52 protein-coding genes, 1 tRNA gene and 1 pseudogene (1 of these 54 only partly in view) are annotated in these 57,331 nt (G+C 57.8%); 38 read left to right on the top strand and 16 right to left on the bottom strand.

Annotation, left to right across the window (positions count from 1 at the left end; translation table 11 throughout):
* The 17 genes and pseudogenes from ftsH to HMPREF1206_RS00645 form a co-directional block, all read left to right on the top strand.
* On the top strand, window positions 1-1,250 hold the 3' end of the coding sequence (gene ftsH, locus HMPREF1206_RS00725) for an ATP-dependent zinc metalloprotease FtsH (RefSeq protein WP_042388233.1). It extends 1,429 nt beyond the left edge of the window; 1,250 of the gene's 2,679 nt are visible here — the last part of the coding sequence; the start codon falls outside the window, past its left edge; the stop codon is at window positions 1,248-1,250.
* Between the two features lie 9 nt (window positions 1,251-1,259).
* Window positions 1,260-1,835: a GTP cyclohydrolase I FolE gene (folE, locus tag HMPREF1206_RS00720; RefSeq protein ID WP_016421488.1), complete on the top strand. Its 576-nt coding sequence runs from the start codon at window positions 1,260-1,262 to the stop codon at window positions 1,833-1,835.
* A gap of 86 nt (window positions 1,836-1,921) precedes the next feature.
* Window positions 1,922-2,863 (top strand): dihydropteroate synthase, encoded by a 942-nt coding sequence (gene folP / locus HMPREF1206_RS00715; RefSeq protein ID WP_016421487.1) that lies wholly within the window; start codon window positions 1,922-1,924, stop codon window positions 2,861-2,863.
* Window positions 2,864-2,868: 5 nt separating this feature from the next.
* Window positions 2,869-3,273: a dihydroneopterin aldolase gene (folB, locus tag HMPREF1206_RS00710; protein ID WP_016421486.1), complete on the top strand. Its 405-nt coding sequence runs from the start codon at window positions 2,869-2,871 to the stop codon at window positions 3,271-3,273.
* Window positions 3,270-3,782 carry a 2-amino-4-hydroxy-6-hydroxymethyldihydropteridine diphosphokinase gene (folK, locus tag HMPREF1206_RS00705; RefSeq protein ID WP_016421485.1) on the top strand — a complete coding sequence of 171 codons (513 nt, stop codon included), beginning with the start codon at window positions 3,270-3,272 and terminating at the stop codon, window positions 3,780-3,782. Before folB ends, folK begins: the two co-directional genes overlap by 4 nt.
* Before the next feature lie 2 nt (window positions 3,783-3,784).
* The gene (locus tag HMPREF1206_RS00700) at window positions 3,785-4,291 is read left to right on the top strand and encodes a DUF3180 domain-containing protein (RefSeq protein WP_016421484.1); all 507 of its coding nucleotides are present in this window, start codon (window positions 3,785-3,787) and stop codon (window positions 4,289-4,291) included.
* A complete protein-coding gene (locus tag HMPREF1206_RS00695) occupies window positions 4,288-5,559 on the top strand; it encodes a DUF6779 domain-containing protein (RefSeq protein WP_016421483.1) in 1,272 nt (423 codons plus the stop codon). The genes HMPREF1206_RS00700 and HMPREF1206_RS00695 overlap by 4 nt, the downstream gene beginning before the upstream one ends.
* Window positions 5,560-5,623: 64 nt before the next feature.
* A complete protein-coding gene (locus HMPREF1206_RS00690) occupies window positions 5,624-6,544 on the top strand; it encodes a Rossmann-like and DUF2520 domain-containing protein (protein ID WP_016421482.1) in 921 nt (306 codons plus the stop codon).
* A gap of 97 nt (window positions 6,545-6,641) precedes the next feature.
* Window positions 6,642-7,583, top strand: a pseudogene (gene panC / locus HMPREF1206_RS00685) (pantoate--beta-alanine ligase); the annotation flags it as partial.
* Window positions 7,584-7,897: 314 nt separating this feature from the next.
* Window positions 7,898-8,320: an aspartate 1-decarboxylase gene (panD, locus tag HMPREF1206_RS00680; protein ID WP_016421480.1), complete on the top strand. Its 423-nt coding sequence runs from the start codon at window positions 7,898-7,900 to the stop codon at window positions 8,318-8,320.
* Window positions 8,321-8,567: 247 nt separating this feature from the next.
* Complete coding sequence (locus HMPREF1206_RS00675; RefSeq protein WP_016421479.1) at window positions 8,568-10,745, top strand: PhoX family phosphatase; 2,178 nt, start codon at window positions 8,568-8,570, stop codon at window positions 10,743-10,745.
* 50 nt (window positions 10,746-10,795) lie between these two features.
* Window positions 10,796-12,328 (top strand): lysine--tRNA ligase, encoded by a 1,533-nt coding sequence (gene lysS, locus HMPREF1206_RS00670; RefSeq protein WP_016421478.1) that lies wholly within the window; start codon window positions 10,796-10,798, stop codon window positions 12,326-12,328.
* Between the two features lie 71 nt (window positions 12,329-12,399).
* On the top strand, window positions 12,400-13,893 hold the full coding sequence (locus HMPREF1206_RS00665; RefSeq protein ID WP_016421477.1) for a metallophosphoesterase: 1,494 nt from the start codon (window positions 12,400-12,402) through the stop codon (window positions 13,891-13,893).
* Window positions 13,894-14,015: 122 nt separating this feature from the next.
* Window positions 14,016-15,422, top strand: coding sequence for an acyl-CoA dehydrogenase family protein (locus HMPREF1206_RS00660; RefSeq protein WP_016421476.1), 1,407 nt, complete (start codon window positions 14,016-14,018; stop codon window positions 15,420-15,422).
* A 42-nt stretch (window positions 15,423-15,464) separates the two neighbouring features.
* Window positions 15,465-16,676 (top strand): acyl-CoA dehydrogenase family protein, encoded by a 1,212-nt coding sequence (locus tag HMPREF1206_RS00655; RefSeq protein WP_016421475.1) that lies wholly within the window; start codon window positions 15,465-15,467, stop codon window positions 16,674-16,676.
* A gap of 219 nt (window positions 16,677-16,895) precedes the next feature.
* Window positions 16,896-18,353 carry a metallophosphoesterase family protein gene (locus tag HMPREF1206_RS00650; protein ID WP_016421474.1) on the top strand — a complete coding sequence of 486 codons (1,458 nt, stop codon included), beginning with the start codon at window positions 16,896-16,898 and terminating at the stop codon, window positions 18,351-18,353.
* 149 nt (window positions 18,354-18,502) lie between these two features.
* Window positions 18,503-19,330, top strand: coding sequence for a hypothetical protein (locus HMPREF1206_RS00645; protein ID WP_016421473.1), 828 nt, complete (start codon window positions 18,503-18,505; stop codon window positions 19,328-19,330).
* Window positions 19,331-19,442: 112 nt separating this feature from the next.
* On the opposite strand, the gene HMPREF1206_RS00640 is transcribed toward HMPREF1206_RS00645, so the two are convergent.
* Window positions 19,443-21,161: an AMP-binding protein gene (locus tag HMPREF1206_RS00640; RefSeq protein WP_016421472.1), complete on the bottom strand. Its 1,719-nt coding sequence runs from the start codon at window positions 21,159-21,161 to the stop codon at window positions 19,443-19,445.
* A gap of 188 nt (window positions 21,162-21,349) precedes the next feature.
* On the opposite strand from HMPREF1206_RS00640, the gene HMPREF1206_RS00635 reads away from it, so the two are divergent.
* Complete coding sequence (locus HMPREF1206_RS00635) at window positions 21,350-21,622, top strand: hypothetical protein (RefSeq protein WP_038626613.1); 273 nt, start codon at window positions 21,350-21,352, stop codon at window positions 21,620-21,622.
* Window positions 21,623-21,896: 274 nt separating this feature from the next.
* A complete protein-coding gene (locus HMPREF1206_RS00630) occupies window positions 21,897-23,087 on the top strand; it encodes an IS1249 family transposase (RefSeq protein WP_162838042.1) in 1,191 nt (396 codons plus the stop codon).
* 62 nt (window positions 23,088-23,149) lie between these two features.
* On the opposite strand, the gene HMPREF1206_RS00625 is transcribed toward HMPREF1206_RS00630, so the two are convergent.
* Together HMPREF1206_RS00625 and HMPREF1206_RS00620 are read right to left on the bottom strand one after the other, a co-directional pair.
* A complete protein-coding gene (locus HMPREF1206_RS00625) occupies window positions 23,150-23,857 on the bottom strand; it encodes a hypothetical protein (protein WP_016421470.1) in 708 nt (235 codons plus the stop codon).
* Between the two features lie 2 nt (window positions 23,858-23,859).
* On the bottom strand, window positions 23,860-24,609 hold the full coding sequence (locus tag HMPREF1206_RS00620) for a hypothetical protein (RefSeq protein ID WP_016421469.1): 750 nt from the start codon (window positions 24,607-24,609) through the stop codon (window positions 23,860-23,862).
* 384 nt (window positions 24,610-24,993) lie between these two features.
* Between HMPREF1206_RS00620 and HMPREF1206_RS00615 the strand changes: the two genes are divergently transcribed.
* From HMPREF1206_RS00615 to HMPREF1206_RS00585, 7 genes are all read left to right on the top strand, one after another.
* On the top strand, window positions 24,994-25,560 hold the full coding sequence (locus HMPREF1206_RS00615; protein WP_224433512.1) for a hypothetical protein: 567 nt from the start codon (window positions 24,994-24,996) through the stop codon (window positions 25,558-25,560).
* Window positions 25,557-26,858 (top strand): hypothetical protein, encoded by a 1,302-nt coding sequence (locus tag HMPREF1206_RS00610; protein ID WP_016421467.1) that lies wholly within the window; start codon window positions 25,557-25,559, stop codon window positions 26,856-26,858. The genes HMPREF1206_RS00615 and HMPREF1206_RS00610 overlap by 4 nt, the downstream gene beginning before the upstream one ends.
* Complete coding sequence (locus HMPREF1206_RS00605; RefSeq protein WP_016421466.1) at window positions 26,845-27,744, top strand: hypothetical protein; 900 nt, start codon at window positions 26,845-26,847, stop codon at window positions 27,742-27,744. Before HMPREF1206_RS00610 ends, HMPREF1206_RS00605 begins: the two co-directional genes overlap by 14 nt.
* A gap of 115 nt (window positions 27,745-27,859) precedes the next feature.
* Entirely contained in the window at window positions 27,860-29,479 is a 1,620-nt protein-coding gene (locus tag HMPREF1206_RS00600) for an Hsp70 family protein (RefSeq protein ID WP_016421465.1), read from the top strand.
* A complete protein-coding gene (locus HMPREF1206_RS00595; RefSeq protein WP_016421464.1) occupies window positions 29,479-30,072 on the top strand; it encodes a hypothetical protein in 594 nt (197 codons plus the stop codon). Before HMPREF1206_RS00600 ends, HMPREF1206_RS00595 begins: the two co-directional genes overlap by 1 nt.
* On the top strand, window positions 30,069-31,664 hold the full coding sequence (locus HMPREF1206_RS00590) for a serine/threonine-protein kinase (RefSeq protein ID WP_016421463.1): 1,596 nt from the start codon (window positions 30,069-30,071) through the stop codon (window positions 31,662-31,664). Before HMPREF1206_RS00595 ends, HMPREF1206_RS00590 begins: the two co-directional genes overlap by 4 nt.
* A gap of 150 nt (window positions 31,665-31,814) precedes the next feature.
* The gene (locus tag HMPREF1206_RS00585) at window positions 31,815-32,510 is read left to right on the top strand and encodes a hypothetical protein (protein ID WP_224784275.1); all 696 of its coding nucleotides are present in this window, start codon (window positions 31,815-31,817) and stop codon (window positions 32,508-32,510) included.
* Here the strand turns inward: HMPREF1206_RS00585 and HMPREF1206_RS10850 are convergent.
* Window positions 32,507-32,701 (bottom strand): DUF4236 domain-containing protein, encoded by a 195-nt coding sequence (locus HMPREF1206_RS10850; RefSeq protein ID WP_016421461.1) that lies wholly within the window; start codon window positions 32,699-32,701, stop codon window positions 32,507-32,509. The two genes, HMPREF1206_RS00585 and HMPREF1206_RS10850, sit on opposite strands and share 4 nt — an antisense overlap.
* Window positions 32,702-32,932: 231 nt before the next feature.
* On the opposite strand from HMPREF1206_RS10850, the gene HMPREF1206_RS00580 reads away from it, so the two are divergent.
* Both HMPREF1206_RS00580 and HMPREF1206_RS00575 read left to right on the top strand, forming a co-directional pair.
* Window positions 32,933-33,385 carry a hypothetical protein gene (locus tag HMPREF1206_RS00580; RefSeq protein ID WP_016421460.1) on the top strand — a complete coding sequence of 151 codons (453 nt, stop codon included), beginning with the start codon at window positions 32,933-32,935 and terminating at the stop codon, window positions 33,383-33,385.
* Window positions 33,386-33,595: 210 nt separating this feature from the next.
* Window positions 33,596-36,313, top strand: coding sequence for an ATP-dependent Clp protease ATP-binding subunit (locus HMPREF1206_RS00575; RefSeq protein WP_016421459.1), 2,718 nt, complete (start codon window positions 33,596-33,598; stop codon window positions 36,311-36,313).
* A 123-nt stretch (window positions 36,314-36,436) separates the two neighbouring features.
* Here HMPREF1206_RS00575 and HMPREF1206_RS00570 read toward each other — a convergent pair whose 3' ends face one another.
* Both HMPREF1206_RS00570 and HMPREF1206_RS00565 read right to left on the bottom strand, forming a co-directional pair.
* Window positions 36,437-37,021, bottom strand: coding sequence for a hypothetical protein (locus tag HMPREF1206_RS00570; protein WP_231367153.1), 585 nt, complete (start codon window positions 37,019-37,021; stop codon window positions 36,437-36,439).
* Window positions 37,022-37,278: 257 nt separating this feature from the next.
* Complete coding sequence (locus HMPREF1206_RS00565; protein WP_042388222.1) at window positions 37,279-37,842, bottom strand: hypothetical protein; 564 nt, start codon at window positions 37,840-37,842, stop codon at window positions 37,279-37,281.
* A gap of 130 nt (window positions 37,843-37,972) precedes the next feature.
* On the opposite strand from HMPREF1206_RS00565, the gene HMPREF1206_RS00560 reads away from it, so the two are divergent.
* Together HMPREF1206_RS00560 and HMPREF1206_RS11185 are read left to right on the top strand one after the other, a co-directional pair.
* Window positions 37,973-38,806, top strand: a complete 834-nt coding sequence (locus tag HMPREF1206_RS00560; protein ID WP_016421456.1) for a DUF1266 domain-containing protein — start codon at window positions 37,973-37,975, stop codon at window positions 38,804-38,806.
* Window positions 38,807-39,139: 333 nt separating this feature from the next.
* Window positions 39,140-39,316 carry a hypothetical protein gene (locus HMPREF1206_RS11185; protein WP_005510144.1) on the top strand — a complete coding sequence of 59 codons (177 nt, stop codon included), beginning with the start codon at window positions 39,140-39,142 and terminating at the stop codon, window positions 39,314-39,316.
* A gap of 39 nt (window positions 39,317-39,355) precedes the next feature.
* Here HMPREF1206_RS11185 and HMPREF1206_RS00555 read toward each other — a convergent pair whose 3' ends face one another.
* Together HMPREF1206_RS00555 and HMPREF1206_RS00550 are read right to left on the bottom strand one after the other, a co-directional pair.
* Entirely contained in the window at window positions 39,356-40,543 is a 1,188-nt protein-coding gene (locus tag HMPREF1206_RS00555) for a lipase family protein (protein ID WP_016421455.1), read from the bottom strand.
* 137 nt (window positions 40,544-40,680) lie between these two features.
* Entirely contained in the window at window positions 40,681-41,613 is a 933-nt protein-coding gene (locus HMPREF1206_RS00550) for an A/G-specific adenine glycosylase (protein WP_016421454.1), read from the bottom strand.
* Between the two features lie 29 nt (window positions 41,614-41,642).
* On the opposite strand from HMPREF1206_RS00550, the gene HMPREF1206_RS00545 reads away from it, so the two are divergent.
* On the top strand, window positions 41,643-42,275 hold the full coding sequence (locus tag HMPREF1206_RS00545; protein WP_042388218.1) for a carbonic anhydrase: 633 nt from the start codon (window positions 41,643-41,645) through the stop codon (window positions 42,273-42,275).
* Between the two features lie 4 nt (window positions 42,276-42,279).
* Window positions 42,280-42,990 carry a hypothetical protein gene (locus HMPREF1206_RS00540; protein WP_016421452.1) on the top strand — a complete coding sequence of 237 codons (711 nt, stop codon included), beginning with the start codon at window positions 42,280-42,282 and terminating at the stop codon, window positions 42,988-42,990.
* Here the strand turns inward: HMPREF1206_RS00540 and radA are convergent.
* Both radA and HMPREF1206_RS00530 read right to left on the bottom strand, forming a co-directional pair.
* Window positions 42,987-44,546, bottom strand: a complete 1,560-nt coding sequence (radA, locus tag HMPREF1206_RS00535; protein ID WP_016421451.1) for a DNA repair protein RadA — start codon at window positions 44,544-44,546, stop codon at window positions 42,987-42,989. The genes HMPREF1206_RS00540 and radA overlap by 4 nt on opposite strands.
* Window positions 44,547-44,838: 292 nt before the next feature.
* Window positions 44,839-45,525: a hypothetical protein gene (locus HMPREF1206_RS00530; protein WP_016421450.1), complete on the bottom strand. Its 687-nt coding sequence runs from the start codon at window positions 45,523-45,525 to the stop codon at window positions 44,839-44,841.
* Between the two features lie 154 nt (window positions 45,526-45,679).
* On the opposite strand from HMPREF1206_RS00530, the gene HMPREF1206_RS00525 reads away from it, so the two are divergent.
* From HMPREF1206_RS00525 to rlmB, 3 genes are all read left to right on the top strand, one after another.
* Window positions 45,680-46,255, top strand: coding sequence for a CarD family transcriptional regulator (locus HMPREF1206_RS00525; RefSeq protein WP_016421449.1), 576 nt, complete (start codon window positions 45,680-45,682; stop codon window positions 46,253-46,255).
* A gap of 139 nt (window positions 46,256-46,394) precedes the next feature.
* A complete protein-coding gene (gene cysS / locus HMPREF1206_RS00520; RefSeq protein ID WP_042388940.1) occupies window positions 46,395-47,798 on the top strand; it encodes a cysteine--tRNA ligase in 1,404 nt (467 codons plus the stop codon).
* Window positions 47,799-47,855: 57 nt separating this feature from the next.
* A complete protein-coding gene (gene rlmB / locus HMPREF1206_RS00515; RefSeq protein ID WP_016421447.1) occupies window positions 47,856-48,800 on the top strand; it encodes a 23S rRNA (guanosine(2251)-2'-O)-methyltransferase RlmB in 945 nt (314 codons plus the stop codon).
* Between the two features lie 554 nt (window positions 48,801-49,354).
* On the opposite strand, the gene HMPREF1206_RS00510 is transcribed toward rlmB, so the two are convergent.
* From HMPREF1206_RS00510 to HMPREF1206_RS00500, 3 genes are read right to left on the bottom strand one after another with little or no spacing between them, the layout of a single operon-like run.
* Window positions 49,355-50,227: a metal ABC transporter permease gene (locus HMPREF1206_RS00510; protein WP_016421446.1), complete on the bottom strand. Its 873-nt coding sequence runs from the start codon at window positions 50,225-50,227 to the stop codon at window positions 49,355-49,357.
* Entirely contained in the window at window positions 50,227-50,907 is a 681-nt protein-coding gene (locus HMPREF1206_RS00505) for a metal ABC transporter ATP-binding protein (RefSeq protein WP_016421445.1), read from the bottom strand. Before HMPREF1206_RS00505 ends, HMPREF1206_RS00510 begins: the two co-directional genes overlap by 1 nt.
* Before the next feature lie 2 nt (window positions 50,908-50,909).
* Window positions 50,910-51,920, bottom strand: a complete 1,011-nt coding sequence (locus HMPREF1206_RS00500; protein WP_016421444.1) for a metal ABC transporter solute-binding protein, Zn/Mn family — start codon at window positions 51,918-51,920, stop codon at window positions 50,910-50,912.
* 317 nt (window positions 51,921-52,237) lie between these two features.
* Between HMPREF1206_RS00500 and HMPREF1206_RS00495 the strand changes: the two genes are divergently transcribed.
* Together HMPREF1206_RS00495 and HMPREF1206_RS00490 are read left to right on the top strand one after the other, a co-directional pair.
* Complete coding sequence (locus HMPREF1206_RS00495; protein ID WP_016421443.1) at window positions 52,238-53,344, top strand: LacI family DNA-binding transcriptional regulator; 1,107 nt, start codon at window positions 52,238-52,240, stop codon at window positions 53,342-53,344.
* Between the two features lie 103 nt (window positions 53,345-53,447).
* Window positions 53,448-54,071: a flavin reductase family protein gene (locus HMPREF1206_RS00490; RefSeq protein ID WP_016421442.1), complete on the top strand. Its 624-nt coding sequence runs from the start codon at window positions 53,448-53,450 to the stop codon at window positions 54,069-54,071.
* On the opposite strand, the gene HMPREF1206_RS00485 is transcribed toward HMPREF1206_RS00490, so the two are convergent.
* The 3 genes from HMPREF1206_RS00485 to HMPREF1206_RS00475 form a co-directional block, all read right to left on the bottom strand.
* Window positions 54,053-54,529, bottom strand: coding sequence for an META domain-containing protein (locus tag HMPREF1206_RS00485; protein ID WP_016421441.1), 477 nt, complete (start codon window positions 54,527-54,529; stop codon window positions 54,053-54,055). The genes HMPREF1206_RS00490 and HMPREF1206_RS00485 overlap by 19 nt on opposite strands.
* A 14-nt stretch (window positions 54,530-54,543) precedes the next feature.
* Entirely contained in the window at window positions 54,544-54,921 is a 378-nt protein-coding gene (locus HMPREF1206_RS11180; RefSeq protein WP_016421440.1) for a hypothetical protein, read from the bottom strand.
* Window positions 54,922-55,198: 277 nt separating this feature from the next.
* Complete coding sequence (locus tag HMPREF1206_RS00475; RefSeq protein ID WP_016421439.1) at window positions 55,199-56,827, bottom strand: threonine/serine exporter ThrE family protein; 1,629 nt, start codon at window positions 56,825-56,827, stop codon at window positions 55,199-55,201.
* 359 nt (window positions 56,828-57,186) lie between these two features.
* On the opposite strand from HMPREF1206_RS00475, the gene HMPREF1206_RS00470 reads away from it, so the two are divergent.
* A tRNA-Thr gene (locus HMPREF1206_RS00470) sits at window positions 57,187-57,262 on the top strand.
* Window positions 57,263-57,331: the final 69 nt, after the last annotated feature.

The following is a 57,331-nucleotide window of genomic DNA, read 5'->3' as shown; positions in this document are numbered from 1 at the left end:
AGCTCTTTGCCCGTCTGGTCTTCGCCATGGGTGGTCGCGCTGCCGAGGAGCTGGTTTTCGGACTGCCGACTACCGGTGCTTCTGCCGATATTGAGCAGGCCACCAAGATTGCTCGCGCCATGGTGACCGAGTACGGCATGTCGCCGGAGCTCGGCCCGGTGAAGTACGGGGAGGAGCAGGGCGACCCGTTCGTTGGCCGCGGTGGCAGCGGCTCTCTGGACTACTCTCCGGAGGTGGCAGCAACCATTGATCAGCAGGTTCGTTTGCTGATCAATAAGGCTCATGACGAGGCCTACGCCATCTTGAAGGAAAACCGCGACACTCTCGATGTTCTGGCTGAGAAACTGCTGGAGAAGGAGACTCTGCGTCGTCCGGATCTGGAAGTTATCTTCACCGATGTCGTTCCCCGTGAGCGCCTGAACTTCTTCGATAGCGACACTAAGCACCCGGCCGATGGCCGCGAGCCGGTGAAGACACCGGTGGAGTTGGCAATCGAGCGCGGCGAGGAACCGCCGAAGCGTGTCAACATCTTCGCGCCGGTGCGCCGCCGCGAACCAGAGAACCAGGACGCGGGCAACAACGGCAATGGTCAGGGGCCGGCAGGCTCCGCTGGTGCCGGTAATGCTAGTGTCCCGGGTCTGCCGGGCGCCCAGCAGGACCGACCGAATGTTCCGGTTTACGGTGGCACCCCACCGCCGGCTGGTTGGACCGCTCCAGGTTGGCCGCCGAAGGATACCGGCAGCACGCACGGTTCGGCTCCCGCACCGGCACCGGCGCCTGCGCCGACTCCTCGCCCGGAGGGGCAGAACCAGCCGGGTTCGCAGGAAGGCCAGGGCAACGCGCGTGGCCAGCACCCGGGCACTGCTAACTACCCGGCAGGTGCGCCGGACTTCGGCTCGAAGGCAACCGGTACGGGTAGTAACGGTGGCAACGGCCCCGCGAATATCCCTGCCCCTCCGAAGATGCCGTGGGACAGGCAGGGCGGACGTCACCGCCAGGACAACTCTGGCAGCGATGCCACCCCGACTACGGTGATGCCGTCGGCAGGACAACAGCAGGAGCTGCGCGGATTCCGCCTGCCGGATAACGAGCAGCCGGAACACACAGAACGTCCGGAAAACCCGAAGAACGCCGACAATTCCGATGACAAGGGGGCACAGATGCACGATTCGGATAAGGACGGCGTCGTCAAGCGAAACGAAGACAACAGCGCCTGGCAGGACAAGCCGGACACCAACGAGGAGCGATAAGTACACATCATGGAGCGCGAATTCGATCAGGGGCGGGCCGAGGCTGCGGTTCGTGAACTGTTGATTGCCGTCGGTGAGGATCCCGACAGGGAAGGCCTGAAGGAGACACCGGCGCGAGTGGCGCGAGCCTACCGTGAGGTTTTCGCGGGCCTGTTTGAAGATCCGTCTGAGGTGCTGGCAAAGACCTTCAACGAGGATCATCAAGAACTCGTTTTGGTGAAGGACATCCCGATTTACTCCACCTGTGAGCACCATTTGGTGCCGTTCTTCGGCGTTGCCCACATTGGTTACATCCCGGGCAAGGACGGTCGTGTGACGGGCTTGTCCAAGCTCGCTCGTCTGGTCGATGGCTATGCGAAGCGCCCGCAGGTGCAGGAACGTCTGACCAGTCAGGTTGCGGATGCCTTGGTGGAGCGGCTGGATCCGGCCTCGGCGATCGTCGTCATTGAAGCGGAGCATCTCTGCATGGCCATGCGCGGTATCCGCAAGCCGGGTGCGCGCACGGTGACCTCAGCCGTCCGCGGTGGCTTCAAGACGGATGCCCGTTCGCGCGCAGAGGCAATGGCGCTCATCCGCAAGAGCTAACGCAACAGTTAAATGGTCGATTGGAAAGGCTGGACAACAAGGTGACTGAATCCCCCTTGCAAGCGCAGGCAGGACAGCAGGCGGAGATGGGTATCGAGAATCAGCTCTGCAAGGTGATGGGCATTGTCAACGTCACCGAGGACAGCTTTTCCGATGGCGGCCTGTACAAGACCTTCGACGCGGCGATTGCCCATGCGCACGAGCTGCTCGCTGAAGGCGCACATATTCTCGACATCGGTGGCGAGTCCACTCGCCCCGGCGCACACCGCGTTTCCGAGGATGAGGAAATTGCCCGGGTCGTGCCGGTGGTCCGTGAGCTCGCGGCAGACGGGCACCTGATCAGCGTCGATACTATGCGCGCAAGTGTCGCAGAGGCAGCAATCGCCGAGGGCGCGGTGTTCATCAACGATGTCTCTGGCGGTCTCGCAGACCCCAACATGTACGCAGTCTGCGCCGATGCCGATGTGCCCATCTGCCTGATGCACTGGAAGACCGATCGCTTCGGCTCCGCTTCTGGACGCGCCGAAACTCACCCGGACGGCATTGTCGCCGATGTCCGTGAGCACCTGCTTCAGCTTGTCGACGGTGCCATGGGCGCCGGCATCGTCGAGGAAAATATTGTCCTGGATCCAGGCCTGGGCTTTGCCAAAAACGCCGATGACAATTGGGCGCTCCTCCACGGCCTGCCGGAGCTTATTGACCTCGGTTTCCCCGTATTGGTCGGTGCCTCCCGCAAGCGTTTCGCCGCCGCCGTTGGCAGTGAGGCTCGCGCGCCAAAGCAGGCTGATGCTGCGACTACCGCAATTTCCGCGCTGTCCGCAGCGGCGGGCGCATGGGCGGTTCGAGTTCACAATGTGGCCGACAACCTCGACGCAGTGCGGGTGGCGCAGGCATGGAACCTTGGCCGCTCACTGACCGGTTACACCGCGGCCGGCGACTATCCGGAAGGTGGCTCTAACCGCGCTGCACAGCACGATGAGTCTCCTGCTGAATCGCCAGCCGAGGCGGCTCTGGAAGGAGACGAGTAGAAACAGTGGCTGATCGCATTGAACTCAAAGGTCTGAAAGCCCGCGGCTACCACGGCTGTCTCGACTTCGAGCGCCGCGATGGCCAGGACTTCATCTGTGATGTCACCCTGTGGTTGGATTTCTCCGGTGCCGCTGCCAGCGACGAGCTGGACGACACCGTCAACTACGCCGACATCGCAGCCACAGCGCACGGAATTTTGACCGGCACTCCGCGCAACCTCATCGAAACCGTCGCGACCGAGATTGCCGAAGCAGTGCTTGCCGACGACGATGGCCGCGCCGAACGCGGATTGTCCCCACTGTTACATGCGGTGGAAGTAACCATTCACAAACCGCATGCGCCCATTCCGCTCGACTTTGATGACGCTGCGGTAACAGCCCGCCGTTCGCGGAAGAAGCGGTTGGCATGATTCGCGCCGTTCTTTCTATCGGCGCGAACATGGACCGCGCGCGAGAAAACCTAACTGGTGTGCAGGCCTTCTTCGCCGATGAATTGGTCGCAGCCTCAAAAATTTATGCCACCCCACCTTGGGGTGGGGTAGAGCAGGGTGACTTCCTCAATGCCGTGCTCATTGTCGATACGTCCCGGACACCAATGGAGCTGCTGGAAGCTGGTTGGAAACTGGAAAATGACGCTGGTCGAGTGCGCGAAATTCACTGGGGACCACGGGCGCTCGACGTGGACATTGTGCAGGTCACTGACAAGGACACCGGCGAGGAGATCATCTCTGACGATTCGACTCTGACCCTGCCGCATCCGTGGGCAACCGAGCGTGCCTTTGTACTGGTGCCGTGGCTCGATGCCGACCCGGATGCCGAATTGGGGGGAGTTCGGGTCGCGGCACTCGTCGATAAGCTGGCACCTGAAGACGTAAACGCAGTGCGTCTAGCAGACAGCGCGGATGGAGAAGAGGCCTAGAGATGAAACCGACCTCACCGATTACGTTGGCTGCATCTGCGCTGGTTCTCGCACTGGCGTCATGGATGATCGTGGCACAGTTTTTCGGTGCGCTCGGGCCACGAAGTTGGTGGGACCTGGGGTTTCCCTGGTTGCTCACAGCTGTCTGTGTGGCGGCAGCGCGGTGGATTAAGTCGGTGCTGAAAGAGGGGAAGGTCGGGCAGGATCGCAGCCAGGTGCAGCCGTTAACGTTGTCGCGATGGCTGGTGGTCGGTACGGCATCCGCGTGGTTGGGTGCGATTCTCGGAGGACTGTACGCCGGTGGCGTGCTGTGGGCCTTGCCGAAGTGGACGGAGCTTGCGGCCGCACAGGCCGACGGGCCGATCATGATTGTCGGCACAGTATCCGGCATTGTGCTCGCTGCGGCGGGGCTGTGGCTGGAAAAAGTTTGCCAATTGCCAACTGATGGCGAAAATTCTTCGCCTCCTAGCGGGGAAATGGGAACTAACTCGGTAGGGTGGGAGTTATGACTGACCTCTCCAACGCCGGTAATGACCCGAAGCGCTCGGGTGATGCCGCATATTTTCAGGGCGACGCGGCAGCTACTTCGTCGGATATGGCCGAGTCTCCGTCTCCGTCGCCTTCTTCGGCTTTCGAAAGCTACTCCGCTGGGGCTAACTCCGGGGCTGATGCGGCATATGCAGATGAGCAGAGCAATGATGTGACGAAATTCAGTTCTACCGATGGTATGACGGAGAAAACCGCCGTCATTCTCATGGTTGTGCTGCTGGTGCTCGCGGTGATTGCCAGTATCGTCATGCTCTTTGCCTCCTCTGCCGGGTGGATGAAGGTTGCCGTGCTGCTGGCGTTGTGGTCGGCAGTTATCGGGGCTGTGCTGGTGACTCGATACCGCAAGACCATTGCGCTGGAGCGCAAGCGGTTGGAGACAATCGAGGAACTGCACAAGGTGGAGCTTGACCGCGAGCTGGCTACTCACCGTGAGCAGGAGCTGATTCTCGAGCAGAACTACTTGGATTCGCTTGAGGGTAACAACGATGACAACATTGCGGCGCTGCGCGCTGAGGTCTTTGCACTGCGTGCCCAGCTTGCTGAGTTCATGGGGGAGGATTTCGACGACGAGCAGGTTGCTCTTCGCGCCCAGGCCGAGCGTCTGCGTGAGCTCGACTCGCCACAGCAGGCCTCGCCGATGAAGGATCCGACCGGTCACGACCGGCCGACACCACGCGCGACTTCCCACCGCGCTGAGATGACCGCTAACGGCACTGTTGGCGTTCATACCCAGCACGGCGGCACGGGCTCCGCTTCCTCCGCTTCGCCGGTTGAAGACGCCGAGGCCACCGACATGCGCCGTACATTCTCGCCGTCTGGCCAGCCGGTTGACGTCCACGAAGTCGCCGATTCCAAGGATGACGAAGCCGTTTCCAAGGAGAAGTTCTCCACTAACTCTTTCCGCGCCATCAACTGGCAGGAAACCCCGGCCGAGGACGCCGCAGAGGATGATTCTCAGGGCGGTGCTCACGAGGCACACGGTGCACGGCACCCATTCGCTGCGCCGGAATCGGACGATGCCTCGGACTCTCCGACTCGCCAGCTGCAGGCCATTCGCGATGAGGACCTCGCAGAAGAGCCAGCTCAGAAACCGGCTCAGGCTCCTGAGCAGGAGCCTGCAAGCCACGGTCGGCGCCGTGCTGAGGACAACAAGGGCAGCCTGACGGTTGCCGAGCTGATGGCGCAGATGCGCAAGAAGAGGGAGCAGCGCGAGGACGAAGAGGCCTAGTCGCTTACCGAGTATGCGCGGCCTACTCACTGCACATAGCTGGTTTGGTCTAACCTAGTCAGTCATGACGCAAAGCCAGCATGATTCCCATCCCCATCGGACAACCGCTCCGCGGTTGGCGGTGGGGATTATTTCTGCCGGAAAAGTCGGGGTCGCGCTCGGCCAGGCGTTAGAGCACTGTGGGCATCGTGTCACTCACGTGGTCGCGCGCTCACCAGAATCTGTCACACGAGCGCATCTACGTCTCCCGAACGCACAGGTTAGTAGCATTGCCGACACAGCTTCCACCTGCGAGCTCATCGTCATCGCCGTGCCGGATCGCGCCATCGCAGAGGTCGCGGAGGAAGTCGCCCGCCATGTCGGCCCCGGACGCATCGTCATGCATACTTCTGGTTCCCTCGGGCGTGCCGTGCTCGATCCGGTCGCACTCACCGGCGCGCTGACCATCGCCGCCCATCCCGCAATGACATTCGCAGGGCTTGACGACGACTCCGAGCTCCTGACCGGCTGTCCATGGGGCATCACTGTTGGGGATGAGCTCGCGAAAACAGTCAGTGAACTGCTCATTGGTGAACTCGGCGGTCGTCCGGTGTTCATCAACGAACGTCACCGCGGTCTCTATCACGCGGCTATGGCCCATGGCTCAAACGGTCTGGGCGCAGTTGTGGTCGATGCAGTAGAAATGCTGGCAACCACTATCGGCGGAGATACAGCAGCCGAAGACACCGACCTAGCTGAGCTGCGTCGAGGCCAGGCCGCCGAGCTGCTCCGCCCACTGCTGGAAGCTTCATTGGACAATGCCTTGAGGTGGGGTTCCCGGGGGCTGACTGGCCCGGTGACGCGGGACGACCTTGGGACCGTCGTCAAGCACGAACGTGAAATTGAAGCGGTGGCACCGGAAATGGGAACCGCCTACCTGGCCCTTGCCGAGCGCATCGCCGAGCTGCGCGGCGCCAACGAGGTTTTGCGGTACCTACGCCGATGAGCTGAGCGGACTGGCTGTTCTGGTCATCCGGGATGTGGCGTAAGGTATTGCCGTCGGGCGAAAAGTTTGGTCCGGTAGATCTGAACGCGGAGGAAACATGACGGGTTATACCGCCGGAGAGACAACTGTTCACAAGACTATTGCGGGAATCGCGCAGGTCACCCGTGCGTTGCGGAAGACCGGGCGGCCGGTGGTGCTCGTACCTACGATGGGTGCGCTACACCAGGGGCACCTTGAACTAGTACAGGCCGCGAAGACGCTGCCGCGCGCTGTTGTGGTGGTGTCGATTTTCGTCAATCCGCTGCAGTTCGGTGAGGGGGAGGACTTTGACGCCTACCCGCGGACTCTGGAGGAAGACGTTGAGAAGCTCCGCGCTGTCGGTGCTGAGCTGGTCTTTGCGCCGAACGCGAAGGAGATGTACCCCAACGGTTTCCGCACGACGGTGCAGCCGGGGCCGCTGGCTTCGGAGCTCGAAGGTGCTACTCGCCCGGGGCACTTTGCCGGTGCGTTGACGGTGGTCAACAAGCTTTTCAACATCACCAACTGCACTGATGCCGTTTTTGGTGAGAAGGACTACCAGCAGCTGTGCCTGATGCAGCAGATGGTCACTGACCTGAATATGCCGGTGCAGTTGCACGGTGTACCGGTGATTCGCGAGGCCGACGGGTTGGCTATGAGCTCCCGCAACCGCTATCTGTCCGAGGAGCAGCGCAATCTCGCAGTAACCCTGTCCGCTGCGCTGACTGCCGGTGCTTTTGTCGCGGACCGTGGTGCGGATGCTGTGCTGGAAACCGCGCGTGGTGTGCTCGCCAGCCAGCCTGAAGTCGAGTTGGATTACTTGGAGCTGCGTGACGCTGCGCTCGCCCCGCTTTCCGACGAGGCGTTGCGCGGCGACGGCCAGGAGACTGAAGCTCGCCTGCTGGTTGCTGCGAAGGTCGGCACTACTCGTCTCATTGATAATGTTGGCTTGATTCTGGGTGCGCCGCGCCCGGATTCGGTAAACGGTTTCGGGCAGCTCGGGCAGAAGGACGCCGAAATTGCGTCGGCGGCTCTGTCGGCGGCGGGGCTGGACGGCGAATTGACTGAGGAAGAGGCCGCTGAGTTGGCTGAGCTGCAGGAAAAGGTTCGTGCTGCTCGAGATGCTCGTCTGAAAGATGAGTCCAGCAGAGAAACTCTGAAGAACGCTGGCTTTGGCGTTGAGCAGGACAGCGAGTAGGACGGCTTTTAGAAGTAGTTTCTCGTGGCTGGGAAGTTGTCGTATTATAGTGTGCCGACTAATAACCTGCCACGCTAAGGGGTGCCGCGGTAGGCAAGCATCCAGGGGACAAATCCAGGAAGGGACCTACCTTTTTCATGTTTCGCACTATGTTGAAGTCCAAGATTCACCGCGCCACGGTGACTCAGGCTGATCTTCACTACGTTGGATCGTGCACGATTGACGCTGATTTGATGGAAGCGGCCGACCTGCTTGAAGGTGAAGCCGTCGACATCGTCGATATCAATAATGGCAACCGGCTTACTACTTACTGCATTACCGGAGAGCGCGGCTCGGGCATCATTTCCATCAATGGTGCCGCCGCTCGTCTGATATCGCCGGGTGATCTGGTTATTATCATCGGCTACGGAATGATGGATGACGCTGAGGCGCGTACGTACAAGCCGAATGTCATCTTCGTCGATGAGGACAACAAGATTCTGGAAAGTGGCAACGACCCGGCGGATGTGCCGGAGGGTTCTGATTTGAAGAATCCGCGTAGCCCGGAGAACCAGGGCTAGTCCACGTAGCCCGCAGAGCTGGGGCTCGACTGCGTAGTTGGAGAGAAGAGTCGAGCCGGAGAATCACAACACCAGGGTGTTCACTTTGCGTTAAAGCGCAAGTCATTAGACCGTCAGCTAAAGCTCATTGGCGAGTTGATTTTTAGAAACCGAAAGGTAACGCAACGTCCTTAGCTTCTTAGAGGATCTAAAAGTTTTAGTTTTCCATTTCCTCACCTAGTCGAAGCTATACAAAGGCGGTCTCCCCGTGGTTCGTATTGGCAAGAATCTGCTGACAAATCCTTTTGCTACCTCTCGCAGCTCTCTGACCTGCACTTACAAGTGTGGTAATGCTTGTGCTGACGATGCTCCGAACGAGTTCTCGGACAACCAGTACTTCGGTGATGTTGCGAAGGAGGCGTTCTCCCAGCGCGCATTCTCCCGTCGCGCGGCACTGAAGGTCACTGGTGCTAGTGCTCTTGCGGTCGGCGGTGGCGCCGTGCTGGCCGCTTGCTCCTCTGATGATTCGGGCAGCGCCGCAGGTGGCTCCGACGCCTCCGGTACCGCTGCTGCCGGTGACGGTAGCAAGGGCGAATCGCCGGAGGGTATGCGTTTCGACGCCGTCAAGCCGAACACGGAAGACGCAGTCGTTATCCCGGACGGCTACGAGCAGAATGTTCTGATTCGCTGGGGCGACCCAATCCACGAGGGTGGCCCGGAGTTCGACTTTGACAAGCAGACTCCGGAAAACCAGCTGAAGCAGTTCGGCTTCAACAATGACTTCGCTGGCCTGATTAAGGCTGAAGACGGCACACTGCTGTACGTCTGCTCGCACGAGTACACCACCGAGCCGATGATGTTCCGTGCTTACAAGAAAGAAGATGCTACTAAGGAGCAGGTCGACATCGGACTGGCTGCCCACGGCCAGACCATCCTTGCTGTGGAAGAGGATGACAAGGGATTCCTGAAGCCAATTCTCAGCGACAAGCGTAACCGTCGCATTACTGGCTTCACCGAGTTCACAGTCGACGGCCCGGCTGCTGGTCATGATCTGCTGAAGACCAAGGCTGACCCGACCGGTATGAAGGTCGAGGGAACTTTGAACAACTGCTCCGGTGGTGTTACTCCGTGGGGTACCTACCTGTCCGGTGAGGAGAACGTTGACCAGTACTTCGGCAACGTTGGCAAGCTCGACGACGAAGAAGCTGTTAAGAAGCTCAAGCGCTACTCGGTCAAGAATGAAGAGCTGTCCGACCGCGCGTGGGAGAAGTACTACGACCGCTTCGATGTCTCCAAGGAGCCGAACGAGCCGAACCGCTTCTTCTGGCTGGTAGAGATTGACCCATCTGACCCGAACTCCACCCCGGTCAAGCACACCGCACTGGGCCGTTTCAAGCATGAAGCCGGTCAGATCTACGTCACCGACGACGGCACGGTCGTGTGCTACTCCGGCGACGACGAGCGTTTCGAATACATCTACAAGTTCGTCTCCTCCCGCAAAATTAAGGAGGGGGACCTCAAGCACAACATGGGCATTCTGTCCGAGGGCACGCTCTACGTCGGTAAGTTCAACGGTAATTCCGAGTCCGAGATTGACGGCTCCGGTGAGCTGCCGAAGGACGGCCGTTTCGACGGTGACATTGAGTGGCTTCCGCTGATGACCGCCAAGGCAGACGGCAAGCACGAGTCCCACGTTGATGGCATGACCGCCGAAGAGGTTTGCATCTACACCCGCATCGCCGGTGACAAGGTCGGTGCGACCCGTATGGACCGCCCGGAGGATATCGAGCCGTCTCCGAAGACCGGTAAGATCTACGCGGCGCTGACCAACAACAAGTACCGCGGTAAGGCTGGCGCGAAGGACGACAAGGGCAAGGAACGCAAGGATGGTGCAGGGCGCCCGCTTGCCGACGCCGTCGAGGTCGCACCAATCACCGAGAACAAGAATGGCCTTGTTCTGGAGATGGAAGATGACCACGCCGGTACCAAGGGCAAGTGGAACCTTCTGCTGGTCTGTGGTGACCCGAACGAGGCTTACACCTACTTCGGTGGCTTCGACAAGGAATCGGTCTCGCCAATTTCCTGCCCGGACAACGTCGCCTTTGACGAGTACGGCAACCTGTGGGTTTCCACCGACGGCAACGCGCTGGACTCCAACGACGGCCTTTTCGCCGTTGCCGTCGAAGGCGAGCGTCGTGGTGAGACCAAGTGCTTCCTGACTGTTCCGGTTGCTGCAGAGACCTGTGGTCCGCAGATCTTCTCCAACCGCGTGATGGTCAACGTCCAGCACCCGGGCGAAATCGAGACGGATCAGGGTCATCCAGTCGGCGACAACCCGGACCCGACCACCAACCCGACCTCGCACTGGCCGGACGGCGGCAAGGAGCAGCCACGCCCGGCCGTCGTTCAGGTTGTACGCACTGATGGCAAGAAGATTGGCGTCTAAAGGGCACTCAACTAGCAGGTCGGCGGTGTAGTCGGCTAACCTTTATAGCCGTGACTGACGCGAAGAAGACCCCTGAAAACACCGCCACCGTTCCTGAGCAGCTGCGCATTCGCCGCGAGAAGCGTGACCGCCTGCTCGAGGCTGGAATTCAGCCGTACCCGGTTGAGGTTCCCCGTACTCACTCTCTCAAGGATGTCCGTGAAGAGTGGGGCCACCTCGAGGCTGGCGAGGAGACTCAGGATGTCGTGACCGTCATTGGTCGTGTCATGTTTATTCGTAACACCGGCAAGCTCTGCTTTGCCGCTCTGCAGGAGGGTGACGGCACGACCCTGCAGGCCATGCTTTCCAAGGCTGAGGTCGGCGAGGACGCCCTGGCTGCTTGGAAGTCGGACGTAGATATGGGCGACTTCGTCCTCATTACTGGCCGCGTAATTTCTTCGCGCCGCGGCGAGTTGTCTGTGATGGCTACCGAGTGGCAGATGGCCTCGAAGGCTCTGCGTCCGCTGCCGGTGTCGTTCGCTGATCTGTCCGAGGACAGCCGCGTGCGTCACCGCTACACGGACCTGATTATGCGTGAGCAGGCTCGTACTAACGCACTGACTCGCATCAAGGTCATCCGCGAGCTGCGCCACGCACTTGAGCGTCGCGGTTTCCTCGAGGTCGAAACCCCGATGCTGCAGACTCTGCACGGCGGTGCAGCTGCACGTCCGTTCGTGACTCATTCCAACGCTTTGGACATCGATCTCTACCTGCGTATCGCGCCGGAGCTTTTCCTCAAGCGCTGCGTCGTCGGCGGTATGGAGCGAGTCTTTGAGATCAACCGTAACTTCCGCAACGAGGGTATCGACTCCTCGCACAGCCCGGAGTTCGCGATGCTGGAGTACTACGAGGCATTCGGCACCTACGATGACTCCGCCCGCACCGTCCGCGAGGTCATTCAGGAAATCTGCGTCGCGGTCTTCGGTTCGACGACTGTTACGCTTGCCGACGGTACGGAGTTCGACTTTGGCGGCGAGTGGAAGCAGATTGAGATGTACCCGTCGCTGAACGAGGCACTTGCTCGCAAGTTCCCTGGTCAGCCGGAAGTCACTATTGACTCGACCGTCGAGGAGCTCAAGGCAATCGCCGATGTGATTGGCCTTGAGGTTCCGGAGAAGGGCGGCTGGGGCCACGGCAAGCTGGTTGAGGAAATCTGGGAGCTGCTCTGTGAAGACCAGCTCGACGGTCCTATCTTTGTCCGCGACTTCCCGGTCGAGACCTCTCCGCTGACTCGTCAGCACCGCTCCAAGCCTGGCGTGACCGAGAAGTGGGATCTTTACGTCCGTGGCTTCGAGCTGGCTACCGGCTACTCCGAGCTGGTTGACCCGGTTGTCCAGCGTGAGCGCTTTGAGGATCAGGCGCGACTGGCCGCTGGCGGCGACGACGAGGCCATGGTTCTGGATGAGGACTTCCTGCACGCAATGGAGCAGGGCATGCCGCCGACGACCGGTGTGGGCATGGGCATTGACCGCCTGCTGATGGCCCTGACCGGCCTTGGCATTCGCGAAACCGTGCTGTTCCCGATCGTGAAGCCGGAAGCGTAAGCGACTGAATTCATGTGTAGTTATCCCGGTGTTATCACCGGGATTATTTTTATCCCGTAATTTCTTCACCCGTGAATTCGGTAAATGGGAATAAGAAAATTGATCGGCGATCCGTATTGCGCTTGGGAGCAGTAGCGGGTGCGGGGGCTGTAGCGGTTGCCGTCAATAGCGTCGGGACGCGAGCAGTTGCATCGGCGGCCCCGAACCAGTCGCCGTTTCCATTCACCGGGTTGACCAGCGGCCTTGTTGTGACGGACCTGGAAGTCGTGACCGTGACCGATACGTCGGTGACATTTTCGTGGGCGACGTATGCAGGCCCACATCCAGCGTGGGGGAAGCTGGCTCCACTGGCGCCGGCCGACACTGAAGTTGCGCTAGTGCCAGTCGATGCCGATGAGGGCGGCGAGCTACCCGTGGTACATAAGGACGAGACGCAGGTTGGCTACCACTTTGTGACCGTCGATAAGCTGCGCCCTGGAACCACGTACCGTTTCGAATGTCGATCGAATGGACTGGTCGCCGAGCCGGGATTAATTACCCGAAACCTCCCCAATGCACCCGAGCAAACTGGACAGTTCACGACGTTGGTCGCTCCGGAAGGGGAGTACCTGACCACGATTGCCATCCTTAATGACGCGCATATTGGCGAAAATGGGCACGGTATTATCACCGGCGATTTCCCCGCTCCTATCTTTTCTGAACCGGGTGCCGCGCCGTATCCCGAGGTCATGCTGACGGCTGCGCTCGCCGAGCTGCGGGGGATGGGGATTGAAAAGGTTTTCGTCAACGGTGATGCCACGTCGGAAGCACGTCCGGCGGAGGTGCGTCGATTTGCCGAGATTATGAATACTTTTGGTGCTCAGGAGCGGCAGTGGTTTGTCACCCGCGGCAATCATGATCGTCCGCATAAGCCGGATGCCGATCCATCTGCTGGCTACGACGAATTCCCGGTTTTGGAGGGTACCGAGAATCATCGCGATCCCTTCGGTGTTCTCCTGGGGCGTCCGCGGCAGGAACTGTGGGTCACTCAGCAGGGGCCGGTCCGTGTCATAGGGCTGGATTCATCGAAGTTGGATGAGTCCGGCGGCGAAATTAGCCCGGAACAGTTCGATGCACTGGAGCGGGAATTGCAGCGTGACCCCAGTAAGCCGACAGTTGTGCTGGCTCATCATCCAATTACCTCCGAGGCTGGTTGGACACATGCTGCCGGGCCCACCTTCATTCTCAACAGCGCTGATGCACGACGCTTGCAGCAGATGCTTAACGACGCTCCGGGTGTATTCTTCGCGGGGGCAGGTCACACCCACCGTGCAAAGCGTACTCGCGGTGATGTTGGGGCCGGCGTTGATTATTTGGAGACCGGCGCGTGCAAAGCATACCCCGGTGGCTACACACTGCTGCATGTCTACTCCGGTGGCTACCAGGTTAACTTTCACCGTTTGAGCAGCGAAGATGCGCTTGCGTGGACTGCGCGTGCCCGTTGGGCGATGTACGGTTTCGAGCCCGAGGCTCTGCTTGGTGAGCTCTCTGATCGCAACTACGTTGTTAACCGCGTTATCGCCTGACAAGTTAGAAGCCTGAAAGTTTTCTGTTACTTGGCAATGTTTTTTCAATTCTTGTGACAACGGTCACGTGATTGTTTTATTGTTATGCCAGTAATAGTTCTGACTCGAAAGGCCATGATCACATGAGCGAGAAGAAGAACCGCGAAGATTCGACTGTCGGCCGCAATAACCCTGGTCGCGACGCTATCGGAGCGGCAATGCGGTTCATCACGTCGATTACTGGTTCGGACTTCGCCCAGAAGTACGACCTTCAGCCAAAGATCGACCGCGTGGTGTACCAGTCCACCAAGTCCGGTTTTAAGACCCTTGGTGCCGCGAACCGTCAGTTTAAGAAGATTTCCGGTTCCGGTAAGCCGGAGCGTCCGGCTGAGGAAGCCCAGGCTGCACAGGAGGCCGCAGCCGAGGAGAAGGCAAAGAAGCTCTTCGACCTCACCCCGACCGAGGATCAGCAGATGATCGTCGAGACGGTTAAGGAATTCGCTGAGTCTCGTCTGCGCGAGGTTGCTTATAAGTCCGACCACGAGGCAACTCCGCCGGAGAACCTCGTCTCTGAGGCTTCTGAGCTGGGCGTCACTATGATCAACGTCCCGGAGGCTTTCGAGGGCATCGCTACCGGCGAGGACGTCACCACCAACGCGCTGGTCGCGGAGGCTCTGTCCTACGGTGACATGGGTCTGGCTCTGGCAGTGCTGGCTCCGGCCGGTGTCGCTGCCACCCTGACCGCTCACGGCTCCGACTCGCAGCAGAAGACCTACCTGCCGGCATTCGCTGGCGAGAACGTCCCGGCTGCCGCTGTTGTGCTCGCAGAGCCGCGCCCGCTTTTCGACGCACGCAAGCCTGAAACCACCGCAAAGCGCGAGGGCGATTCGCTGGTCCTCAACGGTGTTAAGTCCTTCGTTCCGAACGCCGGCGCAGCTGAGCTGTTCATCATCGGTGTTGAGCTCGAGGGTAAGCCGGCTCTGGTTATCGTTGAGTCCGACACTGAGGGGCTCCACGTTGAGGCTGACCCGTCCATGGGTCTGCGCGGTGCCGCAATGGGGCGCGTCATCCTGAAGGACGTCAAGGTTCCGGCTGAGAACATTCTCGGCGGCGCTAGCACCTCGGCTGCAGATCGTGAAGAGGCATACCTCGACATTCTGCGTCGTTCCCGCCTCGGCTGGGCAGCTCTTGCAATGGGTACTTCTCAGGCAGTTCTCGACTACGTCATTCCTTACGTCAACGAGCGTCAGGCATTCGGCGAGCCGATTTCCCACCGCCAGGCAGTGGCCTTCATGGTCGCCGACATCAAGATTGAGCTCGATGGTCTCCGCATGATCACCCTCCGCGGTGCTTCCCGCGCTGACCAGGGTCGCGGCTTCGCTCGCGAGGCAGCTCTGGCTAAGACCTTCGCCACTGAAAAGGGTATGAAGATTGGTTCCGACGGTGTGCAGCTGCTCGGCGGACACGGCTTCACCAAGGAGCACCCGGTTGAGCGTTGGTACCGTGACCTCCGCGCAATTGGTGTCGCCGAAGGCATCGTCGTTCTGTAAACCGCTAGATACTTCAGCCGAAAAGAATTAAGAGGAAAGAAAATGATTAACCTCGAACTGCCGAAGTTCCTCAAGGCGGGCGCGTCCCAGTCGCATCAGGCCGCCGCTGAGATCTTCCGACCGATTTCCCGTAAGTACGATCTCGCTGAGCACGAGTACCCGAAGGAACTCGACACCCTTGCCTCCATGATGGACGGCATGGCAGATGGTGGCCGTGGCTTCTCCGGTGCTTCTGGTGGACGTGGCGACGATAAGAAGCCGAAGCGCACCGGTGTAAAGAACGGTGGCAACATGGCTTCGCTGCTCAACGTTATTGAGACCTGCTGGGGTGACGTGGGTCTGACCCTGTCTCTGCCGTACCAGGGTCTGGGTAACGCAGCCATCGCAGCTGTTGCTACTGATGAGCAGCTGGAGGCTTTCGGTAAGACCTGGGCTTCCATGGCAATTACCGAGCCGTCCTTTGGTTCTGACTCCTCCGCAGTTTCCACCACCGCCAAGCTCGATGGTGATGAGTACGTCATCAACGGTGAGAAGATCTTCGTCACTGCTGGTGAGCGTTCCGACTCCGTCGTTGTGTGGGCGACCCTGGACAAGTCCAAGGGCCGTGCTGCCATCAAATCCTTCCTGGTGAAGAAGGGCACTCCGGGCTTCACCGTGGAGCGTCTGGAAGAGAAGCTGGGTATTCGTTCCTCGGATACTGCAGTGCTCCGCCTGGACAACGTCCGCGTTCCGAAGGAGAACCTGCTGGGTTCCCCGGACATTGATGTTAAGAAGTCCTTCGCCGGCGCAATGGCGACCTTCGACAACACTCGTCCGCTGGTTGCGGGTATGGCCATCGGTGTCTCCCGTGCTTCGCTGGAAGAGCTGCGTCGCATCCTGGAAGAGGCTGGCATCGAGATTGACTACGATGCACCGGCACACACCCAGAGCGCTGCTGCAGCTGAGTACCTGAAGCTGGAGTCCGATTGGGAGGCTGCATACCTCCTGGCTCTGCGCGCTGCGTGGATGGCTGACAACAAGCAGCCGAACACTCTGGAAGCTTCCGAGTGTAAGGCCAAGGCCGGCCGTGCAGGCACCGAGATTTGCCTCCGTGCCGTTCAGCTGGCAGGTACCTTCGGTTACTCTGAGCGTAACCTGCTGGAGAAGTGGTCCCGCGACGTCAAGATCCTGGACATCTTCGAAGGTACCCAGCAGATTCAGCAGCTGGTCGTTGCTCGCCGCACCCTGGGCCTGTCCTCCAAGGAACTGAAGTAGTTACAGTTTCAGAGCAATCTACATACTGGTGAGCCGGTAAAAGCTCACAAAGATGCTCAAGCCACATTTTCCTAAAACACCGTCCTGCCATGACTTGGTAGGCGGTGTTTTATTTTGCGCTGTTTTGGCCGTGTGTCTCTTGTCGTTGCGTTCCTATTTTTCTGAGATTAGAGGGAGAGTTCATCTAATTTTCATCTTTAGGTTCTAGGCTTATTTGCCATGAGCATTTCCCGCCGGGCCTACCTCTCTGTTGCAACTCTTGCTGCAAGTTCAATGGCCGTCGCGAAAACCTCGGGAGCGTACGGCCTTGAGTACGTCACGTCGGGTCTGGGGCTTACCCAGTCGGATTCCAAGTCGTGGCAGGTACTGGCTAGCGACTTGGAGGTCATCACTGTCACAGACACGTCAGTGGCATTTACATGGGCAACATATGCTCCGGGAGTGCAGACAGCGTATGGCTTCATTAAGCCGACCGTTCCTTCGGATGAGCGGGTGCTGCTTGGTCCTGCGGATTCAACGCAGTTAGAGCTCGTGCACGAGGGGTACTCAGAGTCGGGCTACCACCATGTGGTCATTGACGGGTTGGAGCCGGGACGGGAGTACCGCTTTGAGTGCTGGTCACACAACTGTCGCGCGGTTCCGTCGCTGAATATCACCATGAGCAAGACGGCGCCGGAGAAGACAGGCGTCGTAAGTACTCTGCCAGCGTTGGCGGGTGCACATTTGGCGACGTTCGCGCTGACGAATGACACACACATTGGTAAGCCCAATCATGACGGCATTCGCATTGGCAACCTCGGTCTTTCCTCCGATCCGGGAGAGCAGCCTTTCGCCTCTATGCAATTGCAGGGTCTGGTGGACACGGTAAAGGCTGCCGGGTTAGACACTCTCGTCGTCAATGGCGATTGCACGGATAGCAACCGTCCTGAGGAGTATGACGAGCTCATCAGGGTTTTGGATACTTTCGGTGAGTTTGGGAAAAACTGGTTTGTCACCCGTGGTAATCACGATGTGCACCCGCCCGGACTGCCCAATATCAATGGTTTCCGGGGACGCGGAATCCGCAAGGGCAAGACCGCGGTTCCAGATTACTTCAGCCAGCGTCTTGTGCCGACGCAGCAGCACTGGTCGACTCGCGTCGGCGAAGTGCGTCTCATCGGTGTTGATACTGCCGAATTTGGTTATGCAGGTGGGCGTATTAATGAGCGCCAGATGCGTGCATTGCGTGCTGAACTAGCAGAGGATCCAGAGCGTCCGACAATTTTGTTTGCGCACCACCCGTTTACTCAGGATGCGGTGCGTTCGCATTTCGGTGGTGAGGCATTCATGGTCGAGGCTCAGCAGGCCAAGATTTTCCAGGAGATCCTGGCTGCCACGCCGGGTGCCAAAGGTGTGTTCGCTGGTCATACGCACCGCAGCCGTCGTGGTATCGCTGACTATGGGGATACGGACTTCTGTGAGCGGGGTGCTGCACTTGGCTATCCGGGTGGATACACGCAGATTCGAGTCCACACTGACGGTTACCAGATCAGCTACCACCGCACCACAACACCGCAGTCGCTGGCCTGGTCAACGAAGACTCGTTGGTCGATGTTCGGGTTGGAGCCAGAGTTTATGCTGGGAAAGATCTCCGATCGGAACTACGTCAATTTCTTCAAGAACAAAGTGCCGCTCTGAGCTAGTGCTAGCTTCTAGCAGGGTACGCTGGGCAACGCATAGTGTTAATGGAAAATACGTAGTGGCAAGTTCCGCTGTGGGCGAAGTCGCAAGCCGCCACGTTATTGGCCGAGTACAAGTGTGGCTCTGAAGTAATAAGGAATTTAGCGATGACCGACCAGTACAACCCGCGTTCGTCCTCCCCGCAGGATTGGGAGCAGGACGGTTATGCAACATCTGCCTGGGAGCAGCCGCAGGGTGGGGCTCAAGGCCAGTACCAGCCTCAGTACCAGTACCAGTCGCAGGGGCCGAACCAGGGAGGTTCACCCCAGCAATATCCGGCTTATCAGCAGGCTCCGGTACCTGAGCAGAAGAGCAACAACGGTCTGTACGTGGTTTTGGGCATCGTCGGTGTCGCACTTGCAGCGGTCGCCGGTATCGGTGGCGCGTACTACCTGAATAATTCCTCCGATCATTCCCCGCAGTCTCCCGATACGGTTGCGGCAGGGGACTCGTCGTCAAGCACTGCGTCCCCGGCGCCGGTGGAGACGTACACGGAAACCTATACCCAGACCGTCGAGCCGGAAACGACGAAGCAGCCGGAGAGCAGCGCTCCTACCACTACGCAGCGGGGAAATTTTGGTCTTCGCGCGTTCGGTATGAATCGCGATGATATCGATGCCAAAGGTTGGGTTGGCAGTACCGCCCGCTGCTCGGGTGGGTATTACGCGCGTGTGTTGGCGGAGACGTCGTCGGGCAAGGCTGTGATTTGCGAGAATTCCAATAACCGCCAGCAGCGCCATTACATCGGTGACTTCGGTGAGATTTCGGATAGTCCGGATGCATACACAGTAGATAGTTTCTCCGGGAACCGTGCTGTCGCAAAGAATGGTGGCTACACGTATACCGTCACTCCAAATGCGGTAACCGTGACCCAGGACGGCGAAGAAATTTTCCGTGAACCCGTCACGGACTACGGTGTTTTGAACGCAGGCTAATCAGCACTGGTTCTTTCTAGGACACGCAAAAAGGACGCGGTAACTTCCACACTGGAAGTTTGTACCGCGTCCTTTTCGTGTCTGCCGTTCGCTTTACGACGGTCCCCGCGCCCTAAGCAGCCTTCTCCTCGGCGGCATTCTCCCACGGCTTCGGCAGGTGGCGAGGAACCACCTTGCCGACTGCGTTGCGTGGCAGTTCATCGAGGAACACGGTCTCGCGCGGAACAGCGAAGCGGCTGAGGCGCTGCTTGACGTATGTGCGAATCTGCTCATTGGTCAGGGCGCGGCCCTCAGGGGAATCGTCGCGGACAACCCAGGCGACCAGGGCCTGGCCGAAGCGCTCATCCGGAACGCCTGCGACTGCGCACTCGCGGATACCCTCGAGCTGGCTGAGTGCATCTTCGGTCTGACGTGGGAAGACATTCTCACCGCCGGAGACAATCATGTCGTCCTCGCGGCCGGAGATGTAGAGCAGGCCATTTTCCATTCGACCCAAGTCACCGGTACAGACCATGCCGTCAATGACCTGCTTGTCCGCACCCGGGCGGGTGTAGCCCTCGTACAACATGTTGTTGCCCACGAAGATCCGACCGGTCTCGCCGTCGGCGACGCGGTTGCCGTCTTCATCGAGAATCTGGACACGAGTGCCCAGCGGTGCGCGACCTGCCGTGGTCGGATTTGCCTTGAGCTCATCCGGGGTAGCAATGGTTGCCCAGCTGACCTCGGTGGAGCCGTACTGGTTGTAGAGAACCGGTCCGAAGCGCTCGAGGGTCTTGGTGACAATTCCCTCCGGAATGGCCGAACCACAGGATGCGATGACCTTCAGCGATGTCGCACCGATGTCGTAGTTGTCTGGGAGAATCTCAATCATGCGCTGCAGCATGGTCGGCACCAGGAAGATGGTGTGCGGAGAGTGCTGTTCGATAATGCGGAGGCTGTCGGCTGGATCGAACTTGCGGCGCATAATCATGGTGGAACGCAGTGCGATGCACAGCTGTGCGGTTGCGAAGCCCCAAGTGTGGAACAGCGGAGCCGCAAGGTAAGCCGGGCGACGCTGACGCAGTGGAATGCGACTCATGATGGAAGATGCCGGCATCCAGCTGCGCGGCTCCGGACGCTTGGCTCCCTTTGGAGTGCCGGTGGTTCCGGAGGTCAGAATAATAACGCGGCCACGGCGCGGACGGCTTGGCAGCTCGGCGGTCGGCCACTTTGCCGGCGGTGCAGTCTTCAGCATCTCCTGCATGGAGGTCCAGCCCTCGCGAACACAGGAGGTATCACCGTAGTTTTCAAACCACGACACTGCGACCGGGCACTCATCGAAGTCCTCCGGCAGCATGTGAGTGAATTCCTCATCAATGAACAGGAAGTCAATCTTCTGCTCGCGAATTACAGCTAGAGTCTGCTCGGCAGCGGCGCCAGTATTGAGCAGCACCAGGTCGGTGCCGAGGCGACCGTGGGCGCACAGAGCCATAATGAAACCGCGGTGGTTGCGAGCCAGCACGCCGATGCGGTTACGCTGCTGAATATCACCGTGGCGGAGTGCTCGCGCCAGGGCAGTGGAGCGCTCGTGCAGTTCCTCGTAGGTCAGCGAGCCGCCGTCATCAATAATCGCGGTGTGGTGCGGATCGCGGCCGGCTGCAATGCCGAGGAGACCAGCTGGCAGGAAGTCCCAGCGGTAGATGGAATTTAATGCCTTACCAGCCGCGCCGGGTCCCATCGAGCCGAGGACACCAGCTTGCGTCACCGGTGCGAGACCGAGAACGAGGTCCGAGGTAGCTCGCGAAGCTTTGCGCACCTTATTGAGAATCGAGGTCTGTGGATCAGATGTCATAGTCACTCATCTTCCGTGGTTCATGTCCTGTGGTCTTCGGAGAGGCCTAATCAGGCGAAACCTCATCGGTAGGACCGCCGATTTAGTTTCTTTTACAGTAAGAATAAGTGTCCTAGGTCACTTTTGTGGAGCTTTTTGCAAAATTTTTTATCAGAAACGAATGATTGTGAAGATATGAGGCGTGACCAGTGAAGATGGTCAAGTATCAGTTCTCTTTCGCAGCTCAATGGGTGCTGACCTTAGCCGGGGAGGGTTCTGGTTTGGAGCTGATTCTTTTGGGGAAAGCTCCTGAAACGTGTTCTAATCCAGCTGCGCCCTCGACTCGGTGGCGAAGGGCGAACCTATCCGATACGACTCCAGTCCAGACCACTACGGTGACGTCGACTGAGGAGCTGGACGATGATCGCGATGACGTTGATGACACGGATGATGATCGTGACGATGACCGTGTGAACAATTAGTCTTCTAATCGGCGCCGTAGATTTTGTGAATTATCGGCCCCACGTAACCCATGAACCCCAGCTCACTAGTGAGCTGGGGTTCATGGGCGTTTATGGCAGGGACGCTATTTATGGGTTAAGTAGCAAAAAGTGTGTCTGACTTTCAGCATTACTGCTGATTAGGCTGGGTAAATCGGGCGGATATAAGCATCAAGACCTTATATCCGCCCGATTAGTGTTCAATCCACCGGAATGGCACCCGCATGTGCTAATCGGGGGTTGGTGTGCTTTCCGGGTGAGTAAAAACAGACCACGATGCCCGATATGCGCTGGGCAAATGAAGAAAAACGGAACCACTTCTAAAGGCACAACCAGGTGGCGATGCAAGGACCCGAACTGCGGCAGTTCCACGACACGAACCCGCACCGACCGCACGCAGACCCGCGACTTTAAAGCCTTCGTCTCTTATGCCACCTCCACAGCAACGTTGTCTGAACTCGCCCAGCAACAAGGGGTAAGCCGTTGGACACTTGACCGCCGATTCAAACCGTTCTGGCTCATCGACATCCCCAACGACGGTGACCCACAGCGCATCTACGACCAGATCTTCATCGACGGTACCTACACCGCCGCCGGATGCTTGCTCGTCGCAGCCAGCCACGACCACGTCATCGCATGGCACTGGACCAAACACGAAACCGCCCACGCCTACACGCAGCTACTCCGCAAAATCGCTGAGCCGCTCTGCGTCGTCCTCGACGGCGGACAAGGCGCACTTACTGCGATTAAAGCCTGCTGGCCGAACGCGATAATCCAACGATGCCTCGTCCATGCGCAACGCGTCATCCGCCGCTACACCACATCACGACCACGCACCGACGCCGGCAAAGCCATCTACGCCCTGGCGTTGAAACTGACCCGTATCACCACACTCGACCAGGCACGGGAGTGGACGCTGCGTCTGCACGACTTCGGACAGGTATTCAAAGCATTCCTCAACGAGAAAACGCCCGTGTCAAAAGAGCGCCGCACACTCAACAACCAGTGGGAATGGACCCATCTGCGAGTTCGCAAGGCATACAACTCCCTGCTGCACCTCTCACGGAAAGGATGGCTGTTTACCTACCTGCAGCCACCACCGAATGCGCTTGAGCCTCAACGCTGGGCTTCAACGACAAACAGTCTGGAAGGCGGCATCAACGCCGGGCTCAAACGCATCGCCGACGCGCATCGCGGCAGGTCCGGGGAACGCCAACGAAAAATGCTCGAGTGGTACCTGCACTCGAAAACGCAACTGCCTGACGACCCATTAAAGATCGCCAGGCAGTGCAATTTCGGCCAAGATCAACTCGCCAAAGTCAACGATCTTGTCGAAGAAGACCACAACAAAGCCGACCATGAAACAGGCCGACCAGCCTTCTACGACAACGCTATCCCAACCGAGTACGAACACTCGATAGGAATCAGAAAAGGCCCCATGAAGTAACAAACGGTGTGCCCGCCCCGCAACACGCCGAGCGGACACACTTTTTGCTACTTAACCCCTATTTATTGTTCTTCAGTGTCCTGTTTCTTATTGAGCTCAGCGGCATTACTGACCTTTTCGGCAATATCTGTGGCCTTTTCCTCTGCGTCGGCCCATGGCCCAGAGTCAGAGACCCACACATTGAGCCGAAGATAATCATCATTGTGGATGATTGATTTTAAGTAGCCGTCGGTTAATTTCCCTGTCTTGTCGTCACTACTTTCTCCGCTAACTAGAATGATGATCTCCCCGTCGGGGTTTTCGAACTCGTACGAGCAGCCAACGCCTAGGGAGCCCCAACTAGTCTGTTGCGCCCCTGTTTCTGCGGGCATGTAGTCGCGAGCATCGCAGACGTTCAGCCAGTCGAGCGCCTTTTTGTAGTTATAAGCGGCTGCGGCAGCTTGGTCGGACTTGAGGCTCTCGCGATGAGTTTTCGAGTTCTTGTCCTCCAGCTCATCAATCTTTGTTTGCAGCTCGCTTTCCCGCTCCTCTGCCTGCTGTTGCAACGAGTAAATCTCTTCATTCGCGCTTGCAAGTTCGGACTCAGCATTCTTACCGCCCATGGCAAAACCTGCCGCGCCGGCAACAATCACTCCGACTGCGCCAAGGATGAGCGGCAACGTCAATGGCTTACTCTTTCCGGACTTAGTGCCGAAAGCTCTCTCCGACACTTTCTCGGAAGTGCCCGACTGGTTGCTATTCCACGGATCGATGGGTTCGTGAGTGCTCATTTTTATCCGACTACCTTTACTTTCTGTGCAATTGTGATGGGTTCGAATCCCGGTTGCTGGGCTGTCACAGCAACGATGTATTCACCGGGTCCTGTAAACGTTGCGTAGGCCTTCTCCCCAAACCGGCGAACGATTTGGCAAGGAGTATGTTGTCCAGTCACACCTGCGCTGGCACTTGCAGTCGGCTTGCCTTCGGCATCGTAGACCTCCACCTTGTTTTCGCAGGTTTCAGTTCCTCCGGTCTGGCTGAAATTCCACAGCAACCTGACGTTTGCTTCGCCATCAACCAGGGGATAGGTCAACAGGCTATTGGCCCCCTCGAAAGGAAACGTGATCCGAGCAGTGTCGAAGCCGCCCAATTCTTTTTGGTGAGCAGTTGCGTCAATCTTGACGTTTTGGCGCTTGGCGCTGCCAGGCTCCATGCCGCCAATTTTGGTCAGCTCCATCGAGCTGTTCAGCGTTACTACACCAGAGTCATCGTCCGAATCCGAAAGTTCGCTGTTGGGAGAATTCTTATCCTGCGAACTGTTGGCATATTCCTGTTCTGGATCTTCCGACTCGGTCGAACTCTCAGTCGAGCTAGGGGTCTCGGATTGTGCATCAGAAGCAGGGGACGTTTCTGTAACTGTCACCACTGCGGGGGACTCCGGGGCAGCGTTGTTAGTGGGCATACCTGAGCAGCCAATCAGGGTCAGGGCAGTCGCGGCGGCTGCCGCAGCCAAAACGTGCTTTGAATGAAACTGGGATGACATGGGCGTTAAAAACCTCCGAGTTAAGCGCCGAATAAGCGTTTTCTTCATCTGCTTGACGACGCTATAGCGGAGGCCTCAGAAGCGGTACGGGAGTTCTCCCGGTGACTTTCACTACCCGTGCAGGTTTAACTAAATCCTGTCGGGTTCAGCGAATTAATCGTTGGACAAAGGATTGAGGGAAAGAACCGTTTAATGAACCTCCAACAGCTGAAAGATGTGGCCAAAAGCTACTTCTCAAAAACCACAGATATTGTGAAGGGTGTTCCAGATCGTACTAAAGGTTGGCGCGGTGATTTGGAGGATCAAGGAATTATTCCAAACCGTGTTGGTGTAGATCAAGAAGGTCGTATCATTCCGCCATTTTTTGTTTGGTGGGCACCCTGGATGTTTCGAGTCGTACTCATTATCGCCGGATTCATAATTGGCGGAATTTTGGAATCCATCAATAGTGGACCATATCCAGATACGGCGATGTTGATTCCATTCGCCATGGGGTTTGCGATGTGGTTCTTGCGAAATCAGACTAGTTGGATTCCCGGCCTCATTATCACGGTGCTGGCAGTCACCGCAGCATCGCTTATGTCTAAAAGCGTCCTTATTTCGCTCGAAGCATTAATCCTTTTCGCTCTCGTAGTCCTAGTGGAATACATCTACGCTCGCGCCGCATTCGACTACAACACTGCCGCGGCGTTTGAAGAGATGAAGCAGGCGCTTTCCACGTACGGCACTGCCTATGAGCTTGAAGAACGAGAGGACACCAACGTCAACGGAGAGACTCTGACAACTGTCTCCGCGCTTGATTCGGGACGCCCTGCTCGGGCAATGATTCGACTGTTGCCGGAGCATGTAGACCCCGGATGGCTTATCGCAGTAGATCCCGCCAGGCGGTTTATGACAGGCCTATCTCCAGAACAGCGTGTTCGCATCAGTGAGATTCAGGAGCAGATGTGAGTCTGAATCCCGCAGTTCGAGACAACCTAGCTGAAAACTTATTTTCACCAGGCGCAGTGCCAACGGGCGCCAAGTTAGCTCAGCTGATTGCTGACATTCCCATGGGCGGAGATGCCTCTTCCTCGGATTTTTGGGAAGCGCGTGTCCGTTTAATTCGAGACCTGTTGTTCTTCGGTAAGCAGTCCCAGCGCGCACTGGACATTATCGATGAGCTGCACACCGAAGATTTTGTCGACGCAGTGCGAAAGAAGTTCGGTGTTTCTTTTCGACTTGTTCTCAAACGAGTACAGCGTCCTCAGTACTTCTTCACTGATGTGCAGATGAAGGCAGTTAAAGAGGGGTTCTTGAAGCCGTATGCAAAGGGCAGCGGAAAAGCGATTACCGAGCACGGGCTTGAAGAGTTCTTCGATCGGATATTGGTTCCAACGTCTAACCGCATGGAGCTCCGTGAATACGTCGACGTTGAAGATAGCCAGGAAATTGAGACTGATCCGACGAACAACGCGGAGAAACGAGTCTGGGCGGCCTTTGATGAGGCCAGTAGTGCAAATACCGACATTCGGTCGATTGCAGACGTCATTGCGAGCGGTTTTCGTGAACAGTCCGAAGGCTTTATTGACGGCAAGCCAATCGATAGCGACATGCTGAAGAGTGCAACTAAATCCATCGGTGCGAACTTTCGTACCGGTTCGCCAGAGGCTGAAACCCGCACCGGTTTTATTCGAAGGTTGCAAGCAGTCGATGATCCAGCGGATTTAGTGACTCGACATACTTTCGGTCTGCTTAACGACGGAACGTCGCTGGACCCAATGAGACTTCGTAAAGAATTGCAAATTGCTGAGGGAGCCTACTGTTCTAGTTCCGATTCAACAATTGAGAATCGCGTTCTTCAAAACGTCAATCCTGACGATGTCCTGAAGGCTGATACCGGAAGGGGAAAATCGGATTTTAAGACGCCCCATGCCGGTGAAGGGGATGCGATTGCCAAGGAGTTATTACGATTTCTTTCTCCATTTGTTGTGCTCGGTTTAATAGTGCAGTTCATGCAGGAGGGTAATGGATTTATTGCTGTACCGGTTCTGGCTATTTTTGTCGGTATCTTGTGGGCGTTGGTAAAGAAGCGAGTGGCAAAACGATGGATTGCTGTTTTTGGAATCGTATATTTCATTGCCATGGGGGTTATAAATGATAATTTCTATGAATTAGGATGGGTTCTATTTTCTATATTTATCATTACATTTGTGTCGATTGCCTATCTATTCGCTAAGGGGAAGGAATATAAAAATGGGGTTCTTTAATAACAAAAAGGATGAAAATAAAAGGTCGGTTAAACATTCAGACGGTCGTGCTGATGAGTATCAGGAACGAGATCCTAAGTATCCGGAGGTTGACTTCGGTGGAGCGCATAATTTCGCCCCGCTGCCGAATTTTGATGAGTCCTTCGGCCCCCGGGGCACGGTCGACAATGGTGATACCACAGGTCAGGAGCCGGTCGAGTATTCCGGAGATCCAAAACTAGACACCGACGAAGCTGCATGGTCCAAGGTTGAGAACGTCGAATTTGACGGTGTTGAATTTGGTGGTGCCGAGTTTGGCCATGATGAAGACACCGCGGAAGGAGTTCCAGCCCAGCAGGATTTTCCTCCCGCGACAGTGGAAGAGCTCCCAGAAACGGATGCTGAAAGTACCGCAGGTGTTGCGGCCGGGAACGTCGTAAAGCAGTTGGATTTGATTCAAACACGGCTGGACACAATGAACGCAGTATTGCGCTCTCAAAGTGAAGAGTTGGAAGCGCTGACTGATCGTCGTTGGTACGCCCAGTTGATGCCGCTGGCGGAAAAGTTGGCGGCCATCCATGACGGGATTTGCGCTGACCTTTCGCGGCTCGAAGAAACTACCGAAACTGATGGCAGTGACCTGTATTCGACCCTGGATTTCCTGCAGGACTCGATCGCAGATGCGCTTCAGTCCATGGGAGTGGCAATTACAGAGGCGAAGGTGGGCGATGCCTTTGATTCTTCAATTCACCGTCGTACCAAATTCGCGGATTCGGATAACCCCGCGCTGCACCGCACGCTGGCGCCATCACGACGAATCTCGCACTACTACACCTTCACCAGTTCTACCAGTCCAATTGTGGTGGCCAAGGCGCCGGTCACGGTGTACCGGCACAGCGGCAACTAGGCCAAAACTCGAGTCTGAACAGAGCACAGCTCGAGTCCGGCCAGCACACAACTAGAGCGCTGACACGGCAAAAGAAGTCAAGAATCCAACAGATTTCAGAATAAGGAGAAAAATCATGGCTGAACGTATTTACGGCATCGATCTGGGCACATCCAATAGCGCAATTTCCTACGTGGACTCACTGGGTGTTCCTGTCATTCAAGAAAACCTCGACGGAGATCTGTCGACACCAAGTGTGGTGTGGTTTGAATCGAAGGCCAATACCGTTGTCGGAAAGCTGGCACGTGAAGAGAAGCTCTTCAGCCCCAATGACGTCATCGAGCTGGTGAAGCGGAGCATCGGCACCGATAAGAAATGGAATTTCAGCGGGAAGGCGTATACCCCGGAGGAGATTTCTTCATTGATTTTGCGCTCGTTGGTTCCAGACGAAGCAGCTGACGACGAGATTTCGGCAGTTATTACTGTGCCGGCATATTTTGGTGCGAAGGAGCGCGAGGCAACTCGCAACGCAGGGCAGATTGCTAATTTCAATGTGTTGGAGCTGGTAGCAGAACCGGTTGCTGCGGCCCTCTACTACGACTCCAAGCAGCCTCTAAAGGACAAGACCTTGCTGGTGTATGACCTCGGAGGCGGTACATTCGATGCCACGATTGTGCAGGGGATTGACAACACCTTCCGGGTTATTGCCACCGACGGTGATGCTCGACTGGGCGGTGCTGACTGGGATAAGGCGCTTGGTGAATTTATCCTGGATAAATTCATTGAGCAGACTGGTGACGAGGAGGCGGAAAACGATGAGACCTTCGTCGCTAAGTTGCATGAGCAGACGGTGAACTGTAAAGAGGCGCTGAGTAATGCGGAAAGCGCCACTGTGCGACTTGCCAGTGACTCTGGTTCCCGCGCCAAGATTGCCGTTACCCGCGAAGACTTGGAGCGTGTCACGGCGCCATTGCTCGAGCAGACGGAGATTCCTTTGACCCGTGTATTGGAGACGGCAAAGGAAAAGGAGCCGGGACTGACAATTGATGAGGTCATCCTGGTGGGTGGATCTTCGCGAATGACCGCCGTAACCAAACTGGTGGAGCGTCTGACGGGTAAGAAGCCACTGTTGGTTGAGCCTGATCTAGCCGTTGCTAAGGGTGCTGCCCTTGCTGCGATGATCAGCAAGCTCGGGGGAGTGGTTAATGCTGAGTCCAGCCCTGCTGTCCAACAGCAGTCAATTGCGCAGATCGCGGCTGAGACAGGGATTGACGCCGGGCAGCTAGCCGCGCTGTCGGAGAAGAAGGTGGCAAATGTATTGCCAAAGTCGATTGGCATTCGAGTTGTCGATCATCTGAACAACCCGTACATCGACTATCTGGTCAACCAGAATGACATGATTCCCCTGTCTGAGCCGGTGGTCCGGGAGTATTCGACCGTAGCTGATGGCCAAGAGGAAGTAGATTTGACGCTGTATCAGCAGGCCAGTGACGTTCCATCCGAAGATGTCGCTCTCAATGACATCATTAGTGGATCGGAATCTATGCTGACAGGTATCCCGCCGTTGCCCAAGGGTCAGCCAATTCAGGTTAAGTTCTTTGTAGCAGCAGACGGCATGATTACCGTGGAAGGCACTCACGTTCCATCGGGTCGCTCAATCGAATCCCACGTGCGCATTGGTGTGATGAATGAGGAAGAGATTTCGGCTGCTCGCACGACGATGATGAAGGTTTCTGTCAGCCAAGGAGATAACTGATGACCGACGATCGCACTCTAATCCCGGGCGTCGATGACATTGACAGCGGTGCAAATTCCGATACTGATGGTCGAAATCGGAAGATTCTGCTGTTCGTGCTCGCCATTCTGGTTGTCGTCATCCTGGCAATGGTGGTCTGGATCCTAAATTTCCGCTCTAACCAGCAGGATAACGCCGACGGGTTGTTTGAAACCACTGAAAGCACCGAAGTGGAAGTCTCGCCGTCCTACTATGTGGGCGATGATCAGGAACCAACCTCGACTACAATCGCACCGCCTGCCGACGATCGGTTCGTAGACCCAGAGGTCTTAGCGTCGACCGTTGATCCGACGTGCCCGATGCTGCAGAGTGCCTGGTCAAACCAGGGCTCCGATATGGACTGTGAAGCATATTACGAGGTAGTGCGGGCGCTCAGTAAACAGCGGCAAGAGCAAGGAACACTGCCAAAGCAGACGACAATCGAGATTGAGTATGACGGTCAGCCACTGACGATGGAATGCCAAGAAGTTTCGCCTAATTATGATTGCCGCTCTGAGTCTGGGATTCAGATTATGGTGGGTAATCTCGATGGGTCTGGGCAACGGAACCGATGACTAATCTTCCCCAGGTAGGCGATATTTTTGAGGGCTACGAGGTTGAAGCTCTCATCGGTGCCGGCAATATGGGGACTGTTTTTCGAGTACGAAATCCCAAGCTGGGCCGAAACGAAGCACTGAAAATCGTCCCACTGCCGGAAGAGGCCAGTGCTTCTAAGCGAATGGAGGCACTGTTCCAGAACGAGGTTTCTATCGCAGCCACTGTTCACGTTCCCAACGTTGTGACCGTGTTCGATGGCGGGCGAGCCGGGAACCTGCTTTGGTTCACCATGACTCTTATTAGCGGTAATTCGTTGGGCGCTGAACTGGCCGAATATCCGCCGCGCACTTTCGATAAGAGCGAGGTCATGTCGATTGGTGTGGAGATTGCTACCGCGCTAGATCGGCTAGCAAAGCACGAACCAGCGGTGATTCATGGTGATGTAAAACCATCAAATATCGTCGTAGAGCGAGATTCGTCGGGGCTTGTGTTAAGCGCGACGCTTGTGGATTTCGGTGTATCAACCGCCACTGAAATCGACAGTGTTGGCGTGACCAATCGTGTTGCCGGCTCATTGCCCTACATGGCGCCAGAGATCTTCACTAAGGGTTGCATTAGTGCAGCTAGTGACGAGTATGCGTTTGCGTGCACGATATTCGAGCTGTTGCAGGGATATAAGGCATTTCCAGCTACTGACGCGGCCAGTGCGCGGCAATTGCACTGCGGTAAGCGACCGGTTACCAACCTCGGTGCGGTAGTTGATTCGGTCTTCGCCAAGGCGTTGGCGGTTGACGCCGATGAACGCTACGAATCCTGCAATGCGTTTATTAGCGATCTCATTGCTGCGCTAAATGGTGGTGCCGTCGAGGTTCGCAATCCGAAGAACCGGAAGAAAGCCCTTGCAGCGTTCTCCGTAGTGGCATGTCTAGGCCTTATTGGTGGTGGCATTGTTGTTGCCGAACGTAGCGGCATTGGAGATGGCGGTCTCTTTAGTGCCAAGCACTTGGCACAGCCAGTAGCTATCGGAGGTTCTGCGGAACCGATGCGACTTCGCGCTCCCGATTTGGCGAAGGGGCCTCGGATTCCGGTGGGTGACCGATGGACCCTTACGTCGTTAAGCGACGTCCCCATCGGTGAGAAGAGCTGGCAGGGGATTCAGCGGATGGGAACATTCAACGGTGCTGCATATCACGCGACGCAGTTTGCTTCGGCAGATGAATTCTTGCTGCCATTTCGCCACGGTATTGATGAGAAGAAGCCGATTGCAGAGGCTGAAAATGACAAATGGCGGGGTGAAATTCTGGATGCCGTGAGCAAGAACCGGTCAGTGGCTGAACCAGCTGGCTCTGAAGTGGTGAAACTGCGAATGGAGCCCGATGGTCGCCGGCTGGATGTCCTACAAACGTCAGGCTCATTTCAAGCTGTGAACAGCGAAGGTTCCGAGGCAACACGGCCGATTAATTACTGCTTGGTTCAGCCGGCGGAAAGTTCTGCGCCATCCAGTCCCGAAGTGCTTCGTCCGGTATTTGTCGTTTTGAGTGAAGGCGATCCTTGTCCTGCTGCCTATGACACGGTGGCGGCGTGGGCAATGCAAACCACGACGAATTAAGAGATAACGCCGAGATTATTTGTTATATTTCGGATTATTATCCTGAATGCCAGTCACTTCAGCCGTCGTTGGGCGATTCCGCAGGAGCATTGGGCAAGGTGCCTAACTCACGGTTGGTGGCTGGTGGTGCGAGAGAAAGGCCTGGTCAACGTGACATCGCTCCCAACACTTGTGGTTGATAATTTGTGTGGGGATGCGATTGTTGCCAATCCGAGTGAGGGATTGACCATCGGGCGTGACGCCGACCTCAAAGTGGGCGAAGATAACCGCTACATGCACCGCATAGCAATGTATGTGTATGCGGAATCCGGAATGTGGTTTTTGCTCAATAACTGCGAGCACGTGACTGCAATGGTGCACATTCCGGAGGTGTCGCGGTCATTCCGGCTGGCTCCGCAACAGCGTTTTGATCTGAGCTACCCGGAGTATTTCATCCGCTTTTCCGTCAAGGATGACCAGTACGAAATTCAGATTAAACAGGATATTGAGCACGCCGATGCAAAGGTCGTGCTGCCAACTGACGGGACTGAAACCATCTCGGTTGGGGAGCTGCCGGAGCGCCAGCGTGCTCTAATCGCCGCATATGCGGAGGACTATCTGCGCGGCCGAATCGACACCATTATGGTTTCGTGCACCGATGCCGAGGCCGGCCGAAAGCTGGGAGGCAAGACTGCAAAGGCAGTCGAGCATTACCGCACCGCACTTTTTGAATCCGCTTTGAGCAAGGGGCTGGTCTCAAGCAAGGAGTGGCAACGGGTTAATCAAAAGAGCCGTCTGCAGCTGGTAGTTGTCGCTGCAATCGAAGCACGATTGGTCACTGCAGACGACTTGAAACTGCTCGCTTAACGACGGTACTTGCGATAAGTCAATCCCTTAATTGGCGTGTTCACAGTGGTGGTTCGGCCGCCACGGGCATTCTTCGTCCACCGAACGGGCCCCATGCGATAGGAATATCCGAGGCCAGAACGCGATAGCGTAACCCGGGAGTTGCGGGTGGGGCGGAAGGTCTTTCGGAAGCTGAATAGTTTGAAAGCCATTGATATGAGTCCATTCTCGGTGCGTCACAGACTGCCATGCGCTCTGACCGTGCTGCTTTGGACAGCATCGCTCTCTGACCGCATTGTGCCGGTGACATAAGCGGATAAAACGTGGTGCGTTTGATGGCACCACTGTCCAGATTTGGGCAGTCCAGCATGGTTTGGCTAGGGGAGAACTCCCCGGGGAGAACTCCCGTTTCTTTTGTGTCCGAGAGTTTTTAATCTGAGATCATGTTCACCAAGAAGATTTCCGCTGTAGCCGCCGCAATCACTGCCGCCGCTGCGCTTGCTGTTGTCAATCCGTCCGTCGCCGATGCAGCTACGAAGTATCCGAGGATTCATGCGGACCTCGTTTCGTACGGCAACGATGATGGTCGAGTTTTCTGTGATGGCTCCGCGAAGTATGGGTTTTGGAGCTGTCAGACCACCGAATCGTGGAGTGACAAGGCTAAGCCTGACTACAACATGTTCGAGGTAGATCTCGAAGAACGTGAAGTGGTTGAGCGAACCTTTGCTGACTTTGATGCCAATTTGGATGTTTTCAAGCTGAAGGAAGGTAAGAAGTACCTCTTTAACGGCATCGTAGTTCAGGGCAAGAACGGCACTTTGTACTTCAGTTCTCCGAAGCAACAGTGCCGTGGTGAAGTTCAACCTGATTTTTGGACCGCAATCGAAACTGACTAGTTGTGTGGGGGATAACGTCGTTTCCCATTAGCTCCCGGTGGCATTGCCGCCGGGAGCTTTTGCTGCCGTATGAGCAGTGATACCTCTCTCGACCAGCCTGTTCGCTACTGGCGTACGGCTATAGGGATTAATCTGTGTCGCGGCGCGTTTAAGCTAGGTGAAACAACCTTTATTGAATTACGGCAAAAATAGACACTTGAAAGGGCAGTGATGTTCGAGAGGTTTACGGACCGAGCACGTCGCGTTGTCGTCCTGGCACAGGATGAGGCACGCGAGCTCAATCACAATTACATCGGCACGGAGCACATCCTGCTCGGCCTGATTAGTGAAGGCGACGGTGTGGCTGCCAAGGCGCTGGAGTCCATGGGTATTTCCCTGGACGCTGTGCGCTCTGAGGTGGTCGACATTATTGGTCGTGGCTCCCAGCCGCCGAGCGGTCACGTGCCGTTTACCCCGCGTGCAAAGAAGGTGCTGGAGTACTCTCTGCGCGAGGCTTTGCAGCTGGGTCACAAGTACATCGGTACTGAGCACCTGCTGCTCGGCCTGATTCGTGAGGGCGAAGGTGTTGCCGCTCAGGTTCTGGTTAAGCTCGGCGCTGACCTGCCGCGCGTACGTCAGCAGGTTATTCAGCTGCTCAGCGGTTTCCAGGGCGATGAGTCCGATGGTTCTCCGGAGCAACGTCCGGTCGGTGCTACTTCCGGCGCTCGTGTGCAGGAGGGTAACCACCAGTCCGGTTCGCTGGTGCTCGATCAGTTCGGTCGTAACCTGACCGTGGCTGCACGTGAGGGCAAGCTGGATCCGGTCATTGGCCGTGAGAAGGAAATCGAGCGCATTATGCAGGTTCTTTCTCGCCGTACCAAGAACAATCCTGTGCTGATTGGTGAGCCGGGCGTTGGTAAGACCGCCGTTGTGGAAGGCCTCGCGCTGGACATCGTCAACGGCCGTGTGCCGGAGACACTGAAGGATAAGCAGCTTTACTCCCTCGACCTGGGTTCCCTGGTTGCGGGTTCCCGTTACCGCGGTGACTTCGAGGAGCGTCTGAAGAAGGTGCTCAAGGAGATTAACCAGCGCGGTGACATCATTCTGTTTATTGACGAGATTCACACGCTGGTCGGTGCCGGTGCTGCAGAGGGCGCAATTGACGCGGCCTCGATTCTGAAGCCGAAGCTGGCTCGCGGTGAGCTGCAGACCATCGGTGCTACCACTTTGGATGAGTACCGTAAGCACATCGAGAAGGACGCCGCTCTCGAGCGTCGTTTCCAGCCGGTGAACGTGCCGGAGCCGAGCGTGGATCTCACTATCGAGATTCTGCGTGGTGTTCGCGATAAGTACGAGGCTCACCACCGCGTATCCATCTCGGACAAGGCGCTGGTTGCGGCAGCTACCCTCTCGGATCGTTACATCAACGACCGCTTCCTGCCGGATAAGGCTGTTGACCTTATTGACGAGGCCGGTGCTCGTATGCGCATCAAGCGCATGACTGCCCCGGCTGACCTGCAGGAGATCGACTCCAAGATTGCCGATGTGCGCCGCCAGAAGGAAGCCGCCATCGACGAGCAGGACTTCGAGAAGGCAGCTGGTCTGCGCGACAAGGAGCGCAAGCTGGGCGAAGAGCGCCGCGAGCGCGAGAAGAAGTGGCGTGCGGGCGAGTCCGACACCATCGCTGAGATTGGCGAGGAACAGATTGCGGAGGTCCTGGCTTCCTGGACTGGCATTCCGGTGTTCAAGCTCACCGAGGAAGAGTCCTCGCGTCTGCTGCGCATGGAGGATGAGCTGCACAAGCGCATCATCGGTCAGGAAGAGGCTGTCAGTGCTGTCTCCCGCGCTATTCGTCGTACCCGTGCTGGCCTGAAGGACCCGAAGCGTCCGTCCGGTTCGTTCATCTTCGCTGGTCCGTCCGGTGTTGGTAAGACCGAGCTGTCGAAGGCTCTGGCCGAGTTCCTCTTTGGTGAGGAAGACGCACTCATTCAGATTGATATGGGTGAGTTCCACGACCGCTTCACTGCTTCTCGTCTCTTCGGTGCTCCTCCCGGATACGTCGGCTACGAAGAGGGCGGCCAGCTCACCGAGAAGGTGCGCCGCAAGCCGTTCTCCGTCGTGCTTTTCGACGAGATTGAGAAGGCCCACAAGGAGATTTACAACACCTTGCTGCAGGTCCTGGAAGACGGTCGTCTGACTGACTCGCAGGGTCGAGTGGTGGACTTCAAGAACACGGTTCTGATCTTCACCTCGAACCTGGGTACCAGCGACATTTCCAAGGCTGTTGGTATGGGCTTCTCGGGTGTCGGCGAGGCCGATGAAGATGGCAAGTACGAGCGGATGAAGGACAAGGTCCACGACGAGCTGAAGAAGCACTTCCGTCCGGAGTTCCTGAACCGTATCGACGAGATTGTGGTCTTCAAGCAGCTGAGCCAGGCTGAGATTGTTCAGATGGTCGACCTCATGCTGGCCCGCGTCAGCGACCAGCTCGACGAGAAGCGCATCACCATGGAGATTTCCGACCGCGCCAAGAACCTGCTGGCCAAGCGCGGCTTCGATCCGGTGCTCGGCGCCCGTCCGCTGCGTCGCACCATTCAGCGCGAGATTGAGGATCAGCTCTCCGAGAAGATTCTCTACGGTGAGATTGGTCTCGGCGAGACCGTCTTCATCGATGTCGAAGGCTGGGATGGCGAGTCCAAGGACGTCGACAAGGCGAAGTTCACCTTCACCAACAAGGGCAAGGCCGGTAACGTTGATGCCGACGGCGGTGCTCTGGGTGAATCCGAGGAAGACAAGGACGTTCTCGGAAATGCTGACGGCACCCTGAGCGTTGAAGCCGACGACATCGAAGGTGCTGCTGACCAAGCCGCTGCCGAGGCAGAGGTCGACTCCGATAACGACGGCCACAACCCGCCACCGGCTGGTGCGGGTGCTGGCCAGCCGCTCTAAGAGGTTTAGCCGCTAGCAGTACCAACGAACACTGCCGCCCCAGTTCCGACTCCATTATGGGAGGAACTGGGGCGGCAGTGTGTCTATATGCGGTCTTTCCTAAAAGCGCGGATAGTTGTAGTTCTACTTGGCCACGCCGAGGTCGACCAATGCTTTCTTTGCCACTTCGGGGTCATCATTTTTGATCATGTACTCAACGATTCCCTGGTCCTCTGGGAGGATTTCCGCAACTGTGATGAGGGACTCCACTCTCTGCGCCTTGAATGTGGAACCGCGCGTTGATTCTGCCGGAATCTCAACGGCATCCAAGACGGGCTTGCCGTCACGAACGGCGGCGGTGGCGGCAGGGTCATCGGTGAAGACTACGTAACCAACGTCGGGTGCCTTCGTAGTATCCACGGAACAGTTGGTACCCATTGCCTGTGGGGCAGGGGCGCTATCCGCACCATAGTAGCTAAACACCACTTCATAGTCTGTGCAGGCCCGCACGAAACTAGCAATCGGTTCGGGTGCGTGGTCGGCAGGGGTGAGGCCGCCAGCGGTATCCCCACCAGTGGCACCGGTAGCGCCACCGTTGGAAGCGCCGGGATCGGCAGGTGCTTCAGCGGCGGACTGTGCGGGAGCAGCGGACTCGTCTGACTTGTCACTAAAGAGCGCGTCTTTAGCTGCAACGTAGGCAATCGCTAGCACCACGATGCCCGCTATCACTAAGGGAAGGAGTAATAGCTGCTTCTTTACACTGAGACCTTTCGATGCGCCGCTGGTCTGGGCACCTGTCGTGCCCGCGCTGGCGTTCGACCTTGAGGCGGCCGTCGTATTTGCTGGAGACGCTCCAGTTTCTAGTAACGAACCATGCTTGATGTAATGGCGATAGCCATTTTGCGCAATAGCCAGGTTTTGCTCGATGTGTGATGTGTCTTCTGGCCCATTTAAGCGGTCGGGCGAACCCGGGTATGCAAGTCGAATCATTTTTCAGTCCACCACCGTGAATCAATGTCGGAGTACAGGGAGCGCATCGACTCTGCAAACTCTTCCAAGCTATTGCGATTGAGACGGTGCTTGTTTTCTTTCCATCGCTCAAACAGCTCAGTTGACGACACTGCACGCGAGGCCTCAGTTCGTGCCTCTCGGCCTGCGGTCAGAGCCCACTGGGCGGCAAATTGCACACGTTTCGCAGCCTTTTCTGTGAAACCGCTCCACACTTTATATGTGTTGTAGAGCTGGGCCACGACGGCCCAGCCGCCCTTGTAAGGCAGAACTGTGACGTTGCCCAGGTTGTCAAGTTCAAGGAACTCAAAATGGGATGGATCCTTCTTATCGGCGGTCACGAGGATCCTGCGGTTGGTGACAAACGCGGCACCATCCACCCCACTTGCTTTCGTGGCGGCGGCCTCGAGCACAATCTCGTCGACACCAAGACCTTCTACAACAGCGACGGCGGCAGTGCGCACAATCCCGGAATTACCGGTACGTTCAAGTGCGGCACCGAGATCTGGCCGGTCGGTCAATGCAATTTGGGGTCCTGTCATGCACACGAGACTAGCAACACAATAAAAACCGCGCCTGCCGTTCAGTGCTATGACATAACTCACCCCAGGTGTGGGGTGGTGTGTGAAGTAACGCTGACTCAACCCCGAAACCTCGGTACGTTCTGTGGGTATGAGCTCAACGTTCACGCCAGCAAAGTTTGATGATACTTGGATCTACCGCCTTACAAAGTTCCCATGGCCGGAACCGGCGCCGAGCAAAGATGAGGTGCGCCGCCACTCTTGGGGAATGGTGTACAAGAGCAATAAGGCGTTTGCGACCCCGCTAGGGGTTGAGGCCATCAACGCAAGGGCGGCCAAGTACTACAAAACATCTCTCGAGCAAAACTGGGGGGTCACTGGTGCACAGGAAGCGTATCAGGTTATTGATGCTCTGCTCGAAGGTGGCCAGCACGTGGAAAATGACCTGCTTTTACCGCTCGCATATGCAGTGAAGGACATCTCTGAGAACGAGCTCGAGGCAGAGATGGAGGAGCGAATCGAGTTTCTGAAAGACTTCTTTGTTGTCCAAGGCGTGGATCCGCGTGGTGCAGAACATAAGTTCCGTTACCTTGTACGGATGTTGCGCTCGGAGGGCTTTGCCAAAGCAGCGGCCCCGGCACTGCCCGCCACTACTCGCGCATGGGACATAATCCGTGTTCACAGCGTTGGTGGCGCGGCAACGGAGCTGGGGTGGATCTCTCCAGAAGAGTTCCTTCAGATTTCAGACAAGGCCGTGGCGGCGCTGCAGCGCTACTTCGTGTCGTGGGCTGACGTAGCCGCAAGTTTCTGGTGGGGTCGAATGATCTGGGCGAGTGATGGTGAGCCCGACGTCACCGCTGCGATGAAGGATCAATCGCAACGGCTCACCGAGCTGCTCGCACACAGTGATTCGCCTTGGGTGCGCGTGCCCTTGCACGACATCCAGGCCGAGGAGCCATTCGCATCCCTGGGCGGTTTGCACTAACTAGCTGTCGTCATTGTTCGGCGCGCTGTGGCGGTGGCCGGTTTCATGAGCTCACTAGGGGCGGTCACAAATAACGGATTGAGGCATCTATGGCGCAGGGACGGCGAGTTCAAGGACATCTGCAAGGCGAAGTTACCTTCACCAATATGAGGCAAGGTCGGTAACGTTGATGCCGATGAGCGGTGCCTTGGCCGATTCTGAGGAAGATGACGGGCGTTCTCGGCAGTGCTGACGGTATCCTGAGCGTTTGGATCTGGCGACATCAAAGCTACTGTCGATCAGGCCACTGCCGAGGCAGAGACCGAATCTGATAACTCCGAGGGAGAGAACTAAATGGGGATCCAATTTCGCAAGAAGCAGAACCTGGACAAGGACACGTGGCTGAACTACTCGGGTTCGGGAGTCTCTGGTTCGAAGCGTATCGGTCCGGTGACCATTAACAGCCGTGGCGGTTACACCGTCCGACTGGGCAAGGGCTTGACCTTCCGTGGTCGCTGGAAGAAAAAGTAGCTGTACTTGCTAGATGGAGGAAAGCGGCGGTTGTCGCCGCTAGTACCCCATTTTCTGATTCACCCACGCAAGCATCTCTTCGTGGGTGAGCACGTAGGCAAGGCCGTGCGTCCCATCACCGAGGTCAGTATCGACCTCCACGTAGGTGATGTCGGAGCCGGCCTTTTGCCATTTCTGCACAAGTTCGCGTGCCGACGTCACGGGTAGCACATCATCCAATGCGTTATGGGTAACGAATACGGGCATACTGGGAGTCTTTGTCCCCAGAGCTTGTTCTTCCACGTGGCGCCGAACGACGGGGGAGAGCTCCGGCGAGCGCAGATTTTCCGCTATTCCTAAGTCGTTGGCCGTGAATGCCTTGGTGTCATTGCGGGGCCAACGTTCGACAGTGGCGCCAATGCATTCATCGGCCGTGAGCTTCAGGAAATCCTGCCCCAGCGGGCTCAGCATGCGCTCGATCGGTTCTTTTGTCTCTGGGTACTCTGCAATCAAGCCGTTCATGAAGTAACCGACGAGCCCCGCCAGCGCCGAGCCGCGAATATGCAGTGCAGTGTCGGTGAGATCGGCCGGAATAGCCCCGGCGTAAACAGCGCGGATGTTCAGCTCCGAGGCATACTCATCGGCGAGCTCGGCCGCTGCAGCGGTGGCGCCTCCGCCCTGTGAGTAGCCGAACAGCGCAATGGGAGTGTCTGTAGGCAGTTGTAAAGTTTCAATAGCCGCTCGCGCCATATCGAGCGTGTTATTCCCGGCAACCTCACGGTTGAGATACGGATGTACCCCAGGCGTGCCGAGCCCCTGGTAATCCACGATGGCAACATTCCATCCCTGTGCCAGCAACTGAGGTGCCGGAGGCGTCGGAGGCGCTTCGTAGCGCAGGGCAACCGAACTGGCACAGTTATCAGCCATACCGAGAGTTCCAGGTGCAATTACTGCCAGTGGGCGCGGGGATTTCTCCGACCAGCGGGTATAGGGCTGCAAAATCGTGCCGGACACGGCTGTCTGGCGGTGGTCGCGTGCGCCTGTGGAGGAAAACACGACCCGCTGTGCGCGTGCGGGCGCATTGACCGGAAATGGCGTCTTCGTAATTACCTGACCTGGAGGCAATCGCTTCACCGTAGAAGAGTCAGAATCCGAGGAACCGAAGCCAGTTGCTCCTAGACCATCCACCGCCGAGCAACCACCGAGCGTTCCCACGCTAGAGCTCAGAAGAGCAACTCCAAGTACCATGCTCAGCGCGATTCTGCGTTTACTAGCCCCAAAGAGACAGCGCTGGCGCTGAGGTCGATGGGGCGTGGCATTCATGTTCCCAATTCTAGGCAACGCACTTGTTCGAATCTGGTCTTTACCGGAGCATTGTCTGGGTTCTAACGGGGCAACTGGAAGCGGCCATCGGAGGTTTGCTCCGCAAGACCGTCGTCAAGCAGGGAAAACAGTGCGCGGGAACGCTGATGTGCATCATCCCAGACCGCATCGAGAGCGGCCTGTTCGACGGGGGAGTCGGCGGCGCGGAGCACGTCGAGAAGCAAGCCCCGGACTTGGCGGTCGGTGCCTTCGAACTTCTGCACACGCCGTTTAGCAGCGGCGATTTCGTGGTCTTCGGGTTCGGGGCGACCGGCGGCGATCCAGGCGCAACTGGTAGCGATGGGGCAGACCTCGCACTCGGGTGTCGTTCGGCAGACGGTAGCGCCGAGTTCCATGAGTGCGACGGAAGTCTCGGCTGCAGTCGTGGGGTCGAGTGGTAGGAACTCTTCGACGAGGGTCATGTCGGCGCGTTTGGCGATGCCGGGAAGGTACGTGCCCTGGCGGTGTCGCCGGAGTACGCGGCGCACGTTGATGTCCACCACCGGCGTGCGCGCGCCAAAAGCAAACGCCGCTACCGCCCGAGCGGTGTAGTCTCCTACCCCCGGAAGGGCTAACAGTGTGTCCACGTCACTCGGCACTTCGCCGTCGTGCTTTTCGACGATCTTTTCTGCGCATTCACGCAGCCGGAGTGCACGTCGGGGATAGCCGAGTTTTCCCCACATACGCAGGACTTCATCTTTGGGGGCGACTGCCAGATCGGCTGGGGTGGGCCATTTTTCCAGCCAGGCGCGCCACGAGGGGATGACGCGGGCGACGGGAGTCTGTTGACTCATCACTTCGCTGACGAGCACAGCCCATGGTGAAGTGCCTTTTTCACGCCAGGGAAGTGGCCGCATATTGGCGCGATACCAATCGCGTAAGGCGGCATCGACGTGTTCGTCGAAGTCGTCGGATTGGTTAATTGCAGAGGTCAATCTACATTCTCGCTTTCCCATAAACAGCGGAGTCGTTGCACAATATAACTATGAGCAATTCTGAGAGGACTCCTGAGAGTGTATGGCAATCGATGGTGCGCGGAAACCTCCGCTTCTGCGAGAGCAAGACGGCGCATCCTCGCCAGGACTTGGTTCGTCGTAAGCAGCTGACGCAGGGGCAGAAGCCGAAGGCCGTTGTGCTGGCTTGCTCGGATTCCCGTGCACCGGTGGAGATTATCTTCGATCAGGGCCTGGGCGATGTATTCGTGATTCGTACTGCCGGTGAGATCACCGACCTGTCGGTGCTGGCTTCGCTGGAATTCGCAGTTGATGGTCTGGGAGTTCCGCTGGTGATTGTTCTCGGCCACGAGTCCTGCGGCGCTGTGGCTGCGGCGAAGAATGCACTGGACGGTGGCGAACTGCCGGGTGGTTTCCAGCGTGTGCTGATTGAGAAAGTCACCCCGTCGCTGTTGGCGGCTCGCAAAGATGGCGAGACGGAAATCGACGAATTTGAGCGGCGCCACGTGCGCGAGATTGTTAATCACATTATTGATCGCTCGCCAGAGATTTCATCGCGCTTGGTGACCGGCGAGGTGGGCGTTGTCGGTATGCGGTACCGCTTGGAGGACGGACGCGCTGAGACCGTCGTTACCCATGGAGTCAGCGAGAACCCGCTAACCTAAATGTGTGACCAATAAGCTGCCTCCAGAAATCTACCGGCGTCGGCGTATCGCCGCGGCGGTGTTGCTCGTTATCATCCTCGTTCTCCTGGGCTGGGGTATTTCCGCACTGGTAAACCGGGACAGCGAGGATTCTGAACCGGTGAATGTCACCAGGGATGACGGGAAAGAGGTGACCCCTCCGGAACAGCCCAAGGAACCTTACGCGCCTAAGTCTGACAAGGACTCGACGAAGGACAAGTCTGACAAGGATGCCAAGACGGACGCTAAGGAAGGCGAAGATTCCGCGAAGGATGACGCTCAGGCGGCGCTTGCGAACAAAAAGGACTGTAGCCTTGCAGACCTGCAGGTGACAGCCACCTCGGATCAGCCGAACTACGGCGATGAGCAGCCGACTCTGGCAATTACCGTCCACAATCCCACCGGCGGTGAATGCCGCGTGAACCTCGATGAGCAGCAGTTGCGCTTCGAGGTGTACGACCTGGCAACGTACGAGCGCGTCTGGTCGGATGTGGACTGCAATGACTCCGAAGGCCACGGTGAACTGGTATTGGCACCGGGCGAGGAAGTCAACTATGCCGCCACCTGGTCGCGTCTGACCTCGGCGCCGAACAAGTGCTCCGAAGAAGACCGCGTCCCAGCGCCCTCCGGGTCGTACATCTTCTACGGCGTGATTGGTGACAACAACTCTGACGCCTACACGTTCAACATGCGCTAGCGCTTAGTTCCCAACCCAAGCTCAATGGCCTCGGCAACGGTGCCTGCTTCCAGCAGCCGCATCCCCGCCGGGCCTTTTGCGCCTCTGGGCACAATTGCCGTGTCGAAGCCCATTCGATGAGCTTCCTTAAGCCGCCACTCCAAATCGGTCACTCGGCGCACTTCGCCGGCCAACCCCAGTTCGCCGAGTGCAATGGTTTTGTCCTGGAAGGTCCGCTTAGTCATGGATGAGGCCAGTGCCAGCGCGATTGCCAGGTCCGCGGCAGGCTCCGACAGCGTCATACCGCCGACGGTGGACACGTACATCTCCATGCGGGCCAACTGCTTGAAGTTTCCATGTTCAGTCAGCACGGCCGCGACCATCGGCACGCGGCGAGGGTCGAGGCCAGAGACATTGCGTCGCGGGTTGTGCGCCTCGGTATTGATTACCAGGCCCTGCACCTCCGCCAGCAGCGGTCTGCGGCCATCCATGGCCACGGTAATTGCAGTTCCCGAGGTCGGCGTTCGGTGATGCAAAAACAGCCCCGAGGGATCCTCAACTTCCGCAATGCCGCCCGCCGTCTGCTCGAAGCAGCCCACTTCATCGGTGCTTCCGAAACGGTTTTTCAGGCCGCGCAAGAAGCGTAGCCCCGAATGCCTATCACCCTCGAAGTTGAGCACCACATCAACCAGGTGTTCCATTGTGCGCGGGCCGGCCACATTGCCGTCCTTGGTCACGTGTCCTACCAGGAAAATCGCAGTTCCGGTCTCCTTTGCCAGCGCCGCCAGCGCAGAGGTTACGGCGCGAGCCTGGGCAACGCCACCGCGAGCACCTTCGACGTCGGCACGCATCGTCTGCACAGAGTCCACAATGAGCAGACCGGGGGAGAGCTCCAGCGTCAGATCGATGACGTCCTCGATATTCGACACTGCCGACAGGTACAGCGAGTCCGACAGTGCGCCAGTGCGCTCGGCACGCAGCCGCACCTGACCGACCGATTCCTCACCGGTGACGTAAAGCGTCGGCCCCAAATCGCCGTCCGCGCAGCGGTAGGCCACTTCAAGTAGCAGCGTCGACTTACCAACCCCCGGTTCGCCTGCCAAGAGCACCAACGAACCCGGCACAATACCGGAACCGAGCACTCGATCCAGCTCGCCGATGCCCGTGCGCACCGCGTGCGCAGCCTTGGCGGAAATCCCCGTGATCGCGGTCAACTCGGAAGATGAAGTGGGGATTCGATCTGTTGCGGAGGTCTCGGCGAGGAAACGTTCCTCCGCCTCGTCGTCAAGCGCGCGCTGTGCTAGACGCTGGCTTTCAGCCGCGACGGAAGTGGAAGATGCTTTACGACGACCACCCCGCGCGCCGGGTTCCGTCGCGGCAGCGCTACGGCGACGTTGCTTGGCTGCCCGCGCGGCAATTTTGTCCTCCAGCGTGGAGGCGGACTTCCCACCGCTGGAGCGGATAGTGACCTTCTCTAGCGTGCCCCACTCTTTGCAGTTGGGACATTGGCCGACCCATTTCGACACCTGCCAGCCGCATGCTGAGCATTCGTAGGCTTCGTCTTTGGTCTTGGCCACGGTGCAACCACCTTTGCTTCAAGAGAGGGGACACGACAGACTCCACAACGTGTGTTGTGCGGTATGCGGTGAATGTCGCGAGAAAATTTACCCCAGATACGCGAGAGCGGGCCAGGGCAGTGTCAATGACTTGTGTCAAGGATGACTGTACTGCCGTGACCCGTATCAAGCGACCAATCGCCCATGCCCGCTCGATGAAGCGCCTCGCGTTATTTGCGGGACAGGACTGCGCTGTACCAGCGCCTAAAAGTGCGCTGCGCGCGAACAGCGCAGGAACACCACTGTGCTGCGATTACTTGGATTCAATCATGCCGTCAGCACCGCGGTTCGGTGCGCCAGCTTCCAGAATGTCAGCAGAGATGGTGATGTCCAGGTCGTAGGTGTTGGTCTGGCCCTGCGGGTCAGTGAACTCGAAGGTGGCCTCGCGGTTCTGGCCAGCAGCGCTGCTCTTGTCGCCAACCAGGGTGCTCGGGTCCAGCTCATTGGTGTAGTACGCGATGCAGCCGGTGTTGTCCTTGGCGGTCTTAGCCAGCGGATCGATGACGGACTTCGGGCCGGCAACAATCTGGCACTCACGCGGCAGGGAGTCCTCGCCCTTTGCAGCCTTAGCGAAGGAAGGTGTCTCAGCGACCTTCTTCAGCTCAACCTCGCCGATACCTTCAACGGTGACGGACTTCAGCTTGTAGACCGACTCGGTAGCGCGCTGCTGGTTGCTGGCGGAGAACTTCAGACCAGCGGTACCAGCCTCCGGGTCAACCAGGATATGAGCGTCGCGGATGTTGACGAAGCCAAGAGCCGAGTTGGTGTTCTCAGCACCCTTGCCGGCAGCATCTTCGCCGCCGTTCATCGCACCGTCTACAGCCGGGTGCTGATTTGCGGTCTGCGAAATCTGACCGGCGCCACAAGCAGCAAGTGCAACTGCGGATGCTGCGGAGACGGTGATGAGGGCGCTGCGGCGAAGTACGGACTTGAAGGCCATGACTAGATTTCCTCCAGTAGCTTGAGGATGGGCGATAGGATTTTCAGTATTTAAAGAACACCTTAGTGTCTTCCTAAGATGTTCTCATACTACCCGTAAAATCATGGGGGGACATGATAGGGTGGAAGGCCGTTGGAAAGGGCGTGTGCATTACATGGAATTCAGCATTGGGGATACCGTAGTTTATCCGCACCACGGAGCTGCGAAAATCGAAAACATCATTGAACGAGAGCTTAACGGTGAGACCGTTCAGTACCTCGTACTGCAGATTCTGCAGAGTGATCTGAATATCCAGGTGCCCGCCAAGAATGCCGAGCTGGTCGGTGTCCGCGATGTTGTCGGTGAAGAGGGGCTGCTGAAGGTCTTCTCCGTTCTGCGTGAGACCGACGTAGAAGAGGCCGGCAACTGGTCCCGTCGCTACAAGGCCAACCAGGAGCGCCTGGGTTCGGGCGACATTAACAAGGTCGCTGAGGTAGTTCGTGACCTGTGGCGCCGCGATCAGGATCGCGGTCTGTCCGCCGGCGAAAAGCGTATGTTGAGCAAGGCTCGCCAGGTTCTCGTCGGTGAGCTCGCGCTTGCCGACGGCGTTGATGAGGCCAAGGTCGAGGAAGTTTTTGCCCGCGTCGATGCCACTATCGAGCGTCACCGCGCGCTGGCACAGGAAGGTACCGCCGGTGAGAAGAAGGACGAGGCCGACGATAAGCCGGTGGACCTGGACGCAGACGCATAAGTCGTTTCCCTTCCTCGGTGCCTTCCAGTAGGGATTTTCTGCACTTTTCCGGTTAACGGCTAGCGCACATACATTGCCCGTGTGCGCTAGCCGTTTTCTCTTTTTCACCCGTATCTATTTCCCCGCTATGCTCGGGGCTGTGACTTTTCAAATCTTCGATACCGCAACCCGCCAACTGAAGGATTTTGAGCCTCTCCGCGAGGGGCATGCCTCCATTTACCTGTGCGGTGCGACCCCGCAGGCTCAGCCGCACATTGGCCATGTTCGCTCCGGCGTGGCCTTTGATATCTTGCGCCGTTGGCTGATCGCCAAGGGGTATGACGTCGCCTTTGTGCGCAACGTCACCGATATCGATGACAAGATTTTGAACAAGGCCGCCGAGCACGGCCGTCCTTGGTGGGAGTGGGTCTCTCGCTTTGAGCGCGAATTTACCTGGGCTTACAACCAGCTCGGTGTTCTCCCGCCGAGCGTTGAGCCGCGCGCTACCGGGCATGTCACTCAGATGGTGGAGTATATGCAGCGTCTGATGGATAACGGCTTCGCCTACGCTGTCGATGGCAGCGTCTATTTCGACGTGGATGCCTGGTCCAAGGCTGAAGGCAGCGACTACGGCAGCCTGTCCGGCAACCGCGTCGACGAGATGGAGCAGGGCGAGACCAATACTCCGGGCAAGCGCGGTGCGCACGATTTCGCACTGTGGAAGGCTGCCAAGCCGGGCGAGCCCTCGTGGCCGACGCCGTGGGGCAATGGCCGGCCGGGCTGGCACCTGGAGTGCTCCGCCATGGCCACCTACTACTTGGGCTCGGAGTTCGACATCCACTGTGGCGGCCTCGACCTGCAGTTCCCGCATCATGAAAACGAGATTGCGCAGTCGCACGCAGCCGGCGACGGCTTTGCTCGCTACTGGATGCACAACCACTGGGTCACAATGGCCGGCGAAAAAATGTCGAAGTCGCTCGGTAACGTGTTGTCCGTGCCGCATATCCTGACCATGGTTCGTCCGGTTGAGCTGCGTTACTACCTCGGTAGTGCGCACTACCGCTCCGTGCTGGAGTACTCCGAGGAGGCTCTGCAGGAAGCGGCAGCGGGCTACCGTCGTATCGAGGCGTTTATGCACCGTGCCGTCGATAAGCTCGGCGATATAGAAATCGGTGAGTGGACGCCGGCGTTCGAAGCAGCGCTCGACGACGACCTCGCCGTCCCACGCGCGCTCGCGGAAATCCACAACGCTGTTCGCGGAGGTAATCAGGCGCTTGCCGACGGCGACGAGACCAAGGCCAAGGAGATTGCCGGTGCTGTCCGCGCTATGGCCGCAGTCCTTGGGTTCGATCCGCTGAATGAGCAGTGGGCAACCTCCGATTCCGGTTCCGATGCGGCAATGCATGCGCTCGGTGTGCTGGTTGAGCACCAGTTGGAGGAACGCACCCGGGCTCGTGCAGAGAAGGACTGGGCTACGGCTGATGCTGTGCGCGACCGTCTGAAGGAAGCGGGTATCGAGGTAACTGATACCGCGGATGGTCCAGCATGGTCTGTCGCTGACTAGGGCTGAAAAGCTGGCTTTAGGCTAAAGAAAACTATTAACAACAGGAAGCAGGTAGCTATGGCAGGCAACGGTCGTCGTGGTGCAGTGCGCAAGGCAAGCAAGAAGAACGTTGGCGGCTCCGGTGGCCAAAAGCGTGGCTTGCGTGGCAAGGGGCCGACCCCGAAAGCAGAGGACCGCGTTTATCACGCAGCTCATAAGCGGGCGAAAGAGAAGCGCCGCCGTGACTCGGGGCGTCATGAGCGCAAGGGGGATGGCACCGAGCTGGTAGTTGGCCGTAACCCGGTCGTGGAGTGCCTGCATGCAAAGGTGCCAGCGGCCGCGCTGATTGTGGCGCTGGGTACCGACAATGACGAGCGCCTGCAGGAGTCAGTGCGTATTGCTAACTCCCGTGGTATCCCGATTCGCGAGGTACCCCGCCACGAGTTGGACACCATGACCGGCAACACCATGCACCAGGGTATCGGCCTGCAGATTCCGCCGTACAAGTACGCATCTGTCGAAGATCTGATTGATTCTGTGGCCCAGACCGGTGAGCCGGGCCTTATCGTCTGCCTGGATAACATCACTGATCCGCGTAACCTGGGTGCGGTCATTCGCTCGGTGGCGGCCTTTGGTGGTCACGGTGTGGTGATTCCGGAGCGTCGCTCGGCTGCCATTACGGGCGTCGCCTGGCGTACCTCTGCTGGTACTGCTGCGCGTCTGCCGGTTGCGCGGGCGACCAACATGGTGCGCTCGCTCAAGCAGTTCCAGAAGGCTGGTTACCAGGTCGTTGGACTGGATGCCGGTGGCGATCACACTCTGGACACTTACGACGGCACCACCCCGGTGGTTATGGTCGTCGGCTCTGAGGGCAAGGGACTTTCGCGCCTGGTGCGCGATACCTGTGACACCATCATGTCCATTCCGATGACCGGTTGGGTTGAGTCGCTCAACGCTTCCGTTGCTGCCGGCGTGACTCTGAGTGAGTTTGCCCGCCAGCGCCGGGCTAAGAGCAGTCAGTAGCGCATTTGATACCCCCGTAGGCGCCATTATCAATTCGTTATAGTAATGGCGTTTACGTGGGGTATTTTGCGTTCTAAATGGCGGCCGGTACTTATGGCTACCCCCAGTAGTTCAGCGCTTTAAAGATAATTCTATTTCCGGCGTGCGCTGCAGAAATGACGGCGTTATTATCACTTCCAACAGAAAATTATCCGTAGTTTCCTGAAGGGGAGGGCGGGCATATCATGCTCCTAGAAATGGGGGCGTAATTGGCCGTAGTTTAGGGAAGCGCACGGACCTAGCGGTGGCTTGTACAGCTAGCTTTGGGTCACTGAGATGTCAGACCACGACATCCTCAGCGTTAGTTTTTCTGTCTGCCGGGGCAACCCATTTCGGCAGTCTCGCAGTCTTAAAAAGAGCTGGGGGTATTGGAGTCTGCTTTTAGAGAATCCAGCAAAAATACGGGCAGCCCCTCGGTGGCGAGAGGGAAGGTGCGCACCTTCTCCGCAATCGTCACTCGAGGGGCTGCCCGATGTTTTTGTTGTTTTAAAAGCCACTCCGAAAAGCGTATGTGTCTATTTGCTCCACTTGGCAGCCTGGACGTCGTCACGCGTTGCCTTGCGCGATTGCACCGTTCCGATGGCGTAGCAGATCAGGTAGATGACAAATGCGATTGTCGTCACTAGAACGCTGACCGGGATGCCCGGTGCGAGTGAGAGAACAATGCCGCCGACGGCCGCGACCTCGGCGAAGATGGTCGACAGGATGATGGCCTTTACAGGAGAGGCGGTGACGAATGCGGCCGCAGCACCAGGGGTGATGATGAGGGCGATGACGAGCAGAGAGCCGACAATCTGTACGCCCTGGGCGGCGACGAGACCGGTGAGAATCGCGAAGTAAATCGATAGCGCCTTCACGTTGACACCACAGGCGGCGGCCATGATGGGGTCGGCGGAGGCGAATAGCAGCGGGCGCCATTTCCAGGTAACGCCGCCGACGACGATGACCGCGACGATGGCCATCGTCCATAGAGAAGTGTCAGTCAGACCAATGATTTGGCCGGTGAGAAGTGAAAACGCGGTACTTGTCCGGCCGGGGTAGAGGTGGATAAACAGCACCGATAAGCCCATGCCGAAGCTCAAGACCACGCCCACGACCGCATCTTGGCGCCCTCGAAGCGACAGTGCCGCCAGGACTATTGCGATGAGCACCGAACCGATAATGGCACCGCTGCTGACACTGACACCAAGTAGTAGGGCCGCGGATGCACCCATAAGTGCCAGCTCGCTGGTGCCGTGGACCGTGAAACTCATCTGTCGCATGACGATCAGGGGCGAAATGATGCCGGAGATTAGCCCGAGTAGAGCTGCCGCGATGAGAGCATTGTGGACGAACCCGACTTGGAGCAGAGCAGCGGTGTCGGAGAAATACTGAGTCAGTAGGGTCATTAGACGATAACCAGCTTTCCCTCGACACGGGCAACCGCAATGTTGGTTTGGTAGAGCTCCGAGAGCGTCTCTGAAGTGATAATTTCCTCGACTGACCCGACCGCATGTCCGTGCGGCGTCAGGTAGAGCACCCGGTCACAGACGCCCAGGATGGGGTTGATGTCGTGGGTGACAAAGACGACTGCCGTGTCGTTTTCCCTCCGATGCCGGTCCAGGCGCTCGACCGTGGTCCGTTGCGCCGCAGGGTCGAGGGAGAGCAGAGGCTCGTCGCAAAGCAAAAAATCTGGTGCCGAAACGAGCGCCTGCGCCTGACGGACAAGCTGCTGCTGACCGCCAGAGAGCGTGCCGACGCGACGGCCTGCAATACCGCCCGCGCCGACAAAGTCCAGCATTTCGTCGGTGGCGGAGCGGTTCTTGCCGGCCGCCAACTCGACGAGGTCGCGAACCCGAATGGGCAGTGAGGGCTCGAACATCCGCTGCTGTGGAATGTAGCCGAGGTTCCCGTCGACTTTTACTGAACCGTGAGTCAGCTGGCGCATGCCAAGGGCAGCGGTCAGCAGCGTGGATTTGCCGACGCCATTGGGGCCCAGGATGGCCAAGAACTCGCCGGGCTCGATATTCAAATTGAGACCGGACCACAGCGGCTCGACGGCTGCGTCAGTAAAAGTCAGTGAGGGCAAAGTTATGCGGACTCCATATCGGAAAGGGTTTTCTTGTAGAGGTCAAAGAACGACTGGTCAGCGCTCGGCGACTCAAAAACATCGACGATTTTAACGCCCTTTGCCTTGGCAGCCTCGACGAGTCGCTGCGAGACCTGGTCGTGGGTCTGCGGTGCGTCGATGAGGTAGTCCAACTCGCCGGACTCAATCAGCTTCAGCATTTCATTGACATCGCTTGCCGACGGCTCGGACTCATTCAGTGTGGACTGACGGTAGCCCTTCGGGGTGATGTCCTCGACCTTCGTGTCCTTCAGGATGTCATCGGCCAGCGGGTGAACCTGAGCAACCTTAGCGGCCTTGAGCTTGCTCTTGGCCTCTTCGATGTCCTTGATTTCCTTATCGACGGCCTTGGTGTCGGCCTTGGCGCCCAGCTTGGTCAGAGCTTCGGCGAGCTGCTCTGCAGTTTCTTCAACCGCATCGGTGTCGTACCAGACGTGTTCGTTGGCTTCGCCGTCATGGTGGTGGTGCTCGTGGCCTTCGTGGTCGTCGTGACCTTCGCCATCATGCTCGTGGCCTTCATGGTCGTGCTCGTGGCCCTCGTGATCATGGTCGTCGTGGCCCTCGTGATCATGGTCATGTTCGTGGTCATGGCCTTCTTCCTGCGGCAGCGCAGAGATGATGACCTTGTCCTTTGCGTCACGCAGAGAGGAGGTCAGCCATGCGTCGTAATGCCCGCCACCTGCGACGAGAATATCGGCGTCCTCTACCTTTGCCATGTCGGCTGCGGCCGGTTCGTAGGAGTGAGGGTCGATGTCGTTGGACGCGATAATCGGGTCGATGGAGACCTTCTCGTCGTCGGTGACTGCGTCGGCGACGTCTGCCCAGACCTTGGTGGAGGTGACCACCTTAATGGTGTCTTCGGACTTGCCCGCGGACGTAGCGCTGTCATCATTGCTGGAGCATGCGCCGAGACCTGCGACGAGGCCGGCGCTGGCGACTAGCGCCGCGATGCGCGTGGAAAAGCGTGCCTTCATATATGTATCCAATCCTGTTGCGGGCTGAATTATTCCTTTTATTCAGCTCCTGAGCATCAACCGCTATTGAAAACAGTTGTCTTTTAGTTCAAAGAACATAGTAGGGGCTGCGGAGACCCAGTCACAAGGCGGGCCTCTGCCGGAGTGGCCGAAATGACAGTCGCGCACATTCGTTGGGTAAAGTTGTCCGCGATTAGATGCGTGTGATGCTCGTTGTAGTTCTTTTCCATAAAATCGAGGTTTTCTACCTGAGGTAGCTGGACGAAGATATCTGAGCGGGCAGTCGCTGTTGGTTTTTCAAGAAGGGTCGGTATTCCGTGCAAAGTCGGCGTCGTCGTGGCACCTTGGCTTCCATCGCTGCAGAACTTGGGGTCTCGCGCACGACTGTGTCCAACGCGTACAACCGCCCTGACCAGCTCTCGGAGAAGTTGCGGGAGCACATCTTGGAAACTGCGGAGCGGCTTGGCTATCCCGGGCCGGACCCAATGGCTCGCGGTCTGCGCATGCGCCGGGTTGGCGCCATCGGCGTGCTGTTCACCGAGCACCTCCCGTTCGCTTTTGAAGACCCTGCGTCGGTGGATTTTCTCGCCGGCCTCGCAGAGGAGCTCGGCGAAATGGGCGACTCCATGTTGGTCATTCCAGCTTCCTCCGAGGAGGGCGGGGACGTAGATCTCAATCTGATTCGGCAAGCGGTGGTCGACGGTTTCGTGGTCTACTCCGTCGCGGACAACGACCCGTTCCTCGCTGCCGTGCGCGCCCGTGGCTTGCCGACGGTCGTGTGCGACCAGCCTGCAGATGCGGTGGCTCTACCGTTTGTGGGCATCGATGACCGTGAGGCCATCAAGCCCGCGGTGCGACACCTGACTGAACTGGGACATCGCAAGGTGGGAATCTTGTCAGTGCGATTGTCGCGTACCCCGAACTCGGGATATGTCACGGAGAAGCGGCTGGCAGAAGCTCATCACCAGGTGCAGAAGAACCGCGTCGAAGGTGCGCTGGAAGCGCTTGCCGAGGCTGGTATTCAGCAGGTGGATGTGCCTATCATCGAGCGCCACCTCAATGACCGCGAGAATAACCGCGATGCGGCTCGCCAGCTGCTGACCGACAACCCGGATCTCACGGCGGTGGTCTGTACCACGGATACTCAGGCAATTGCGGTCTTGGAATATGCCAAGGAGAACGGAATTCGTGTTCCGGAGGACCTGTCCATCACAGGCTTTGACGGAATCGAGCGCGCCCTCTTCCACAAGCTGACCACTGTAATTCAGCCGAATAGGCAGAAGGGCATTGCCGTCGGCCGCGCGCTGGCCGAGGAGCTTGAGGCCGCACGCGAGGACAGCGGTCGCGCTCCTCGCGTCTTGTTGGAGACTGAGTTTGTCGTTGGATCGACAACCGCAGCGCCGTCGGCACCGTCAGCCGGGTAGCGGGCCGACGAGGGTAACAACATCGTGGCGCTATCGGGGGCTCTTGGGGTGGTAAACCCCACCTCGTCTTTACTGTGTTCGGATTCAGATTAAGGTCTATTACATGACAGATTCAACAAATTCGAGCACCGACCGATCAGCTGCGGCTCTCAATAGTCCGGAAGCTACCCGCGACGACCATGTCGAACTTGGCGGCCCCGTCGAATTGGATGAAATGTCTATCCGTGGCGCGATGAGTGAGTTCACCACTGGCGTGACCATTATCGCCACCGAGGATGAAGGCGAAGCGTACGGTTTCGCCTGCCAGTCTTTTTCCTCGCTGAGTCTCACTCCACCGATGGTTCTGTTTACTGTCATGAAGACCTCGCGGTCCTGGCCGCATATACGGAACGCTGGACGCTTCTCCGTCAATGTGTTGGCCGAGGATCAGGAGGATATCTCGGCAGCCTTCGGCCGCAGTAATGGCGAAAAGTTCAAGACGGGGAAGTGGACCCGCTCTGAGCTGGGCAACCCTTTATTGCACGGCTGCTCCGTGTGGATTGATTGCACCGTCGTCGATGTTTACGAAGGCGGCGATCACTGGATTGTGACGGCGGATATTGTGGCTATCGGCAAGCGTGAAGAAATCAATCCGCTCATTTACCACCGCGGTTCTTACGCACGGGTTTCTCACCCCGGCACCGATGCGCCTGTCGATCAGAAGTGGCGTCAGCGCCCCTCGGTGTAACCCGAAGTTGTCGCAGTCCAGCCACGGCGATCCTCGCCTGGCTTGGGGTCTTTCATCTCTCGCATGCGCAGACCATTGTTGTCCTGCGTGTAGACGAATTCGCCCGCCACAATCTTGTGGAAACGCTCCGAATAGGTCTGCGCCTGGTCTGAGCAGTCCAAACTGCGAGTCTGCTCCGGGGTACCGAATTCGACCGCCTCGCCCTTCCACTGCAGCGAACCAGAGCCGTTGCCACAGGAATCAGCGAAGGTATATGTTGTCTGCCCCAACGTAATAGTCGGCGCCTGAGTTCCGTCCGGCACACCGTGGGGCAGGTTTGGGTCATCAAAGATCGCGGTTATCTGCCATTGCTTGCCGACGATCTCCGCTGCCGGCTTTGCCTGGCATGCGGTAGCCGTCATGGACACTGCCGCAACGACAGCTACTGCGGCAACCGCTTTTTTCCCGCTCCGACCCATGCTGCGTGACCCCGTTAGTTAGCTGCCTTCTTGGTGGTCTTCTTAGCAGCCTTCTTCGTCGTCTTCTTAGCGGCCTTCTTGGCAGCCTTCTTCGCCGTCTTACGAGTGGTCTTCTTTGCGGCCTTCTTGGTCGACTTCTTCGCAGTCTTCTTAGTGGACTTGCGTGTGCGCTTTGCGGTCTTCGGAGCGTTTTCCTTCTCGTATTCCTCGTGAACCTTCTTGAAGCTCAGGCCTTCCTTCTCCACTCCGAGCATGCACATCAGAGTGACGGCATCGTAGAAATCCTCGGCGAAGGTAGCAACAATTCGCCGTGCGCCAGCAGCGGTCTTTTCTTCGACCTTGTGAAGAGCCTCGTTCTGAGCAGTGCGAGTGTCTGTGACCTTCGGTGGCACGAATCCTCCTGGCAAGCATGGCCTTAATTGCGCCCCATACACCTACTTCTGCCAGCCATCTCGCCACATGCTCCCGGCACTGAGCTCAACCGAGTTCAGTGAAGAAGGAATGGGATTGTGATGACGCAGTTTCAGCTTTAAGCGCTACTTACAATTCAAAAACCTTATTCTACCACGTTGTTGATAGGTCGCGCGGTGTGGATAATGCTCCCATGGATACGGCTAGTCCACGCAGCGGCTGTCCCGCGGATTGAGCAGTGGCTGCCCCGCGGAATGGCTAGTCCACACGCGGGTTCATACCGCCCTTGAAGCGGTAGTTGCGTGGACGGCGAGGCTTGTTCCGCGGATTCACAGGACGGATGCGACGCATACCGGCCCGGATTGGACGGGTCAGGCCACTGTCTTCGCGCAGTGCGCGAGGGCGACGGAGCCTGCGCGCCATCCATTCACCGAGGACAATACCCGCAGCTAGTGCCGTCGCAATGCCTAGCGCTGAGGCTAGCGCCGTAAACCCCTTGGTCGGGTGGTCGTGCAGCAGTGCGTGCATACCGCGGTAGATCGTCATACCCGGAAGCAGCGGGGTTACGCCTGCCACTGCCGTAATCAGCGGCGGGATGGACCAACGTCGTGCCAGCAGGCCACCGATGAGACCAATCAGCGTTGCTGCCGCGCCTGCGCTGGTCACCGGATGAACTCCCAGTGGAGTCAACACGTAGTAGTAGGTCATCGACCCCAGCAGAGCGACCGTTCCGGACACTGACAACGCGGTGAACCCAGCATTCGAGGCCAACGCAAATGCGATTGAGGCGGTAGTTCCCGCTATCACCCTCACTGTCGCCTGTGCCAGGTTGAGGTCAGAACCCGCGATGACGTCGGGAAGCGGAATGCCCAGCATTCCGGAAAACTCGATGCCCATTGCGATGCCAGCGACGATTCCGCCGGTCAACAACATGGTGTCGAAGAAGCGCGCGGAGCCAGTCACAGGTGCGCCGGTGATGCCGTCTTGCAGTGCTTGCACGAGGGTTAGGCCGGCGAGCATCACGATAATTCCCGAGGCGATCAGCCTGGATGGCTGCATCTCAAAGGGGAGATACGCCTGCGCCGCATTGAGCACAGCAGCGGAGAGCGTGGCAATGAGACCGCCGACTGCATTCTGAAAGAATGTGGGCAACTCGCGGGCAGCGAGTTCACCAATCACGATGACGATGGCCAGTGTGACCGCAGCCGCGATAAGGGCGACCTCGAAACTCGAGCCGAGCAGCACTGTCACAGATGAAGCCAGCAATGCCCAGCCAGTGTAGATGACGCGGAGGCGGTATTTTGCGGGCTCACGCTCGACCTTGTCGATAGCCTCAATAGCCTCCTCCAAGCTCAGGTGGCCCGCGCGAATTCGGCGGATGACACGGTCGGTGTGACGCAAGCGCTCGAAGTCGGGCACTGGTGCGGTGACAACGCGCATCGCGGTAATAGGGGTACGGCGCGCGCCGATGAGGTGGTAGACCGTCACGGAGGTCAACGTGATATCGACTTGGATTTGGGTGAGGCCATAGGCTGAGGTCACGGCCTTAATTTGTAGCTCGGTATCGCGGTTGCCCGAGCCACATGCCAGCAATAGCCCGCCGATGCGAGCAGCGAGATCGAGTACGGCCGTGACCTGACTCGGGTCGGAATAATCGATCGGTGCCAGCGGCAGCGGGGTAGTAGTCGAGTGCACTAGGTCGACAGTTGCCGTTGGGCCGGAAACGAAATCAATCACGCGCTGCTTGAAGGTGGACTGACCTTCGATTGCAGGAAACTGGGTCTGCGGAGTGTCGTCGTAAGAGACAGTGGCTTCAGCGTCGTAGAGATCATTCTTCGCAGCGGAGTTTTCTCCGGCGTTGGAATTGCTGTCACCAGCGAATGACATGTCGACACTTCCTTTCCCCGATACTGCCTGGGGTGCATTGCAGTGATGCTGCAAAGACGCGATGCGGAGACGTTGCAGAAACATAGCCCCAGTGATTTAGCGATAGTCACACTACCCCGTCAGTGACCGAGAATCTTAATTCGTTTTTGAGGCGGTGAATTTGCCTATCTGAGCGGGGCTTTTAGCGTGTGGAAAAGTGTTCAAGAAGTGCGGTTGCAGTTTTCCTGTGGTGTCGTTTTTAACTTCTGCTTGCCAACCTGTACAATCGCCTGTCAGCGGCACAGCTGAGTTCGATTCTCAGGTTGACTCTGATTCTTTCGAGCCAGCGACGGCTAACGCCAAAAGGTCGCTTTAAAGTTGCCGGGATGGCGCAATTGGTAGCGCAACTGATTTGTAATCAGTAGGTTACGGGTTCGAGTCCCGTTTCCGGCTCCAAAACCCCAGGTCAGGAAGTTTTCCGGCCTGGGGTTCTTTGGTTTAAAGGGTGCTCGCGTCCTTTTTGGG

Source organism: Corynebacterium sp. HFH0082, assembly GCF_000411235.1.
GTDB lineage: Bacteria > Actinomycetota > Actinomycetes > Mycobacteriales > Mycobacteriaceae > Corynebacterium > Corynebacterium jeikeium_D.
The sequence above is the reverse complement of the archived record's forward strand: the minus strand, read 5'-3'. Positions and strand labels throughout refer to the sequence as shown.

Coding starts and splice junctions, on each gene's coding strand:
- HMPREF1206_RS00640 (WP_016421472.1), bottom strand. CDS start 21,161: ATGACATCTGATCCACAGACCTCGATTCTCAATAAGGTGCGCAAAGCT.
- folE (WP_016421488.1), top strand. CDS start 1,260: ATGGAGCGCGAATTCGATCAGGGGCGGGCCGAGGCTGCGGTTCGTGAA.
- HMPREF1206_RS00650 (WP_016421474.1), top strand. CDS start 16,896: ATGAGCATTTCCCGCCGGGCCTACCTCTCTGTTGCAACTCTTGCTGCA.
- HMPREF1206_RS00625 (WP_016421470.1), bottom strand. CDS start 23,857: ATGAGCACTCACGAACCCATCGATCCGTGGAATAGCAACCAGTCGGGC.
- HMPREF1206_RS00575 (WP_016421459.1), top strand. CDS start 33,596: ATGTTCGAGAGGTTTACGGACCGAGCACGTCGCGTTGTCGTCCTGGCA.
- HMPREF1206_RS00485 (WP_016421441.1), bottom strand. CDS start 54,529: ATGGGTCGGAGCGGGAAAAAAGCGGTTGCCGCAGTAGCTGTCGTTGCG.
- folK (WP_016421485.1), top strand. CDS start 3,270: ATGATTCGCGCCGTTCTTTCTATCGGCGCGAACATGGACCGCGCGCGA.
- HMPREF1206_RS10850 (WP_016421461.1), bottom strand. CDS start 32,701: ATGGCTTTCAAACTATTCAGCTTCCGAAAGACCTTCCGCCCCACCCGC.
- HMPREF1206_RS00555 (WP_016421455.1), bottom strand. CDS start 40,543: ATGGTACTTGGAGTTGCTCTTCTGAGCTCTAGCGTGGGAACGCTCGGT.
- HMPREF1206_RS00690 (WP_016421482.1), top strand. CDS start 5,624: ATGACGCAAAGCCAGCATGATTCCCATCCCCATCGGACAACCGCTCCG.
- HMPREF1206_RS00490 (WP_016421442.1), top strand. CDS start 53,448: ATGACAGATTCAACAAATTCGAGCACCGACCGATCAGCTGCGGCTCTC.
- HMPREF1206_RS00660 (WP_016421476.1), top strand. CDS start 14,016: ATGAGCGAGAAGAAGAACCGCGAAGATTCGACTGTCGGCCGCAATAAC.
- HMPREF1206_RS00615 (WP_224433512.1), top strand. CDS start 24,994: ATGTTTCGAGTCGTACTCATTATCGCCGGATTCATAATTGGCGGAATT.
- HMPREF1206_RS00545 (WP_042388218.1), top strand. CDS start 41,643: ATGAGCAATTCTGAGAGGACTCCTGAGAGTGTATGGCAATCGATGGTG.
- HMPREF1206_RS00620 (WP_016421469.1), bottom strand. CDS start 24,609: ATGTCATCCCAGTTTCATTCAAAGCACGTTTTGGCTGCGGCAGCCGCC.
- HMPREF1206_RS00700 (WP_016421484.1), top strand. CDS start 3,785: ATGAAACCGACCTCACCGATTACGTTGGCTGCATCTGCGCTGGTTCTC.
- HMPREF1206_RS00580 (WP_016421460.1), top strand. CDS start 32,933: ATGTTCACCAAGAAGATTTCCGCTGTAGCCGCCGCAATCACTGCCGCC.
- HMPREF1206_RS00475 (WP_016421439.1), bottom strand. CDS start 56,827: ATGTCATTCGCTGGTGACAGCAATTCCAACGCCGGAGAAAACTCCGCT.
- rlmB (WP_016421447.1), top strand. CDS start 47,856: ATGGCAGGCAACGGTCGTCGTGGTGCAGTGCGCAAGGCAAGCAAGAAG.
- HMPREF1206_RS00595 (WP_016421464.1), top strand. CDS start 29,479: ATGACCGACGATCGCACTCTAATCCCGGGCGTCGATGACATTGACAGC.
- HMPREF1206_RS00560 (WP_016421456.1), top strand. CDS start 37,973: ATGAGCTCAACGTTCACGCCAGCAAAGTTTGATGATACTTGGATCTAC.
- HMPREF1206_RS00645 (WP_016421473.1), top strand. CDS start 18,503: ATGACCGACCAGTACAACCCGCGTTCGTCCTCCCCGCAGGATTGGGAG.
- HMPREF1206_RS00500 (WP_016421444.1), bottom strand. CDS start 51,920: ATGAAGGCACGCTTTTCCACGCGCATCGCGGCGCTAGTCGCCAGCGCC.
- HMPREF1206_RS00525 (WP_016421449.1), top strand. CDS start 45,680: ATGGAATTCAGCATTGGGGATACCGTAGTTTATCCGCACCACGGAGCT.
- HMPREF1206_RS00655 (WP_016421475.1), top strand. CDS start 15,465: ATGATTAACCTCGAACTGCCGAAGTTCCTCAAGGCGGGCGCGTCCCAG.
- HMPREF1206_RS00695 (WP_016421483.1), top strand. CDS start 4,288: ATGACTGACCTCTCCAACGCCGGTAATGACCCGAAGCGCTCGGGTGAT.
- panD (WP_016421480.1), top strand. CDS start 7,898: ATGTTTCGCACTATGTTGAAGTCCAAGATTCACCGCGCCACGGTGACT.
- HMPREF1206_RS00600 (WP_016421465.1), top strand. CDS start 27,860: ATGGCTGAACGTATTTACGGCATCGATCTGGGCACATCCAATAGCGCA.
- HMPREF1206_RS00590 (WP_016421463.1), top strand. CDS start 30,069: ATGACTAATCTTCCCCAGGTAGGCGATATTTTTGAGGGCTACGAGGTT.
- HMPREF1206_RS00565 (WP_042388222.1), bottom strand. CDS start 37,842: ATGACAGGACCCCAAATTGCATTGACCGACCGGCCAGATCTCGGTGCC.
- HMPREF1206_RS11185 (WP_005510144.1), top strand. CDS start 39,140: ATGGGGATCCAATTTCGCAAGAAGCAGAACCTGGACAAGGACACGTGG.
- folP (WP_016421487.1), top strand. CDS start 1,922: ATGGGTATCGAGAATCAGCTCTGCAAGGTGATGGGCATTGTCAACGTC.
- HMPREF1206_RS00510 (WP_016421446.1), bottom strand. CDS start 50,227: ATGACCCTACTGACTCAGTATTTCTCCGACACCGCTGCTCTGCTCCAA.
- HMPREF1206_RS00550 (WP_016421454.1), bottom strand. CDS start 41,613: ATGGGAAAGCGAGAATGTAGATTGACCTCTGCAATTAACCAATCCGAC.
- HMPREF1206_RS00530 (WP_016421450.1), bottom strand. CDS start 45,525: ATGGCCTTCAAGTCCGTACTTCGCCGCAGCGCCCTCATCACCGTCTCC.
- HMPREF1206_RS00605 (WP_016421466.1), top strand. CDS start 26,845: ATGGGGTTCTTTAATAACAAAAAGGATGAAAATAAAAGGTCGGTTAAA.